The organism is Nocardia halotolerans (assembly GCF_042650145.1).
Classification (GTDB): Bacteria; Actinomycetota; Actinomycetes; order Mycobacteriales; family Mycobacteriaceae; genus Nocardia; species Nocardia halotolerans.
This window is the reverse complement of the sequence record NZ_JBHSDL010000007.1, coordinates 269,266-319,689: the sequence shown is the minus strand read 5'-3', so window position 1 is coordinate 319,689 and position 50,424 is coordinate 269,266. Positions and strand designations below refer to the sequence as shown.

Sequence of the window (50,424 nt, the reverse complement as noted above, 5' to 3'; positions counted from 1 at the left end):
CTGATGCCGATCACCGACAGTTGCCGCCACGGCGAACATGATGCCCGACCTGGCCATCTATCGGGCGAGAACCGAGAACTCGATTGGGAGACATGACCTAGTAGCAGGTGAGGGGCTGGAGCGGGTCGGCCGCGCGTGGGGTGAGGGCCGCATAGGCGGCGGCGATGGACTTCACCGCCAGGCGCAGGTCGGCCTCGGGGTGGGTGAACGGCAGGCGCAGGAACCGTTCGAAAGCGCCCTGCACGCCGAAACGCGGTCCCGCGGCCAGTAACACGCCGTGATTGGGTGCGGTGGCGGCCAGCGCGGTCGACACCGGGCTCGGCAGCTGCGCCCACACCGACATCCCGCCCGCGCCCGGAGTGATGTGCCAGCCGGGCAGATCCTCGGCGGCGGCGTCGAGCAGGGCGGCGCGCTGGGCGCGCAACTGCTCGCGGCGACGGTCGAGGATGGGTTCGGCGTGCTCGAGCAGGTGGACGGTGGCGAGCTGGTCCATCACGGGGGTGCCGAGGTCGACGGTGGCGCGGATGCCGAGCAGCTTGGTGATCAACGCCTGGTTGGTCCGAATCCAGCCCACCCGCAACCCACCCCAGAACGACTTCGACGCCGACCCGATGGTGATGATCTCCGCGCCCTTGGCGAACGCGGCGACCGGCGGGGGCATGGGCGCATCGGAGAGGTTGAGGTCGCCCATCGACTCGTCGACGACGATGGACATCCTGGTGTCACGGGCGATGGCGGCCAGTTCCGCCCTGCCCTCGGCGTCGAGCAGCAGCCCGGTGGGGTTGTTGAAGTCGGGGACCAGGTAGGCCAGCGAGGCGGCGGTCTGCCGGGCGGTGCTGCGCAGCCCTTCGAGATCCCAACCGGCGTCGGGGAATTCGGGCCGCAGCGGAATCGGGATGGGCCGGGCGCCGACATCGCGAATCGCCTCGATGGCATTCGGGTAGGTGGGGTGCTCGATCAGCACCCGGGCCGCGGGCGGGGTGAGCACGTTGAGCAGCAGCCGAAGTCCGTGTTGCGCACCGAGAGTCACCAGGATCTCGTCAGGTTCGGTGGGCAGGCCTCTGGCGGTGTAGCGGCGAGCCAGCGCCTCACGCAACGCGAGCACACCGACGGGGTCCATGCCGTGCGTGTTCAGGTAGGCCGGGAGCCCTTGCAGGGCAGTCGAATACGATTCGTGTAGTTCGGGCGGGGCGGACATCGCCGCGTAGGTCATGTCGATGGTCGGCAGCTCGGGCTGCGCCATCAGCGCCATGATGCCGCGCGAGGGTTTGGCACCGTCGTGCTGGATGGCCGGCGGCAGCGCCACGGTGCTACGCGAACCCTGCCGGCTGATCAAGTAGCCGTGCTCGCGCAGCAGCGAGTACGTGGAGGTGATGGTGGTGCGGCTGACGCCGAGCGTGGCGGCCAGATCGCGTTCGCTGGGGAGTGCGACGCCGAGCGGGGCGCGACCGTCGTGGATCAGCAACCGGATGGCCTCGGCCAGCGCCAAGTAGGCGGGCCGGTGCGGGCGGCGCTCGGCCTCGCCGCCGGCTTCGGGGTCGCGCCAACGACCCAGATCACGAGCCAGGCCCGCCGCGCCGATCACTCTTGTCGCCATAACGTCCAGTATTACCTGAGTGGATATTTATCTACAAGACCAGTCGAGAGACTCTGAGGACATGTCCACTCTCCTCACGCTCATCGCCGCCATCGCCGTCGCCGTCGGATTGTTGACGTACTACTTCCTGCCCAACCAGGGTGAGCTTCCGCTCGGACCATTCCGGAGCGCACCGCGCGACCGGACCGTGGGGGTCTACGACGAACAACGCCGCTGCCGGGATGTGGATGCGATACGAACACACCAGAGCGGAACCTCTTAGGTCCAGTTACCCGAACTGGCCCTTATCGACTGTCGAGTGACCCGACTCCGGAGCCGCTGGCCGTGCGCATTTGTGTCGGTCGGTCAGCGCACACTGTGATCATGAGCGACTCGACGCAGACCGAGACGGTGGTCTCGGCACTGTTCGATACCGCGATCGGACTGTGCGCGATCGCTTGGCACGGTGCTGTCGTGGTCCGGTTCCAGTTACCCGAGGCGAGCGAGGAACAGACACTCGCGCGGATCACCAGGCCGTTCGCGGGGACCGCGGTGCCGGAGGGCGAACCGGGGCCGGCGATCACCGCCGCCATCAGCGGCATCCGCGCCCATCTGGCCGGCGCCCTGGACCCGTTGCGCTGGATCGATCTGGACCTACACGGCGTACCCGAATTCCACCGCGCCGTCTACGCCGTGACGCGTGAGATCGATCCCGGCCGCACCCTCAGCTACGGCGATATCGCCGAACGCCTCGGCGCCCCCGGCTCCGCACAGGCGGTGGGACAAGCGCTGGGCCGCAACCCCATTCCGCTCATCGTTCCGTGCCACCGTGTCCTCGCCGCCGACCACGCACTGCACGGCTTCTCCGCGCCGGGCGGGATCGGCACCAAGGCGCGATTACTCGAGATCGAGCGCACCCCGGGCTTCGGCGAGCCGATGCTGTTCTGATCCGAAGTCATGGGCGGCTGCGCGCACCATGAGGACGTGCCGATGAATTTTTCCGGTGCGTGCCGTCTGAACGAGCAAGATCATCCGCCGGACCGGGCGCGGGCCGACCGCGCCCGTGCCTGACCGGCAAACCCGTGCCGACCTGCGATCTCCGGGTTCGCGTACCGTCGAACCCGCGGGTCAGCCGAATCGAGAGGAACCACCATGCAGACAGTGACGTCGGCCGACGGCACCACGATCGCTTACGACCAGGTCGGCGAGGGGACCGCGGGGACGGTCATCCTGATCGGCGGCGCGTTCAGCTTCCGCAAATTCAAGTCCATGGTCGAACTCGCACAGGCCCTGGCCGACGACTTCGACCTGACCGTGCTCAACTACGACCGGCGCGGACGCGGCGACAGCACCGACTCCCCCGGCGTGTACGACGCGGCCAACGAGATCGCCGACATCGCCGCGCTCGTCGAGGCGGCCGGTGGGAAAGCCGCACTGTTCGGTTGGTCCTCGGGTGCGGCGCTGGCCCTGCTCGCCGCGAAACAGGTGCCCGGTGTCACCGAGGTGGTCGCGTTCGAGCCGCCGTTCGTGGTGGACACCAAACACCATGTGCCGCCGAAGGATCTCGAGCGGAAGCTGCACCCGATGATCGCCGAAGGCAAGCGCAACAAGACGGTTCGCTACTACATGACCAAGGCGATGGGCATGCCCGCGCTGATGGTCGCGGTCATGCGGCTGACTCCCTTCTGGAAAGATCTCGCGGCCACCTCCAATTCGACCGCCCACGACTGGGCGGTGATGAAGCCGTACATGCGTGGACAGCAGCTCGTTCCCGCCGACTGGAACGACATCACGGTTCCGGTGCTGGTATTGGCGGGCGAACGCACCGCTCCCCTGCTCATCAAGGGCTCGAAAGCGGCAGCCGAAGTAGTGCCCGACGCCGAGTTCGCCGAACTGCCCGGAGTGAGCCACAACCCCAAGATCTCCCTGCTCGCCCCGGCGGTCGGCGAATTCCTCACTCGCGCACGGTGATCATTCCCGTCGCCGGGGGCTGGTGAGTAGGCGAACAGCACCCTGCGATCAGGGCGGCGGCGGGTTGTCGCGGTAGAACTGGCAGGGGTCGCCGGTGAGGTAGCCGTCCATGCAGGCGAAGTAGGTCTGCACGCAGGCGTTGCTGGTGCAGTCCGCGGTGTAGAGCATGCCGCGGATGCGCTCGTAGCGCTGCTGGGCGGGGGCCAGGGTTTCGGCGGGCGGGAGTACCGCGGACCGCACCGGAGAGGCGCTCGGGGTGGGGGCGGGTGCCTCGGTCGAGGTACAGCCGGTCAACACGACCAGCGCGAGCAATACCGACGCCGCGAACCCACGCACCGACACCACCTCCATCCGAAACCGGTTTCGACGCTACTCCAGCAGATTCGCCCGCCGCCTTCGGCCGTCTCGAGCACGGCGCCGCGACCTCGCGACCGCAGCTACAGGGTGGCACCCACGCCGCTGCCGACCACACCACCGGCAACGGCACCTGCCGCCGCGGCGGGGATACCGAGGACCGCGGCGCCCGCCGCCGCACCGGCCGCGGCGCCGATGGCGGCGCCCGCGCCCGTGGTGGCCGCGGCGATCGGCCAGGCCGCAGCGAAACCGGCGCCGATCACCGGAAGCGCGCCGACACCGGCAGTCGGGATGGCGGCCGCACCGGCCAGGATGGCGGTGGCCCCCGCCGTGCCCGCGGCGCCGACGGCGAAGCCGACACCGGCGCCGATACCCGCGCCGAGCAGGCCACCGCCGACCGCGCCGACGGTGGCCGCCGGGACACCGGCGAGCGCGGCACCTGCGAGCGCACCGCCGACGGTGGCCGCGGCGATCTTGTCCGAACGGCTCGGGTTGATGCCGACCGAACGGCCCTGGGTGGCGATGGCGGCTTCGACGTCGGCGGCGGCGGTGTTCACGCCTTCGAGGGCCGCGTCGGGGATCTCGTCCGGAACCGGGCTGGTGAAGTCACCGACGCGCAGGGTGCGCGGCGGCGGGGCGATCGGGACGACCGGCTCCACCGCTTCGGGCAGATGCAGTTCCTCGATGACGACCGGCGGGGCGGGCGCGGTGTATTCGGGCACCGGTCGCGAGGGCCGTTCGGGCATCAGATGGTGGAGGCTGTCCGAATCGTCGAAGTCACCCAGTTCGGCGGGCACGCCCTTCTCGCTCGGTGCGGGTGTGTTGATGCCCGGTTGCGCAGGCACATCGTGCAGGCCCGGCTGCGGCACCGCCACCGCGATACCGGCGCACGCCACGGCCAATGCCATCGGCAGCACGCCCACCAGCGGACGAGCGACCCACCGCACCGTCGAGTTGTTCACATCATCGGACCGACGGATCACGCCGCACACCCACTCACACGCTCAGAGAAAAGCGGCACGTCCCCGCGTACCGCGCAGCGACGATAGCGTTAGCCAGCTGGATGCTGTCAAATCGATAGCGAGTCCGCATGATCCGCGCGTGTCGCCCCCCACCTGCGTCGACCGCACACGCAGCGGGGCCCGGTGCCGACTAGCTGGCACCGGGCCCCGCTTGACCGTGTGGTCCTACTTCAGCACGTCGTGCCGGACGATCGTCTGATCGCGTCCCGGCCCCACGCCGATGCACGAGATCCGCGCACCCGAAAGCTCTTCGAGCCGAAGCACATACGCCTGCGCGTTGGCCGGCAGCTCCGCGAAGGTGCGGGCCCCGGAGATGTCCTCGGTCCAGCCGGGCATCTCTTCGTAGACCGGCTTGGCGTGATGGAACCCGGTCTGGGTGGTCGGCATCTGCTCGACCCGCTTGCCGTCGACCTCGTACGCCACACAGATCGGCACCGTGTCCAGCCCCGACAGCACGTCGAGCTTGGTGAGGAAGTAGTCGGTGACGCCGTTGACGCGGGTGGCGTACCGGCTGATCACCGCGTCGAACCAACCGCAGCGCCGACCGCGACCGGTGGTGACACCCACCTCGCCGCCCTTGTCGGCCAGGAACTCACCGAACTCGTCGAACAGCTCGGTCGGGAACGGGCCCGACCCCACGCGGGTGGTGTAGCACTTGAGGATGCCGAGCACCGTGTCGATCCGGTTCGGCCCGATGCCCGAACCCACCGCGGCACCACCGGCGGTCGGGTTCGACGAGGTGACGAACGGGTAGGTGCCGTGATCGACGTCGAGCAGGGTGCCCTGCGAGCCTTCCAGCAGCACCGTCTCGTCGCGCTCGAGCGCCAGGTTCAGTTCCAGGCGGGTATCGGCGATGCGGTGCTTGAACGACTCGGCCTGCTCGAGCACCTCGTCCACGACCTGCTGTGGGTCGAGCGCACGGCGGTTGTAGATCTTCACCAGCACCTGGTTCTTGAACTCCAGGGCGGCCTCGACCTTCTGGGTGAGGATCTTCTCGTCGAGCACGTCGGCCACCCGGACGCCGACGCGGGCGACCTTGTCCTGGTAGCAGGGGCCGATACCGCGACCGGTGGTGCCGATCTTGCGGTTGCCGAGGAAGCGTTCGGTGACCTTATCGATGGCCACGTGGTACGGCATGATCAGGTGGGCGTCGGCGGACAGCAGCAGACCGGAGGTGTCGACCCCGCGCGCCTCGAGTCCGGCGAGTTCGTCGAGCAGCACACCGGGGTCGACGACGACACCGTTACCGATGACGTTCTTGACGCCGGGCGTGAGGATGCCGGACGGAATCAGGTGCAGCGCGAACTTGTCGCCATTGGGCAGCACCACCGTGTGACCGGCGTTGTTGCCGCCCTGGTATCGGACCACCCACTGCAGCCGCTCACCGAGCAGGTCTGTAGCTTTGCCCTTACCCTCGTCGCCCCACTGGGCGCCGATGAGGACGATTGCCGGCATTTCGGAGTCTCCTACAGATCGACGTGCAGCGCATTCAGCACTGCAGCTACCTGCCGTAGACGCTGCGCGTCTAGCACTGAGGCGGTGGCCGGAGACACAGTCTAGCCGACGCCTGTTCAGCGCCGGTCGAGGCCACTCGAGGGCGCGGACCCCCGCCCGTCGCGAACGCCACGATCGGTTACCGTTACTTGCCGGCAGGTGCTCGTGGGCGACGCACCGTCGACCCGACCGAGGAGGGTGTACCGCAGTTTGAGTACCCACGTTCTTCGATGTGGTGACATGCCGGTCCCCATCGCACTGACCTCACTCCCGAACACGCAGACCGACGAGGTCCCCGACGTGACGGTGATCGATGAGCTACTACCCGTACTGGCCGCCGACAGCCTGCCGCGCCTGATCGTGCTCGGTTCCGACGCGAGCCTCGCCGCGGTGCTCACCCACCTGATGCGCACCGAACGCCTGCACGTGGAGGTCGGCTTCGTCCCGGTCGAGACCACCTATGCCTCGCGGGTGTATCAGACCGCCACCGGCAATGCCGCGGCCAAGATCGCGCTCGAGGGTCGCGCGGTCGAGACACCACTGATCCGCGACGACACCGGCACCGTGCTGGTCGGGCGCGCCGCCATCACCGGTGTGGACGAGGCCAAACTCGAGGGCGAAGCCTATGTCGACGACACCCTGCTGTTCACCGGCACCGTCACGACCATGCTGATCTCACCGACGATGACCCTGCCGGGCGTGCGCGCGCGGGTGCGCCGGGGGCTGCGCAAACGCGGCTGGGTGGCCGGCCGGGCCGCGCAACTGGGCACCCCGGGCGCGGTCGTGACCCGCGACGGGATCACCGCCGAACGCACCGTGCCCCGCTCCACCTTCTACCGCTACGAACACCCCTGGCTATTGGTGCGATGACCTACTCCTTCCCCGGCACCCGCAACGGCCACAACGCGGTGCGACCCAGTCCGGTCTTCCTGCTCATCGTGTTGGTCGCCGTGCTCGGTGGCGCGCTGGCCTGGGACGCCGACATCGATTCGGTGCGCGCCAAAGTGGGCGTGTTCATTCTGGTGGTGTTCGGCTGGATCGTCAGCCTGTGCCTGCACGAATTCGCGCACGCGTATGTGGCGTGGCGCGCCGGTGATCACGAAGTGGAGGTGCGTGGATATCTCACGCTCAATCCACTGAAATACAGCCATCCGGTGCTTTCCATCGGGTTGCCACTGGTGTTCATCGCCCTGGGCGGGATCGGTTTGCCCGGCGGGGCCGTATATGTCGACACCACCCGTTTCCGGGCGAGTGTGCAACGCCTGGTGAGCGCGGTCGGGCCGCTGACGAACGCATTGTGCGCGGTCGTGTTGCTGCTCGTGGTGCGTTCGGTGGGCACCGTCACCGAACACGCGGCGTTCTGGTGCGGTCTCAGCTTCCTCGCGTTCCTGCAGATCACCGCTTTCCTGCTGAACGCGCTGCCCATTCCGGGCCTCGACGGCTACGGGGCGCTCGAGCCCTCACTCAGTTATGAGACCCGGCGCGCACTGGATCAGATCAAGCCGTACGGGATGCTGATTCTTTTCGCCCTCATCTTCTTCACCCCATTGAGTCACGTGTTCTTCGACGGCGTCTACGCATTGTTCGAACTTTCCGGGGTACCGGAGGAGTGGGCCGGCTACGGAAGCCAGCTCACTCGCTTCTGGCGCTGATCAGCAGCTACCGCGCTGATTCCTCGGGCGTCACATAGGGGTTCGGCACGGTCGGCGGAAGCAGGGCGATCGCCGAGATGCGCTGCATCCCGCACACCACCATCAGATCCACCACGATCGAACGGATCTGCGCGAACACCACATGCGCCGACAGCCCCGCGCCGGCGACCAGTTCGGGGCGGGCGTTCTTGGCGACACTGCGTAGCGCGCGGGCGGCCTCGGCCTGATCCGGTTGTTCGTCCGGGTCGGCCAGCATCATCCTGCGCACCACGTCGACGGCATTACCCAGCTGGTCCATCAGGGCGATCAGGCGTGGGTCGAGCACCTCGTCGTCCTGGACCAGGGTGAGTGATCGGCGTTCCAGCACGCGGGTGTTGCGCACGGCGTTGTCGAGTGGGTCGGCCGTCGAACGAATGCGGGCCAACCGTTTTCGGGAGTTCCAGTACAGCGGTGAGATCCGGCTGACCTCGCGTCCGCCCTCGAGGGCGGAACGTAGCGCGTCGATCTGGTCCTGGGTGGCGCGCACCGCCGACAACGCGTTGTGCACCTTGTCCGCGTCCTGTTCGAGCAGTCCGTCGGCGCACAGGATCATCGACTTGCTCATCACCGACAGCACGTCGGCGGCGTGCTCACGGGCACGGCGCACCGGATGCAGTGGGATCGCCGCGACCATCAACACACCGACGAGCCCGCCGACCAGCGCGTCGATCATCCGGGACGGACCCGCACCCGGTGCCTGGTTCAACGTGGAGATCAGCACGGCCGAACTCGCCGCCTGAATCGTCATGAGCGCGCCGCTGTCGAGGAACACCGACACCGCCATCGCACCAGCGACCACCAGCGCCACCTGCCAGACCCCGGTCCCGACCTGGCCGATGAACAGGTCACCGATCCCGATGCCGACGGCGACACCCACCACCAGCTCCACCGAACGACGAATACGCGCACCGAACGAGATGCCGATGGAGACCACCGCGGCCGTCGGGGCGAAGAACGGTTCCGGGTGGCCGATGACCTCGTGGGCGAGGAACCAGGCCAGCGCCGCGCCCAGCGCGCACTGGACGATCGGGATCGCCGAGAGCCGCAACCGCTCGTTGGACGCCTTGAACCGGCCGACGGTACCCACCTTGGCAGCCGCGACCACCGGCGTCGCCGCGACGACGAAGGGCTTGCGCTCGCTCACCTACGACCCGGCCCCGGCCACCGGTTCAGTCCAGGCCGAGTTCGGACGCCGCCCTGGGGTCGCAGTCCTCGAGCAGATCGAGGCAGCGTGCGTACTCCTCGGTCTCGCCGATCGTCTTCGCGGCCCTGGCCAGCGCGCCGACACTGCGCAGGAAGCCCTGATTGGGTTCGTGGCTCCACGGGACCGGGCCGAAACCCTTCCAGCCGTTGCGGCGCAGCAGGTCGAGGCCACGGTGGTATCCGGTCCGGGCGAAGGCGTAGGCGGCGACCGTGTCGTGGTCGACGGCGCCGTCGGCCCGCTGCAAGGCGGCCTCGGCGAGCTGAGCCCACGCCACCGACGCGGCCGGATGATCGGCGGCGACCTTTACCGGGTCGGCACCGGCCGAAATGGCGTCTTCGGCGTCGATCAATTCAGGAAGGAGGACCGGCTGCGGTCCGAGCAGGTCACCGAAGGAGGTCATGGGTTCATTGTGCACCGAGCCGCCCCACGCCCGCGCCCGGCCCGCCGCGGGTGATCAGCGAACCCCCCGCAGCGCCGCGCATTAGGCTGAACAAGGAGTTCAACGTTCGAGCCTCAGCGAGGGGTACACAGGTGTCCGACCCGACCGACGAGAACAACCCGGCAGCCGAGGCCGCCGACCCCGCCACGCCCGGGCGGCAACCCGCTCCCGGCGCGGCCGATTCGTCGAGTACCGGCAATACAGCGGCCGATTCCGATACGCCCAGGTCGACCCCCGGCGCGGTCACCGAACCGGAACGGGCCACTGCCACACCCGGGACCGCGGAAACGGTGGTCATCCGGCGAGGTGGTTCGCCTGGACCCCAGGATGCGGGTGGACCCGGCGGTGGACGTGGTGATCGGCCCGGGGGCGCGTCGGAGGATGCACGTGGTGGTCAGCCGATTGGTGGGCCGGATGACGTACGGGGTGGACGCTCGGCCGGCGGACCAGACGACACGCGGGGCGGACGACCGGCCGGAGCACCAAACGACACGCAGGGCGGACGACCGGCCAGCGCACCAGGAAACGACGCAGGTGTGCCGGGTCGGGCGCCCGGGCAGCCAGGTGGACCCGGCCTTCCGATGGGCGGTCCTGCTGCGGGCGGTCAACGGCCATCCGGACCGGGTGGACCCGGCGGCGCGAGTGGACCCGGCGGCCCGAATGGGCCCAGCGGCCCGAATGGACCCGGCGGCGCAAGTGGACCCAGCGGCGCAAGTGGACCCGGCGGCTCGAATGGGCCCAGCGGCCCGAATGGGCCCAGCGGCCCGAATGGGCCCAGCGGCGCAAGTGGACCCGGCGGCCCGAATGGGCCCAGCGGCCCGAATGGGCCCAGCGGCCCGAATGGGCCCAGCGGCCCGAATGGGCCCAGCGGCCCGAATGGGCCCAGCGGCCCGAGCGGACCCAGCGGCCCGAGCGGACCCAGCGGCCCGAGCGGACCCAGCGGCCCGAGCGGACCCAGCGGCCCGAGCGGACCCAGCGGCCCGAGCGGACCCAGCGGCCAGAGTGGACCCGCACGTCCGATGAATGTGCCGCCCCGCGGGCCCGGCGGACAAGGACCTACGGGTTCCGGTGGGGCTCCGGCGAGGCAAGGCGGGCCCGGGCGCGCGCCTGGTGGGCCGCCGAACGTCCCCGGCGCGCAACCGCCCGTGGGCAGAGGCGGGGTGCCCGGACAGCAGGCACCCACGGGTCCTCCTGCGCAGACCGCCGGCGGACAGCGCAATACCCCCGCCGAGCAGCAGGGCACCAGACCTGCTGGGCCACCGCAGGGACGTGGCGGGGAAGGCCCGGGACCGGGTGCGGGGTCGCCGTTGGCCGGGTTGTCGCAGGGGCTGCCCGGGAGCGAGCGCGATGCGCGGGCCGAGGCGGACGGTCGCCGAGACGTCGAGGGGCGAGACGCCGGTGTGGCCGGTGCTGATGCCCCCACGACGGCGATGCGAATTCCGGGGCGCGAAGGTGCTTCGGGGCGTGCGGTTTCCGCGGACGATCAGACCGTGCGGACCTCCGGTGACGTACCCGGCAAGGCAGCTGAGAACGAACGCACAGGCGACGCCGAGCAGACCGGCGCGACTGACCGGGGCGAGAGTGCTTCACCGGAGAATGGTCCGGAACGCGTCGAGGGCAAGGGCGATTCACGCACTCGATCGGCAGACCCCGATGCGACCGAGCAGTTTCAGACCACTGACAGGAGTTCGACGCAGGGAGCCGACCGTGCGGAGGCGCAAACTCTGCCCGGCGGTAGTGGCGGGACCCCGTCAGCCGGAGCGTCCGCAAGTGAACCGCCGTTCACGGCTCGTGAAGGCGGCAACGGTACAGCGGGTCCGAGCAGCGCATCTGATTTAGACGCCACCGAGAAGTTCCAGACCACAGCAGCCGCAACGCAGCAGGCCGGCAAGGAGGCCGAGACAGAACGCGAGACGGGCCCGTCGAGGCCGGGCGAGGGACCGCACTCGGAAGCCGGATCGGTTTCGGAAGCCGCGTCGAGCCAGCACACCGAACCAAGGCAGGGCGCCCAGTTCGGCTCGACCACTGGGAACAGCCCGAACGCCGGACAAGGTCCGAACGCCGGACAGGGCCCGAACCCAGCGCACAGTGCGAACGCCGAGCCAGGTCCGAACGCGGGGCAGAGTCCGAACGCCGGGCCAGGTCCGAACGCCGGGCAGAGTCCGGTTTCGGGCGATGAACGGGCCGCAGCTCGCGGCGAGGGGCGCGCGGCGGGAGCTGCGGCGGCCGGGGCCGGCGCGGCGGAACTGATGAAGGGCGAGGGCCAGGCGGGCGGAACACCTACCGGTTCCGAGGATCAGACCGTCGCGATGCGGGTGGTGAACCCGGCTGATGCGCCGACCACCTCCATGCCGGTGCAGCGCGGGACGGACCGCGTGGTGGGTGGACGTCCGATGACGCCGCCGCCGAATACCCCGCGCGGCCCCGCCGGGCCACGGCAGGCGGGGCACCAGGGCCCCCACGGGCCAGGAGCAGACCCGGCGCATCCACCGCAAGCTCCTGCGGGCGGTCCGATGCAGCAGGGCCCAGGGGCCGGCGCAACACACCCGCCGCACAGACCCACGGGTGCACCAGCACAGCAAGGCCCAGGAGACCCGCAAGGACCCGCGGGGCAACCGCGCCGGCCAGGCCAGGGGCCCGAGGAAACACACCCCTCCCGGCGTGGACCAGGTGAGCAGCGAGCTTCGGCACCTTCACCCGCCGATATCCAGCCGACGCGCCCCGCGCACCAGCTGCCCGACGGCCCACGGCAGGTGGCCCCGCCGCAGCGCTTCGAGCCGCCCCAGCCCACGGGTGGGGAGGAGAAGGCCGGCAGGTCGAAGCGGTGGTTGTTGGTGGCCGGTGGGGCCGCGGTGGTGGTGGTCGCGTTGATCATCGGCGCGGTGGCGATGCTGACCGGTGCGGACAATTCGCCCGAGGGTCAGGTCAAGGCGGTGATCGGCGAGTACACCGAGGCGCTGCAGGCCGGTGACCTCGAGAATCTGCGCGCGAGCACCTGCGGGCCACTGCACGACTTCTATCAGGGCATCAGCGCTGAGCAGTTCAACGGTGTGCACCAGCTCTCGACCGAGCAGGGTTCGATTCCGGTGGTCGCGAGCGTGGACGCGGTGCGCATCACCGGCGAGACCGCGCTGGCCGAGGCGACGGTTTACACCACGGCCGAGCCCGGCGAGCGGACGGTGCGCACGTTCGACCTGCAGCGCACCGACGCGGGGTGGAAGGTGTGCGACCCCGCGGAAGCTCCGTAGTTCCCGGTCCGACCCGTCGTAGCGGCCGTCCTGTCCGCTATGACGGGTCACACATAACTGGTATCGACACCAAGTGAACCAGTATTGTTCTTCGGATCATGAGCAGGGAACAGACAACGTCGCAGCCGGACATCGAAGCTGTGGTCCCGGACGCGACGCTGGTGGGCCAGCGCTTCGGGTTCCGCGATCACTATGAAGTGGGCCGCGAGAAGATCCGCGAATTCGCCCGGGCGGTGCAGAACCTGCATCCCGCACACCAGCAGGAGGTCGACGCCCGCAAGCTCGGCTACGACGCGGTGATCGCTCCCCCGACCTTCGCCTCGGTGATCGGGATGAGCGCCACCAGGGCCCTGCTCGACACCGTGCTCACCGAGTACGACCTGTCCCAGGTGCTGCAGACCGACCAGGTGTTCGAGATCTTCCGCCCCATCCTGGCCGGCGACCGGATCAGCACCGAGATCGAGATCGAGTCGATCCGCCAGTTCGGTGGCAACGACTTCATCGCCGTCGGTTTCAAGCTGGTCAACCAGCACGACCAGGTGGCGGTGCAGGGCACCACCACGATCGTCGCCCGGCGCGGTGTCGAGGTGGATCCCGATATCGTCGAGGCCGTCGAGAACATCAGCATGCACGCGCGGCCGGCAACCGTGGCCGGCGTGGCGACCGACGACGTGCTGCTGCGCCGCACCGGCCCCGCGCCCACGACTCCCGGCCGCGAATTCGTCCCGGTCCACACCGTCCCCGAGTTCGACACCGTCACCAAGGGCACCGAACTCCCGGCCGGCTCGGCCCGGGTGACCCGCGGCGACCTCGCCAACTACGCGGGTGTGTCCGGCGACCCGAACCCGATTCACTTCAGCGACCGCGCGGCCGAACTCGCCGGCTTGCCGACCGTCGTCGCCCACGGGCTGCTCACCATGGGCCTGGCCGCGCAGTACCTCACCGACTGGCTCGGCGACCCGACCGCCGTCGAGAAGCTGAGCGTGCGCTTCTCCGGTTTCGTCCCGGTTCCCCCGACCGCGGCGGGTGAGATCCAGTTCTCCGCGAAGATCAAGTCGACCGACCCGGTGCGGCGCACGGCCACCGTCCTGTTGGGCGGGACGTCGGAGGGCCGCAAGCTGTTCGGCCGGGCGGTGGCCGAAGTTCGCCTGGGCTGATCGCCTAGGACACCGCGATGAAGGTGAGCACGGTGGCGCCCACCCGGATCACGTCACCGTCGGCCAGCAACGCCCCGCTGTCGATGGGCAATTCGTTGACGTAGACCCCGTTGGCCGAGTGCAGGTCCTTGATCAGCAGACCGGCGCGGCTGGGCATGATGTGGGCGTGGTAGCGGCTGGCCTTCGGGTCGTCGAGCACCAGTTCGTTGTCGGTCATCCGGCCGATCCTGATGCCGCCGTGCGGAATCGGGATGGTGTGGCCGTCGGCGAAGCGCAGGTTGCCGTTGCGGATCGAGCGCGGTACCTCGGTGACGGTTTCGGTCATTGCCGCGGCCACCTGCTCGGAACGCTTGGCCGCCAGCACATTCAGTGGTTGCTGGCGCAGCACCCGCTGTTCCAGTTCGATCAGGGAGGCACCGGGGTCGATGCCCAGTTCCTCGGCGAGCACCGTACGCACCCGGCGGCAGGCTTCCAGCGCGTCGGCCTGCCTGCCCGACAGATACAGCGCGGTGATCAGCTGACCCCACAGCGGCTCGCGCAGCGGGTGCTCATTGGTCATCGACACCAGTTCGCCGATCACTGAAGACGCCCGCCCGCAGGCGATTTCAGCGTCCACGCGCGCGGAGAAAGCGAGCAGGCGCTCTTCGTCCATGGCGGTGGCGAAACCGTCGGCGAACTGCAGTCCGGCCAGGTCCGCCAGTGCGCGACCGGTCCATTCGCGCAGCGCCGCGCCGAACAGGTTGGCCGCGCCGGGATGGTCACCGACTTCCAGGCAGCGCGAGCCCGCTTCACGCGCGTTCTCGAATCGACCGAGATCGCAAGCGGTATCGGGGATTTCGAGCCGGTACCCGGCGCCTTCGGTGCGCAGCACCTGAGCCGAATCGATCCCCGCGTTGCGCAGCGCCTTGCGGATATTGGAGACGAACACCTGCAGACTGGCCGCGTAGGAGTCCGGCGGGTCCTCGTTCCACACCATCTCGGCGAGAACGGAAGAGGAAACCGCCCGCCGCCGGTTGACGGTGAGCGCGGCAAGCAGTGCGCGCGGCTTGGGCCCGCCGACCGCCACCGGCTCACCACCGACGAGCAGCCGAACGGGCCCGAGCACACGGACATCAAGACTCATGAGCTCGGGCCCCGCTTGTTCGCTACGAAGATCAGGAACCGCTGACCGAGCGCCCGGCCGACTTCAGGTCGGCGCAGGCCTCGGCCACTCGCGCGGCCATCGAGGTCTCGGCCTTCTTCAGGTAGCTGCGCGGGTCGTAGACCTTCTTGTTGCCGACCTCGCCGTCGATCTTGAGCACACCGTCGTAGTTGGCGAACATGTGCCCGGCGACCGGGCGGGTGAAGGCGTACTGGGTGTCGGTGTCGACGTTCATCTTCACCACGCCGTAGCGCAGCGAGTCCTCGATCTCGGACTTCAGCGAGCCCGACCCACCGTGGAAGACGAAGTCGAACGGCTGCGCGTCGGCATCCAGGCCCAGCTGGGCGGCCGCGACACGCTGGCCCTCGGCCAGCACCTCGGGCTTGAGCACCACGTTGCCCGGCTTGTACACACCGTGCACGTTGCCGAAGGTGGCGGCCAGCAGGTACTTGCCGTTCTCGCCGGCGCCCAGGGCGGCGATGGTCTTCTCGAAGTCCTCGGGTGAGGTGTAGAGCTTGTCGTTGATCTCGGCCTCGACACCGTCTTCTTCACCGCCGACGACACCGATCTCGACCTCGAGGATGATGTTGGCCGACTTGCAGGCCTTCAGCAGCTCCTTGGCGAGCTCGAGGTTCTCGTCGATCGGGATGGCCGAACCGTCCCACATGTGCGACTGGAACAGCGGGTCGAGCCCGTTGTTCACGCGCTCCTGCGAGATCGCGATCAGCGGGCGCACGTAGGTGTCGAGCTTGTCCTTGGGGCAGTGATCGGTGTGCAGGGCGATCGTCACGTCGTACTTCGCGGCGACCACGTGCGCGAACTCGGCCAGCGCCACCGCGCCGGTGACCATGTCCTTCACGCCCAGGCCGGAGCCGAATTCGGCGCCACCGGTGGAGAACTGGATGATGCCGTCACTGCCCGCGTCCGCGAAGCCCTTGATGGCCGCGTTGATCGTCTCCGACGAGGTGCAGTTGATGGCCGGGAATGCGAACGAGTGCGCCTTGGCCCGGCCGAGCATCTCGGCGTAGACCTCCGGAGTCGCGATAGGCACTGGGTAGACCTCCGTAGAGTGCAGGGGCGCCGTCGTGTCGGGCACGCACCCGACTACAGCTGATTATGTCAGCGACAGCCTAGGTCAGGAGCGCGTTGAGTCAGTATTCGGCTGCTCGATCGGGGCGACGGTAGGGTTGTCGAGGTGAACAGCCCTCGTCTTTCGTTCGATCACGATTATCGCGACGACGATGAGCCAGCCACCCACGATCAGCGCCACGGTCATCGGCACGTCACCGCTGGGCGCTTGCAGCTCGCGGCTGTCGGATTCCCACGGCTGCCACGGCCACAGCGCCCGCAGCGAGCCGGCCAGCAGGCCGGTCATGATCACCATCATGAGCCGGTGATGGTGCTCGAGCACCCATTGCAGCAGCTTGACGAAGAATGCCAGGCCCAGGAACGCGCCGAGACCGAACAGCGCGATGTAGCCGAGATCGCGGTCGTTGAGCGCGTTGAAGGTGACGGTGTAGATGCCGGTGGCCAGCAGCACGAACGAACCGGAGACACCCGGCAGCACCAGCGCGCAGATCGCCACGGCGGCGACGCCGACGACGAGCAACGGGTTCGGGTCGGCGATCTCCGAGGGCGGCAGGCCGGTGAGCACGAAGGCCACGACCGCAACCACGCCGGCCAGCGCCCACTCACGCAATGTCCACCGTCTGCCGGACTCCGAATAAGGTACCCACAACGAAGCAAGCACCAATCCGAAGAAGAGCGCGAAAGTACGTTGCGGATGATCCTCCACCAGGGGCACGACCAGTTTCGCCGCAGTGAGCGCGGCGACCACCATGCCGGCCAGCACCGACAGCAGGAACGGCAGGTCGACCTGACGGAACTCCTGGGCGGCCCGTTCGGTGCCACGGCCCTTCGGCACATCGGTGGCCAGCAGTTTCATGCTGGTGACCGTGTGACCGGCCGAGAGGATCAGGCGGTCGTACATACCGGTGACCAGCGCGACGGTGCCGCCACTGACACCCGGCACCACTTCGGCTGTTCCCATGAGCCCGCCACGCAGGACATCGAGGAGATAGTTTCCCGTAGATCGCGACACAGGCACAGCGTAGCCGGACCCGCCGGAGGGCTCACATGACTACGTCGGACGTGCTGGCGTTCGCCCCGTTCGAGACCGCGGGCCCCATGCTGGTGTGGGGCATCGTGCTCACTTTCGTGTTCCTGGAATGCGCGGTGATCCTCGGCCTGTTCCTGCCGGGGGACTCGATGCTGATCACCGCCGGCATCGTGCTGGCCTCACATTCGAGCGGGGAAACCCACGTGTGGGCGTTGTCGATCGGGGCGATGGTCGCGGCCATCGCGGGCAACCAGGTGGGGTACGCGATCGGGCGGCGCACCGGTCATCACATGGTGGCCCGGCGCAACGGGCGCTATATCAACACCGAGAATCTGTCGAAGGTGGCGGATCTGCTGCAACGCCACGGGTTCCTCGCGGTGCTGGTGTCGCGGTGGATCCCCTGGGTGCGCACCCTGTGTCCGATGGTGTCGGGTGCGGCCGGAATGGATCACCGCAAGTTCACGATCGCCAGCACGATCGGCGCCATCGCGTGGGCCCCGGTGCTGCTGCTCATCGGTTTCTACGCGGGCACTTTCCTGGATCGGGTGCCGTGGCTGATGCCCCTGGTCGTCGGCACGTTGGTCGTCGCCCTGGTGTTCGCCACCATGATGGGGATCCGGCAGTACCGGCGCGAGATGGCCCAGCCGGTCGAAGAGTTCGACCTCGAGCACGAGGCGAACGCCACCGTCGATTCCGATCGCTGAGCCCTACAGCCCCGCCGCACTCACCCGGTAGGCCGCTTCCATCAGCATCCAGCCCGACAGCTGCACCGACAGGTCACGTTCGGGCACGGCCGAGGCGGTCACCGAGCCGCCCGCGGTGAACTTGCCCGCCCCCGCCGTACCGCCGGGCAACCTGGCCGGTTCGCGCCAGTCGTGGCCGAACAGCGGCTCGCCCTCCACCTCGAGCCGGTTGGCCCAGGCGGCGGTGGCCGAGGCCTTCACGATCGCGGCCGCGCACCGCCTGGCGCCCGCTTGCGCTTTGCCCTCGCCGGGCAGCGTCACGGCCAGCACCGCGAGGTAGCGGGCGAGGATGCCGTTGAACAGGCCGCCGTCGCCCCCGCCACCACCGGCGATCACCAGCCGGGTGGTCAGGTGTTCCTCGACCGCGTCCAGCAGTTTCGCGGCTCGCTCGGCGTGGCGGTGGTCGCCGGTACGCACGGCCAGTTCGGTCTCGAGCCCGAGCACCACGCCCTGGCAGTAGGTGAAGGTGGGGCGTTCGATCTCGCCGGCGGGCAGGTGGATGCCGTCGAGGATCAAGCCGGTCTCGGGGTCGCGCAGGGTGACGTCGATCCAGTCGGCCATCTCCTGCGCCCGCTCGACCCGGCCCAGGCGCAGCAGCGCGATGCCGGCGGGACCGTTGGCCGGGGCGTTGTAGAAGTCGGACCGGATCCGCCACGGGATACCCCCGCCGACGGCGGGGTCCCACGCACCGTAGAGCTGTTCCTCGAGCACGGGCAGCGCCGATCGGGCCGCGGTGAGATCCTGGGTGCGTTCGGCGCGTTCGAGCGCGATCGCCAGCCACGCCATGTCGTCGTAGTAGCGGTTGGTCCAGCCGGTGATGTTGCGCAGCCGGTGCGCGCGGGCGATGGCGGCGATCCGCCTGCGCCGCGCGGGGCCGGGCACCCGGTCGGCCGCGTCGACCGCGCAGTCCAGTAGGTGCGCCTGCCACCAGTAGTGCCAGCTGCAAAAGACCCGTTCGCGACGGGTGGCGGGCCAGCCGACGACGCCGAGTTCGGTGCCCGGCAAACCCCACAGCGTGCGCAGGTGCCGCGAGATGATCGCGGACTCGGCCATGTCGGCCCGCTCGGACCACAGCGCCGAATCCGGCCCGGATCCTGCGCGATCAGTGGACTGTGGACGCCGGCCGCTGCGCGAGGTCATGAGCCCATTATGTGACGCGCGCATCGATTGTGTGGGCTCAGGGCCCCGCTGTGGTACTCGGCCAGGCCAGCGCGAGGTCGGCGTGTTGGCGAACCCAGGTGTGCATCGCGATGCCCGCGGCGACACCGGCGTTGATGCTGCGAGTGGAACCGAATTGGGCGATCGACACGGTGAGGGCGGCAGCGTGCTTGGCGTCCTCGCTCACCCCGGGTCCTTCCTGCCCGAAAAGCAGCAGGCAGTCGCGCGGCAGCTGCACGGTTTCCAGGGGGACGGCGCCGGGGACATTGTCGACCGCCACCACGGTGAGCCCCTCGCGGGTGGCGAATTCCCGCAGTTCGGCCAGGTCACTGTGGTGCATCAGGTGCTGGTAGCGGTCGGTCACCATGGCGCCGCGCCGATTCCACCGCCGCCGCCCCACGATGTGCACCGCCGCGGCGGCGAAGGCGTTGGCGGTGCGCACGACCGTGCCGATATTGGCGTCATGGCCGAAGTTCTCGATGGCCACGTGGAAGGGGAAACGGCGCGCGTCGATGTCGGCGACGATCGCTTCCCTGGTCCAGTAGCGGTAAGCGTCGACCACATTGCGCCGATCACCCTCGGCCAGCAGCACCGGGTCGTAGCGCTCATCGGCCGGGGCGGGGGTGCCGTATTCCTGCTCCCACGGGCCGAGTCCGTGCGGATGCTCGCCCCACTCGGTCGGACCGGCGACCTCCACCTCTGACTCACTCACCCGGAGAATGCTAGGCGCACCGCGCGGCGTGCGAGCGCTCGACTATCCCGCCAGCGCCACCAGCACGCCGAAGAGCCCGAGCAGCACCATCATCCCCAGCACCGCCGAGCCGACGATGCCCATGATGTAACCGGCGTAGACCTGGGAGCGACCACCGATCGTGCCACCGGCGGCATCGATCTCGGTGAGCGCCTGACGACCCTTCACCCACGCGAACGGCGCGCACAAACCGCACAGCGCCAGGCCCAGCACGCCGAGCACCAGCACCAGGGTCGACTGCGGGTGATCCGGCGGACGGAAGTAACCGAGGTAGCCCTGCGGCGGTGGTGGCACGCTCATGCGCGCAAGCCTAACCGGGCGCGGACCACCCGGTCGACACTCGATCGACCCCGACGCGGTGCGGTGGCAGCGCCGGGATCGCTGATCACGATCGCGTCGGCGGCGCAGTGAGCAGGTACTGAGCCGCGGCGTAGGTGGCGAGGATGGCACCCTCGCTCAGACGACGGGTGCGATCGTCGCGGGCGAAGAGGCGGCGCAGCACGATCAGCCCGTCCGAAACGGTGAACAGCAGGGCGCCCAGGCCGTACCGGCTGCGCGGGTCACCGTTCGGAATGTTGAGCCCCGCGACGTTCTTCGCCTCGGGCGCGAGTCCGGGATCAGAGGCGAGGGCGGCGGCCGTGCCCAGGGTCGCGCCGTAGGCGGTCAGCGGGACCGCCAGCGCCGGGGCCTTGGCACGCAACAGTCCGGCCGCACCAGCCCAGGCGAACACGCGCGGTGCCACGATCTGGGCCCGCGGGCGGGCACCGCGACGCCACCACAGCAGCGAATACCCCGTCTGCATCACCGCGAACGACGACGCGCCCGCGACCAGGCGCCGGTCGTCATCGGGGTCGATCAGCAACACATCGCCCACCGTCGCCGCGGCCAGTGAACCGAGCAGCAGCCGGCGGTCGACCGGGTCGAGTTCGGCCCCGCCGGTCACGGTGTCGGCCGCCAGCAGCGGCATCAGCAGCGGCTTGGCCACCCACTGCAAACGTTCCCGACCGGTGACGGCACCGAAAATGGTGACCGCCGCCGCCACGAGATAACCCGCACGCAGCGCTCGCATGTCAGAAGCTCGGTTCCTTCGGCGCGGGCGGCAGGGTGACGACCTGCCCCGCGTAGCTCAGCCCGGCGCCGAAGCCGAGCAGCAGCGCGAGCTGACCGCCCTTGGCCTTACCGGTCACCAGCATCTCCTCCATCGCCAACGGGATCGACGCGGCCGAGGTGTTGCCGGTGTTCTCGATGTCGTTGGCCATCGGGATGCCCTCGGCCAGGCCGAGATTCTTCTTCATCAACTCGTTGATGCGGGCGTTGGCCTGGTGCGGGATGAACACCTCGATGTCCTCCTTGGCCACCCCGGAGGCGTCCAGCGCCGCCGACAGCGCGCGCGGCAGCGTGACCGCGGCCCACCGGAAGACCTTCGGGCCCTCCATGTGCAGCGACATCCGGCCGACGGGCTCCACCGCGGGGTCGGTGCCCTGCATGGCCTGCGCCTTGTTCATGTACTCGAGGAAGTCGACGTCCTGGGCGATGGCTTCGGCGTTCTCGCCGTCGCTGCCCCACACCGTCGGCGAGATGCCGTTCTCCTCGGTCGGGCCGACCACCACCGCGCCCGCACCGTCACCGAAGATCATCGCGGTGCCGCGGTCGGTGGGGTCCAGGCCCACGGTCATCGTCTCGGCGCCGATCACCAGCACGTACTCGGCCGAACCGGCGCGGATCAGGTCGGCGGCCACGCCCAGGCCGTATCCGAAACCACCGCACCCGGAGGTGAGGTCGAACGCGGCGACGCCGTTGAGGCCCAGGTCGAAGGCCACCGACGGCGCGCCGTGCGGGGTGAGCTTGAGCCAGCTCGAGGTGCACAGGAGCACCGCGCCGATCTTGGCGCGATCGACTGGGGTGTTGTTCAGCGCCCGCTCACCGGCGGCCGCGGCGATCGAACGGATGGTCTCCTCGCCACTGATCCAGCGCCGGTTGTGGATACCGGTGCGCTCGAAGATCCAGTCGGGAGTCGAGTCGAGTACCTCGCACACCTCGGCATTGCTGACGATGCGCTGCGGACGGTAGGCACCGATCCCGAGCATCGCAACGTTGTCGCGCCCCTTGTTAACTGCAATGCTCACCACTGGTGACTCACACGTCCTTCAAACTTACGGACGACCACGTCGTCATCCGAGCTATGTCGTTGATCAGGCTAACTCAGGGCAAGGTCGTCGAGTCCGAGGATGGATCGATATTCGAGCCCCTCGTCGGCGATCACCTGGTCAGCCCCGGTTTCGCGGTCGACAACGGTGGCCACGCCCACCACGATCGCCCCGGCGTCGCGCAGCGCGCGCACCGCGGTGAGCGGCGAGTTGCCGGTGGTGGTGGTGTCCTCGACGACCAGCACTCGTTTGCCGACCACGTTGGGTCCCTCGATCTGGCGCTGCATGCCGTGCGCCTTGGCCGCCTTACGGACGACGAAGGCGTCGATCGGGCGGCCCGGCGCGTGCATCACGGCCATCGCGACCGGATCCGCGCCCATGGTGAGTCCGCCGACGGCGGCGAAGTCCCAGTCGGCGACCAGTTCGCGCAGCAGCGAGCCGATCAGCGGGGCGGCCTGGTGGTGCAATGTCGCGCGGCGCAGGTCGACGTAGTAGTCGGCCTCCTTGCCCGAGGACAACGTCACCTTGCCGTGCACGACCGCGAGCTCGCGCACGAGCGCGGCCAGCCGGTCGCGATCGGCCTCGGTGAGCGCCTGACGTGCCTGGTCGATCATGCAGCTTTCCTTTCGGTCATGAGCGTGGACCCTGCGTGATTACGCTACGCTGTCGCGCCCGGGTCGCTCGCTCATGCCCTAGGTCCTGCCGCGTGCGTTGAACAGCCCGCGATTGAGGCGGGCCACCAGGGTGCGCGGGACGAAACCGGCCACCGCGGTGAGCACCTTGTACTGCACGCCGGGCACGCTGATCACCCGGCCCGCGTCCAGGTCCCGCAGGCTGCCGTCGACGACCTGGTCCACGTCGAGCCAGAGCTGTTTCGGCAGCGAACTCATCTCGATGCCCGCGCGCTCGTGGAACTCGGTGTGCACGAATCCGGGGCACAGCGCCTGGATCCGCACTCCGGTGCCGAGCAACCCACCGGCCAGCCCCTCGGTGAACGACACCACGTACGACTTGGACGCGGAGTAGGTGGAGCCGCGCCCGGGAATCAGCCCCGCCACACTGGCCACGTTCACGATCGACCCGGAGGCCGCGGCGATCATCGAGGGCAGCGCGGCCCTGGTGAGCTGTAGGACCGCGGTGACGTTCACGTCGAGCTGGGCTTGCAGTTCGGCGGGCGCCAGGGTCCAGAACTCGCCCGAATGCGCGAAACCGGCGTTGTTGACCAGGAATTCGAGACCACTGGCGGCGCGGTCCGCGACGCGGGCGCGGTCGTCGTCGACGGACAGATCAGCGACGAGCACCTCCGCGGATGTGGCGTAGCGGCGGGCCAGTTCGTCGGCGAGGGCACGCAGTCGCTGCTCGTCGCGGGCGACGAGCACCAGGTCGTAGCCCAGGGCGGCGAGGCGGTGGGCGAACCCGCGGCCGATGCCGGAGGTGGGTCCGGTGATCATGGCGACGGGGCGGTGCGCGCCGGGCAGGCGGGCGGGACTATCGGTCATGGCTGGTCGATTCCGGTCGACGGGGCGATGCCGCGACGAGCTGCGGCACCGGGATCACTTCGGTACGGGGCCCTGGTACGGGCGGAAGCCGGGGTGGAACGGTCCGCCGGGGCGGTTCGATTCGTCCTCGTCGTCCTCGGTGCGCGGGCGCGGCGGTTCCATGCGCGGGCGCGGCTCGGGGACCACGGCCAGCGAGGGGCGCTTCGGCGGGTCGCCGAGCGGGCGGCGGCCGGGTGCGGGCTGGTCCTCGAAATCGGGGTCGTCGAGGTCGGGGTCGAAATCGGGGTCGGCGGCGAGGCCGGGTTTGCGGCCGATCGGCGCGCGCTGCTCGCGGTCGTCGGACTCGCGGGGCACCGGGCGGGTGCCGAAGATCGGTTCGGCCGCGCGGCCGTAGTGGTCGTCGAGGTCGAGATCGTCGTCGGGGCCGGGGAAGCGGGCGCGGCCACGGTCCTCGACATCGGCGGCGGGCAGGCGGCCCGGCTCGGGACGCTCGTCCTCGTCGTACTCGTCGCGGAAGCCATCGGACTCCGACAACTCCGCATCAGCATTCGAACGGGGGCGGGAGTATTCGCTGGGCTCGGCCACCGGTGGCAGCACATGCAACAGGCCCGACAGGCGCAGTACCGCGTCGATCGCGGCCTCGCACTCCTTGGACCCACTGCCCACCGGCAGCATGCCCAGGGTCCAGTTGCCCTCACTCCACAGCATCTGCACGGTGTCGCTGAGCGATTCGATGAACCCGACCATCCGCTGATCGACCGCGTGGCGCGCGATCTCGGGGTCGGTGGCGAACACCACCCGGTCACCGATGGCGCCCAGCAGTTCCAGATCGTGGTCCTTGGGCGGCGCGGCGGTCTTGAGCCGCATGTCGACGTCGATCTCGGAACCGATCTGGCGGCGCACCGCCACCAGCGTCGCCGCGTCTTCCAGGTCGAAGAGCACGAACTTCTCGCCCTTGCGGATACCGGAGACCACGTCGACCGCCGAGAGGTAGCCGAGCTTGGCGAGCGCGCCACGGCGCCACGTCGAGGCGAGCGCGGGCTCCACCGAGACGTAGGTATAGCCCTGGGACTTCGCCCACACCTGGCGGGCGTGCCCGGTGCGCTGTCGCTGGACCCGATCGAAATACAGCAGTACGACCGCACCCACGAGTGCGATCGCCGCTAACCCGAACCACATAGCCGTCATCGTCGCCTAGCCTATCCAGCCGTCGTCGCGATTGCCCGGTAGCACCGGGGATTCGCCGCGCGGGTCGCTCATCGGGGGCCGCCCGGCAACGCCGTACTGATGATGATCTCGGCGTGGATCGACCCGTCTGGGTTCTTGTCGCCCTGCACCATAACCATGTCGCCCACCGGAAGTTCGCTCGCCTTCGTGCTGGTCAGCGAGATCACCTGGGTGGCATCGTCGATCAGCACCCGCACCGAGGACCCGCCGAGCGTGTTCAGGGTGATCTCGGTGCCGGTGTTGGCGGTGATGCTGCCCATCGTGGCGCCGAGATCCTCGCTGCCGCCCGGACCGGGCAGGCCGGGCAGGCCGCTCGCGCTCGGTGGCACCATCGGCACGGTCTGCTTGCTGCTGGTGGGCGGCAACAGCGAGCGGCTGGTCGTCGCCCCGGCCGCGGTGTCGGCGTCGCCGGAATCGCCGCCGCTCAACACGAGTCCCGCCAGTACGCCGCCGACCGCGATCAGCGCCAGCACACCGAGTCCGAGCGCGAGCCACAGCCCGGTGTGGCGCTGCGGTGGCTCCGGCTGCCCGCCGCCCGGTGGGCCCGGCGGCGGTGCTCCCGGATAGTTCGGTGGTGGTGGCTGATGGGCGGGCTGTGCTACGGGATAACCACTTTCGTAGGGACCCCATTGCGCGTCGTGCGGCGGCAACGCCCGGGTGGGATTCGACGGTTGCCCCCACTCGTCGAAACCACCACCGCCGTACGGCGTGGTCGATTCCGAGCCCGACGAACCGAGCCGTTCGGTCGGCGAATCCTCCGGGCGTTGCCCCCACGGATCGTTCGGGTTCGTCATGGCCTCCAGCGTAGGACAGCCCGGTGCATTGAGAGGTCCCTACGCACCGGGCTGTGGACAAATCATCAGCTGTGGACAACTTCGCGTCCGACCACCAACTTGTCGGCCGCGTCGTCGACGCTCACGTATACGGTGTCGCCGTCGACGATCTCGCCCGAGAGCAGTTCCTTGGCCAAGCTGTCGCCGATCGCCTGCTGAATCAGCCTGCGCAACGGTCGCGCGCCGTAGGCCGGGTCGTAGCCGCGCACGGCCAGCCACCGCTTGGCCTCGGTGGTGACGTCGAGGGTGAGCCTGCGCTGGGACAGCCGCTTCTGCAGCTGCCGCAGGTTGATGTCGACGATCGATTCCAGCTGCTCGGCGTCGAGCGCCTGGAACATCACCACGTCGTCGAGCCGGTTGAGGAACTCCGGCTTGAACGCCCGCCGCACCGCCTCCATCACCTGATCACGGTCGCCACCGGCCCCGAGATTGGAGGTGAGGATGAGGATGGTGTTGCGGAAGTCGACGGTGCGACCCTGACTGTCGGTCAGCCTGCCCTCGTCGAGCACCTGGAGCAGGATGTCGAACACATCCGGATGCGCCTTCTCGATCTCGTCGAACAGCACCACCGAATAGGGACGCCGGCGCACCGCCTCGGTGAGCTGACCACCCTGGTCGTAGCCCACGTAACCGGGGGGCGCACCGACCAGACGAGCCACCGAATGCTTCTCGCTGTACTCGCTCATGTCGATGCGCACCATGGCGCGTTCGTCGGCGAAGAGGAACTCCGCCAGCGACTTCGCGAGCTCGGTCTTACCGACACCGGTCGGCCCCACGAACATGAACGACCCCGTCGGACGATTCGGGTCGGCCACCCCGGCCCGGGCGCGGCGCACCGCGTCGGACACCGCCTGCACCGCCTGCTCCTGGCCGACGACCCGGCCGGCGACCTCGGTCTCCATCCGCAGCAGCTTCGCCGTCTCACCCTCGAGCATGCGACCGACCGGAACGCCGGTCCACGACGACACCACGTCGGCGATGTCGTCGGGGGTGACCTCTTCGTTCAGCATCACCTCGCCGCTGGCGGCCGCGCCACTGGCTTCCTCGGCCGCGGCCAGGTCCTTCTCCAGTGCCGGGATGCGCCCGTACCGCAGCTCGGCGGCCTTGCCCAGGTCACCGTCGCGTTCGGCGCGTTCGGATTCGCCGCGCAGCCGCTCGAGTTCCTCCTTGAGCCCGCGCACCGAATCGATCGCGTTCTTCTCGTTCTGCCAGCGCGTGGTGAGCTGGCCGAGCTTCTCGCGGTCGTCGGCCAGTTCCTGGCGCAGCTTCTCCAGCCGCTGCTTGGACCCGGCGTCGGTCTCCTTGGCCAGGGCCACCTCTTCGATCTCGAGGCGGCGCACCGCGCGTTCGACCTCGTCGATCTCCACGGGTCGTGAGTCGATCTCCATGCGCAGCCGCGATGCCGACTCGTCGATCAGGTCGATCGCCTTGTCGGGCAGGAAACGCGAGGTGATGTAGCGATCCGACAGCGTCGCCGCAGCCACCAGCGCCGAATCGGTGATCCGCACGCCGTGGTGCACCTCGTAGCGTTCCTTGATGCCACGCAGGATGCCGATGGTGTCGGGGACCGAGGGTTCCCCGACCAGCACCTGCTGGAAACGCCGCTCCAGCGCCGCGTCCTTCTCGATGTACTTGCGGTATTCGTCGAGGGTGGTGGCACCGACCAGGCGCAGCTCACCGCGCGCCAGCAGCGGCTTGATCATGTTGCCGGCGTCCATCGCCGAATCACCGGTGCCGCCGGCGCCGACGATGGTGTGCAACTCGTCGATGAAGGTGATGATCTCGCCTGCGCTGTTCTTGATGTCGTCGAGCACGGCCTTGAGCCGCTCCTCGAACTCACCGCGATACTTGGCGCCGGCCACCATCGCACCCAGGTCGAGCGCGATGACCTTCTTGTTGCGCAACGATTCCGGCACGTCGCCTTCGATGATGCGCCGCGCCAGACCTTCGACGATGGCGGTCTTGCCGACGCCGGGTTCACCGATGAGCACCGGGTTGTTCTTGGTGCGCCTGCTCAGCACCTGCACCACGCGGCGAATCTCGGTGTCGCGCCCGATCACCGGGTCGAGTTTGCCCGCGCGCGCGGCTTCGGTGAGGTCGGTGGAGTACTTCTCCAGCGCCTGGTAGCTGGCTTCGGGATCGGGGTTGGTGACGCGGGCGCTGCCACGCACCGTGGCGAACGCGTCGCGCAGTGCCTCCGGCGTGGCGCCGTGCTTGCGCAGCAGCACGGCCACCTCGGAATCTCCGTCGGCGAGCCCGACCAGCAGATTCTCGGTGGAGACGTACTCGTCGCCGAGTTCGGTGGCCAGTCGCTGCGCCGCGGTGATCGCGCCCAGGGCCTCACGGCCGAGCTGCGGTGTGGTGGTCGCGCCGGTCGCGCGCGGCAGCTTGTCGGCGATCTCGCCCGCTTCGCGTTCGACCGTCGCCGGATCGACGCCGATGGCTTTGAGCAGCGGTGCCGCGATGCCGTCGGTCTGATCCAGCAACGCCACCAGCAAGTGTGCCGGACGGATCTCCGGATTGCCTGCCGCCGAGGCGGCTTGAAGCGCGGCCGTCAGCGCCGCTTGGGTCTTGGTGGTGGGATTGAACGAGTCCACGAATCTCCTTGGGTGTGTCCGGTATCGACTAGTTCAACGCTGGCAAAGTTGAGTCTGTTCCGCTCAACTTGAAATTTTTTCGACCAGACTCCGAAGCCATGCTCACGCTACGCCGCGACACCACCGAAGACGACCAATCACCGCATGTCGGACGGCCATCCGCCTAGGATTGCGGTGCCCGGCTCACCCCCGATGCGAGGAGTTTCCGCCATGCGCGCGATCGTGGTTCAGAAGTTCGGCGCCACCCCAGAACTCGCCGATGTGCCGGTGCCCGCACCGGGCCCCGGCGAAGTCCAGGTAGCCCTGGAGGCGGCGGGCGTGAACCCGTTCGACTTGAAGATGGCCGACGGTCTACTGGAGGGCAAGATGCCCACCGACTTCCCGATGATCCTCGGGGTCGACGGCGCGGGCACGGTGTCGGCACTCGGGTCCGGCGTCACCCGCTTCGCCGTCGGCGACAAGGTGGTCGGCAAATTCCTCACCGCGCCCGCCGGCCACGGCAGCTGGGCCCAGTACGCCACCGTCCCCGAGGACGCGACGCTCGTACCCATCCCCGACGGCGTCACTTCCGTGGCCGCGGCGGCGCTGCCGATCGCCGGGGTCACCGCACAGGACCTCGTCGAAGCCGCGCACATCCAACCCGACCAGACCGTGCTGATCGTCGGCGCCACCGGCGGTGTCGGTTCCTTCCTCATCCAACTGGCCAACATGGCGGGCGGGCACGTGATCGCCACCGCCCGCGCCGATGCCACCGACCAGGTCGCCCGCCTGGGCGCCACCGAAACCGTCGACTACACCCAGGTCCGCCCCGCCGACCCCACCGACGCCTCCCACGACCCGGCCACCTACCGCGACTCCGGCATCGCCGACGCCGTCCGCTTCACGCACCCCGACGGCATCGACGTCCTGTTCGACTTGATCAGCAACCCCGCCGATTTCGCCGTCCACGCCACCCTGGTCCGCCGCGGCGGCCACGCCTACTCCACCACCTGGGCCGCCGACGAACGCGCCCTCCAGGAGCACGACATCACCGGCGGCAACTTCGAATCCAAGGGTCGCGGCCCGGAATTGAGCCGGCTGCTGGCCCGGGTCGCCTCGGGAGACGTGGTGGTTCCGGTGCAGATGACAGTGCCACTGGAAGCGGCTCCCGCAGTGCTCGGGGCGGGGAGCGCCCGGGGGAAAACGGTACTGGCCATCTGATCCACGCCACAGCGACCGATCTCGCAGCTCCCACGTCTCGGTGGCTGCCACGGCCTACTCGACGCGGCCGACCCGCGGTCACCGGTCATGCCCACCGTCGACCGGTTCGCAACGCCGACACGGATGCGACCAAGCCTGCGTTCTCCAGCGCGTCGAGGACATCCTCGACGGACTCCGGTGGATTACGCCGCGAATCTGCGATCTGCTGAACACAGGCCCACACGATCCGGTCATCGAGGGCGATTTGGTCCAGCAGAATTCATCGGGGCTTTTCGCCTCCATGTTCCAGTCGGCCAACGTGTCGGCGGGAAAGTCGCGAAGGTTCGCCGTGACGATCACCTGTGCACCGACCTTCACGGCGGCCGCGAGGACGTGACGATCATCGAGATCCGGCAACTTCAAACCCTCGATCAAGGGCTCGAAACCGGACACCAGGCAGTCGGGGACGGCGACAATCATCAACTCACGTAGCCGGTACAACTTCGCGGGGCCGATGTCCGGACGCTTCGCAGCCAGATTGGACGTCATTTCGTCGAGGATGACGTCGGTCCACTTGGCCTGCACCAGTCCAGTCCGCGCTAGGCGAATCATCATGTCGCGCAGTGTGTTCCCGTAAAGCACGTTCGCGTCGTACAGCACGGTGAAGGCCATGGTCAGATGCCGAGTTCCTGCCCGAGGTCGGAGAGTTCGTCTGCCGCGGCGCGACTCAGGGAAGCGCTGCGGCGCTGATATTCCTTGAGGTCGTCATAGCGAATGCGGCGGTGAGTCCCCACCAGACGGAAGGGGATCTCGCCAGATTCCAACAGTCCTACGACGAACGGTCGCGAGACATTGAGCAGATCTGCTACCTGTTGAGTTGTCAACTCGGCATGTGAGGGCACGATCGAGACCCCCTGGCCCTCCGCTGCCTGAGCAAGGACGAACGCGACCATGTTCACGACCGAGCGGGGCAGGATCAGCGCATTCTCCGCGCCGGTCTCGCCGGCGACACGAATGATCTGATCAGTGGGATGACTCGTCAGATAGTCACGGACGCGGCGCAACGCCCGATCCGCGACCTCGGTATCGATTTCTCCGGGTTCAATCCGCTTCGCCTGGCTTCCAGTCATGACTACCCACCTCCTACCAAACGAATTATACGCAACATTCGAAGTAAACGAAACGCTTGGGCTTGTGTCGACGTCTGAAGCTTCAGACGCCGGTGCGGGCCTTGGCTGCTGTGGTGGCGAGCATGGTGGCCAGGGTGGTCCGGACCCGGGCGGCGGTGGTGGGTTTGGCGGTGAAGGTGGTTTCGCCGTAGAAGACGTAGCGGCCGTCGCCGGGGATGTCGTGGAGCTGGAAGTCGTCGCGTGCCTCGGTGTGGCGGTTGTCGGCGCTGAAATGGGCGTAGACACCGATGTGGGTGAGGGTGTCGGTGGGTTCGGCCAGGAAGGCTTCGAGCTGTTCCCTGGGGGTGGGTTTCCAGGGGTCACGAACGTGGGGCCGGGGCGCGGCGAGTTCGGCTGCGGTGACCCGGATTTCCCGGCCCTTACCCGGCGGGACCCGCGGCAGGGTGGACAGGACGGCGGCGGCGAGGGATTCCGGGCGCAGCAGGTGGATGGTGATGTCGCCGGCGTTGCGCGCCGCGCCGTCACCCTGGATCGCCAGCGCGGCGTAGCGGTTTCGGACGCCGCCGTACGCACGGATCGTGCGCGCGCCACCGGAGGTGCCCGCGACCTCCACGCGGGCGTGCGGGGCCAGCAGGGCGGCCACGGCGTGGTCGAGGTTGCTGTCGAACTGGGCTTGCAGTGATTCGGCGGCTTTGCGTCTCATCCGCAGGGTTTCCGAACGCAGGTCGGTGGTGTGGCGGTGGTGCAGCGGATACGGGAGCACATCACGCCCGGTCGCCTCCCACAGTGTGCGGAACTCGAGCGCGGTCAGACACCAGCTGTGCACGGGATTACGGTTGTCCTGCATAACGATTCGTTCCTAGACCCCACCGATGGCGGGTGGCGCAGTTCCCTGGTCGGCGGCCAACGGGATCACGGGAACGTTCACATCGGAGTCGTGCACGACCCGGGCGTAGACGTTGTGGAGCACCCGCACGGCTTCGGTTTTCGCATCGGCCGCGGTGACCTCGTCGTCGCGCCAGTCACGACCGGCGAGCAGAGCGTCACCGCCGCGATGCTCGGGTGGGTGCGGCACCAGATTCTTCGTCGACTCGAGGCCGGTACGCAGTTCGGCCAGCTTGTGCGCGGTGAGAGCCGTTGCCGCGGTGACCTTCGCGCCGGTGGCGAGGTAGCCCGCGACGGTCCGGCCGGCTGCGGTCGCCGCGGCGCCGGACCAGACATCGGCGGCGGTGCCCTTCGCGATCTGCTTGCTGAATTCGTCGAGCGAAGTGGCGTTGCGGTCGGCGATCTCCTGCCAGGCGTCGACGAGCCCGCGCACCGTGTCCAGGTTGATCCGGTCCACCTTCTGGCGCAGCGTGGCGAGGCTGTGCACATCGAATTCGTCGGTGTCCAGGACAGCTTTCGGGTGGTGGTCGCCGTCGAAGCCCGGGCTCGCGGCGGTGGCTCCGGGATCGTCGGTCATGTCCTTGCCCGCGACCAGATCGCTGATGGTGCGCTTCCATGTGGTGAACTCGATGCCGATTGAATTCATCCCGCCCTTCCCCACGGACACCGCTGTGACCTGGGACGCTAGCACGGCAAACGGCGTCTGGGCCTGGCCGCGTAAATTGGGCCACTATGAGCGATGTTCGACTTTCGGCACCTTTCGACGGGCGTGACTCCGAGGGCAAACCCGTGGTGAACCGCCCACCGATGGACCCGCACATCATGGACCGGGTACTGGCCTACCTCGAGCACGCACCGGTGATTCTGAGCGTCCGCAGCTACGACGCCGACGACTTCAACCCGTCCGATCGGGATGTGCCGTTGAACTTCCACACCGACGGGGTCTTCGTCTGGCCGGGCGCGGTGGGGCACTACCTGCGCAAGTACGGGTTGCCGCCGGAGGCCGCGCTGGTGCAGCACATCGTGAGCAAGGGATTCGAAGTCGGGGAGGTCGACGAAGAAGTTCAGCAGCTGGCCGTGCACAAGGTCATCGGCTGAACGAACTCCCGCGACGCGACGTCAGCTCGGGTGCTAGCGGTAACCGGTGGGGCTCCCCGTCTCCGGGAGACCGTCGAGACGACGCAGCCGCAGGAGCACCACCCCCGCGGGGAAGGCCTTCGGGGGTTCGGCCCGCGCGAAACGGGTCGGTGCCGCGCCATCGGGGAAGAGCTTTTTGCCCTGGCCGAGCACGACCGGGTAGACCCACAGATTCAGCTGGTCGACCAGGCCCGCACCGAACAGGGTCTGGAGCAGGTTCGCACTGCCCCAGGTGTGGATCTGCTCGTGCCGCTCGCGCAGTTCACGTACCTGCGCGGCGGCGTCGGTGAGCTGAGTGCTGGTCTCCCAGGACAATTCGGGATTACCGCGCGAGGCCACGTATTTGGGAACCCGGTTGAAAGCCCGGCCGACCGGGTCGGTCTGGGCCGGCCAGAAACCGCGGAAGATGTCGTAGGTGGTGTGGCCGAGCAGGAGCGCGTCGGAGGACTCGATGTCGGCGACGACCTGTTCGTCGGATTCCGGGTCGGCGAACGGCCATTCCCATCCGGGGAATTCGAATCCCCGGTCCTGCTCGGTCGGGCCGCCGTTGGCTTGGATCACGCCGTCGAGCGTGGCGTGCATGTTGGCGTGCAATTCACCCATCTTCTCGCCCCATTTCGTTGTGACCAGCAGTTCCCGTAGAGAACCAGCCTAATATCGCCGGGGCGGTCCCGGGTCGATCTCGACCGGCACCCGGTAACCGGAGATCACCGATGCGTATCGATGACGGTGACCGCTCGCCGACGGACGCCGCAGGTCATACGATCCGTCCGGCGAACGCGACCGTGATGAGCATCCCTGCACCGAGCCGGTGATTTCGGGGGATACTGATGGTGGCCTCGTCACAGGGCGGGCCACATTGCGGCAATTCGAGGAAAGGGAGCTTGACGACGTGGATGCGCGATCGCTTGCGCTGGTCCGCGCCGATTTCCGGGGGGTGTCGGAGGCACCGGGCGGCCCCGAGCGGCTGGTCAGCGCTTTCTACGGTCATCTGTTCGCCCAGAACCCCCGGCTGCGGGAGTTGTTCCCGCCCGCCATGGACATGATGCCCAAACGGATCGTGACCGCGGTGCAGTTCGTGCTGGAGAACATGGAGGACTTCGAGCGCGCGCAACGGTTCCTCGAGCAACTGGCCCGCGACCACCGCAAGTACGGGGTCGAAGCCGATCATTACGACATGGCCGGACGCGCGCTGCTGGCCGCGCTGCGCACCTATCACGGCAACCGCTGGACCAGGGAACTCGACGAGGGCTGGCGCGACATCACCCTGCTGATCTCGGCGTCGATGGCGATCGGCGCGAACGAGGACAAGTCGCAGCCGTACTGGGACGCGACCGTGGTGGGTCACCGCCGGGTGCTCGACGACCTGGCGATCGTGCGGTTGCAGGCCGACGGGCCGATCCCGTTCAAAGCGGGTCAGTACGTGCCGGTGGCGGTGCCGCAACGGCCCAATATGTGGCGCTATTTCTCGCCCGCCATTCCCGCCAACCCCTATGGCGAGATCGAATTCCATGTGCGGCGGGTCAGTGGCGGCTGGGTGAGCCCGGCGATCGTCAACGACACCGAAGTGGGTGACCGGTGGAAGATCGCCGGTCCGCTCGGCGGCTTGCAGGTGGACCGGGAATCCGGTCGCGATGTGCTGATGATCGGCTCGGGCACCGGGATCGCGCCGTTGCGCGCGCAACTGATCGAAATGAGTCAGCGCGGGATCAATCCGCGGGTGCACTTCTTCATCGGCGGCCACTATCCCGGCGACCTCTACGACGTGAACAACATGTGGCAGCTCTCGCAGTCCAATCCGTGGCTGACCGTGGTCCCGGTCTGTCAGGAACGCGACAATCCCTGGTGGTATTCGGAGACCCCCGCCGATCCGCCACACGGGATGCACCGTCGCCTCGTCGGTAATCTGGGCGCGGTGGTGACCAGCTTCGGTTCGTGGGCCGACTATCAGATCCAGATCGCCGGCTCCGCCAAAATGATCGACGACACCCGCCGCGCCCTGGTCCGGGCCGGCACCCCCAGCGACATCATCGCCGCCGACCCCGTCGGCTGACGACCCGACCCGTTCGCGAAAGAGAGCGATGAGCAACGACTTTCCTGCGCCCGCGTGGACAGCGACCGTTGTCGGCCACCACCGCCTGCGCAACGACCTGGCCGTGATCCGGTTGATCGGTGACTTCGTGCCGTTCGCCGCGGGTGGGTCGGTGGAAGTGGAAGTGCCCCAGCATCCCGGCGTGTGTCGCCGCCTGTCTCCCGCGCTGCCGCCTTCGCTCGACGGCAAACTCGAATTCCATGTGCGCACCGTGCCCGGCGGGTGGTGCTCGAGTTCGATCGTCGGCGACACCAGAGCCGGTGATCAGTGGCGCATCAACGCGCCGCACACGGTTTTCGCCGTCGACCCGGACGCGACCGAGGTGGTGATGATCGCGGGTGGCACCGGTCTCGCGCCGATGCGTGCCCAGATCCTGGATCTGGCCCGCCGGGAAACCCCGCCGCGCACGTATCTGTTCTACGGCGGCCGCAATCCCCGCGACCTCTACGCCTCCGACATGCTGTTCCTGCTCGCGGGTGAATTGCCCTGGCTCACCGTGATCCCCGTGGTCGAGAACCCCGACGATCCCGCGGTCCGCGACGAATGGCACGAACACTCGCGCGTCGACATCGGCTTCCCCGCCGAGGAACTACTGCACGGCACCCTCGCCGAGGTAGCCGCGGCGCACGGCCCGTTCAACCGGCACCAGGTCCTGGTCTGCGGTTCGCCCGCCATGGTCGACACCACAGTCGACCGTCTGATCGAGGGCGGCACTCCCCCATCGAACATCGTCTCCGAAGGGGCCTGACACCCTCAGGATGATCTCGACGCGGCAGTCCGCCGGGCCGGTCGGGCTGGACGAGGTGGCACTGCCGCGACCCGGCCTCGCACGCTCAGAACAGGGGGTCGTGGCGAATGGATTTGGCTTGGGTGCCTGCGGCCATCAAGCGGAACTTGGTGGTTTGGACCATCGAGGGGGAACCGACTATCTGGACGTCCCGGTCGGACCAGGGGCCGTAGCTGGCCACCACTTTGCCGATCTGACCGGTCATCCGGGGTTCGAGGCCGGGCAATTCGGGACGGGGTTCGCCGGAGTCGGCGTACCACCAGGGGTTTTCGTCGCTTTCGGTGACGGGGGTGACGGTGAGCCACTTGTTGACGACGGCGAGCTGGCTCAGGACTTGCAGGTCGTAGAGGTCGCAGGGGTGGTGGCCGCCGACGAACAGGTGGACGTTCGGATTGACGCGGCGCTGGGCCATCGCCATGATCTGAGCACGTAGCGGGGCGACGCCGGTGCCGCAGCCGATCATCAGCATCTTGCGTTTGGTGTTGCGTGGCACGCCGAGCCCACCCAGCGGGGAGCCGAGCATCCACTGGTCGCCGACGGCGGTGTGGGAGACCATGGCCGGGCTCACCCAGCCGCCGAGCACGCTGCGGACGTGGAATTCGATCTCACCGTTGGTGTTGGCCGGGTTGGCCGGGGACAGGTAGCGCCACATCCGGGGCCGGGCGGGTACCTGGACACTGATGTACTGCCCGGCCGCGTACTCCATCGGCTGTTCCAGTTGCACCCGGATGACGGCCAGATTGCGCAGCACTTCACGGCGTTCCACGACGGTGGCCGCCCAGGCCGCGGGCGTGGTTTCCTTGTCGGCGGCGCTGATCATCGCGTTGCTGATGAGCTCGAGTGCCTCGTCCCAGGCGCTGTCGACCTCGTCGGTCCACATCTCGGTGCCCGAGAACTGGCGCATGGCCGACTTCAGTGAGTTGGCGACCGCGACGTAGTGGGCGGGTTGCACACCGTACTTGCGGTGGTCGCGCCCGAGCTGGGCCAGGAAGGGCAGCAGCTGGTCGGGTTCCTCGAGCCGTTCCAGGGCGTAGGAGATGGCGTGGACGAGCCGGTCGCGCTGGGCGTCCATGGCCGCCGGGAAGAAGTCACGAATAGCCGGGTAGTCGGTGAACAGGATCGAGTAGAACGAACTCGACAGCCGTTCGGACCCACCGTCTTCCGCAGCAACCGCCTTGAACGTAGTACGGATCAAAGCGACAGTCCGCGAATCCATATGTGTCACAACCTCGTTTCGCCATCGAACGCTAGCCGCGCCGGCGAGTGACGGGCTGGGAGGACACTCGTCAGCAGCCGATGCGAGAAGTGTAGGCGAGGTTTGCCAGCTTTGGAATCGTACTCTTAAACATCATGCATGTAATTCTTAACAAACCAGGGGGTCCGCTGTAGGACCCGTATGAAACATACCCGCAGACGGCCGATCTAGAGCGAAAATGGCCACACCACTGGCCAATCTTCCTGGCAATTCCGTCATTTGGGCAGGAACGCACCTGGTAGAGCGAACTTTCCGAGACACCGGCAAGATCACGAATAAGTGAGTTGCTGAATAGTCACCAGCTGGTCGCCGGGGGTTGACCGGCACACGAACGGGCCCCCGGTTCGCACCCGCCACAGGCGGATATCGAATCGGGGGCCCGTCGAATCGAGAGCCTCAGCGGCGGTGACGTGGTTGCCACACCACGAGCGCGGTACTGCGCTGGGGCGGTGTCAGGTCGGGCCGGTAGCCCGCCCGCAACCGCTCCAGTTCCGCACTCATCTCCTCCACCCGCTGCTGCAGCGCCTCCACCTGGTTGGTGAGCTCGATGATGCGCTTGATGCCCGCGAGGTTCACGCCCTCGTCCTGCGAGAGCCGCTGCACCTCGCGCAGCAGCTCCACGTCGCGGGCCGAATAGCGGCGCCCGCCACCGGAAGTGCGTTGCGGGGTGACCAAACCCAGCCGGTCGTAGGTACGCAAGGTCTGCGCGTGCATCCCCGCCAGCTGAGCCGCCACCGAGATCATGAAGAACTCGGCACGCGAGGTGGGACCCGAAGCAGAGTTCGGAGTTCGGTTCCGATCCGCGCCGCTTCCGGCGCCCTCAGTGGTCACGCTGCGCTACCTCCTCCGGGCACTGAGCTCGATGCGCGAGGACATCAAGCACCCGCCCATCCTGCCCGCGGTTCGAAACCGCCGGCCTTCTCCGCCTCCTGGTAGCGCTTGAGCGCATCGGTGGCGTCGGAATCCAGCGATTGCGGAACCGCGACCTTCACCGTGACAAGCAGATCACCGGCGCCGCCTGCCGCGCCACGCTTGGGCACACCGCGACCGCGTACCCGCAGGATACGCCCGTCGGCGGTGCCCGGCGGCACCTTCACCCCGACCCGGCCTTCCAGTGTGGGCACCGAAACCGTTGTGCCCAGCACCAATTCGGCGTAGCTCACCGGCAGCACCAGGGTGAGGTCGTCGCCTTGACGGCCGAAGACCTTGTCCTGGCTCACGTGCACGGTGACGAACAGGTCGCCCGATGGCGCACCGCGCAACCCCGCTTCACCCTGACCGGCCAACCGGATCTTCTGCCCATCGCTCACACCCGGCGGGATCCGGACGGTGATCGTGCGCGTGCGGTTCTGGATACCGGTACCCGAGCAGTCGGTGCACGGGTCGTCGATGATCGAACCGGTGCCGCGGCAGTCGTCGCACGGTTCGCTGAACCCGAACGCGCCCTGATTACGGCTCACCACGCCCGCACCGTTGCAGTACGGGCACACCCGCGGGCTGGTACCCGGCTTGGCGCCACTGCCGTGGCAGGTGGTGCACGGCGAAGGGCTGGTCATCCGCAGCGGCACGGTGACGCCCTGGGCGGCCTCACGGAAACCCAGAGTCGTCTCGGTTTCCACATCGGCGCCGCGGCGTGGACGCGTCGTCGCGCGCCCGCCGCCACGGTTGAACAACCCACCGAACAGGTCGCCCAGGCCGCCGTCACCGGCACCGGGACCACCGGCCTGGCCGAAGATGTCACCGATGTTGAAGTCCTGCGAGAACCCGCCACCGGCGCCGGGCTGGAACCCGCCGCCGCCGTAGCCGCCGCGCCCGCCGCCACCGGCGAACAGACGGCGCGTCTCGTCGTACTCCTTGCGCTTGGCCGGATCCGACAGCACCGCGTTGGCTTCGCTGACCGCCTTGAACCGCTCCTCGGCCTTGGTGTCACCCGGATTGGAATCCGGGTGCAGATCGCGGGCGAGCTTGCGATAGGCCTTCTTGATCTCGTCCTGCGAGGCGCCGGAGGAGATACCCAGCTCCTTGTAGAAGTCCTTTTCGATCCACTCCCGTTGGCTCACCGGGCATCTCCTCCTTTCCGTGTAGATTTGCGCCGCTCTCGGGGCCCTGCGTGGTTACGCTCCGCTTGCGTGTCCCAGCCCGTCGTTCGCGGCGCGGACCTACTTCTCGCCGGCGTCGGCATCCGCATCCGATGCCCCGACGGACTCCGCATCGGCCACTCCGACCATCGCGTGCCGAAGCACCCGGTCGCCGAACCGATACCCCTTGCGCATGACCGTGCCGATCACCGGCTCGGAACCGGAACCCTCGTGCTGCACCGCTTCGTGCAGCTGCGGGTCGAACGGGTCACCGATGGCGCCGAATTCGACCAGACCCTGCTTGGTGAGCACGGTCTCGAGCTTGTCGGCCACCGCCCTGAGCGGGCCGTTGTCCAGGTCGCCGTGCGCCCTGGCCCGGTCCAGATCGTCGAGCACCGCGAGCAGTTCGGAGACCACACCGGCCTTGGCGGCGTCGATGTTGGCCTGCCGGTCCCGCTCGACCCGGCGACGGTAGTTCGCGTACTCCGCGGTCAACCGCTGCAGATCGGCGGTGCGCTCGGCCAGCTCGTCGCTCTCCGGTGCTTGCGCTTCGCCTTCGGGAGCCGATTCCGCCGTGGCGGTCTCGGGCTTGTCCGCTTCGGTTTCCGCCACGATGTCGTCGATAAACTCCTGCTCGGAGGAGTTCGGCTCGGTCACTTCTTGTCCGTGTCGACCGGCTCGTCCACGACCTCGGCGTCGACGACCTGGTCGTCATCGGCCTGGTTCGGGCCCGCGCCGTTACCGGACTGGGCATCAGCGGCCGAAGTGGCCTCGTAGATCGCCTGGCCCAGAGCCTGCGACTCGGTGGCCAGCTTCTCCACGGCCGACTTCACCGCGGCGATGTCGGTGCCGTCGAGGGCGGACTTCGCCTCGGCGACCGCGCTCTCCACCTTCGCCAGCTGCTCAGCCGAAACCTGTGCCGGTCCCTCGCTGGCCTTCTGCTCGGAGATGAACTTCTCGGTCTGGTGCACCAGCGACTCGGCCTGGTTGCGGGTCTCGGCCTCCTCGCGGCGGGCCTTGTCCTCCGAGGCGTGCGCCTCGGCGTCCTTGACCATCCGGTCGATCTCCTCCTTGGACAGGCCGGAGCCGTCCTGGATCTTGATCTTGTTCTCCTTGCCGGTGCCCTTGTCCTTCGCGGTGACGTGCACGATGCCGTTGGCATCGATGTCGAAGGTCACCTCGATCTGCGGCACGCCGCGCGGGGCCGGGGGCAGACCGGTCAGCTCGAAGGAGCCGAGCAGCTTGTTGTGCGAGGCGATCTCGCGCTCACCCTGGAACACCTGGATCTGCACCGACGGCTGGTTGTCATCGGCCGTGGTGAAGGTTTCCGAACGCTTGGTCGGAATGGTGGTGTTGCGCTCGATGAGCTTGGTCATCACGCCACCCTTGGTCTCGATACCCAGCGACAGCGGGGTCACATCGAGCAGCAGGACATCCTTGACCTCACCCTTGAGCACACCGGCCTGCAGGGCGGCGCCGACGGCGACGACCTCGTCCGGGTTCACGCCCTTGTTCGGCTCACGACCACCGGTCAGTTCCTTGACCAGGTCGGAGACGGCGGGCATACGGGTGGAGCCACCGACGAGCACGACGTGGTCGATGTCGGCCACGTTGATGCCGGCGTCCTTGATCACGGACTGGAACGGCGCACGGGTGCGGTCGAGCAGGTCCGAGGTGATCTTCTGGAACTCCGAGCGGGTGAGCTGCTCGTCGAGGAACAGCGGGTTCTTGTCCGCGTCGACGGTGATGTAGGGCAGGTTGATCGAGGTGGACTGACCCGAGGACAGTTCGATCTTGGCCTTCTCGGCAGCCTCACGCAGACGCTGCATGGCCATCTTGTCCTTGGTCAGGTCGATGCCCGAGGACGCCTTGAACTTGTCGACCAGCCAGGACACGACGCGCTCGTCCCAGTCGTCGCCACCGAGGTGGTTGTCACCGGAGGTCGCGCGGACCTCGACAACGCCCTCACCGATTTCGAGCAGCGAGACGTCGAAGGTGCCGCCACCGAGGTCGAAGACCAGGATGGTCTGCTCTTTGTCGCCCTTGTCCAGGCCGTACGCCAGCGCGGCCGCGGTGGGCTCGTTGACGATGCGCAGCACGTTCAGACCGGCGATCTGGCCGGCTTCCTTGGTGGCCTGACGCTGGGCGTCTTCGAAGTAGGCCGGCACGGTGATGACCGCGTCGGTGATCTCTTCGCCCAGGTAGGACTCGGCGTCACGCTTGAGCTTCATCAGCGTGCGCGCGGAGATTTCCTGCGGCGTGTACTTCTTGTCATCGATCTCGACGTTCCAGTCGGTGCCGATGTGGCGCTTGACCGAGCGGATGGTGCGGTCGACGTTGGTGACTGCCTGGTTCTTGGCAGGCTGACCGACGAGGACCTCACCGTTCTTCGCGAACGCGACGATCGAGGGAGTGGTGCGCGAGCCTTCCGAGTTCGCGACGACGACCGGCTCACCGCCTTCGAGTACGGCGACGACAGAGTTCGTGGTCCCGAGGTCGATTCCGACCGCACGAGCCATAGTGGGTTCCTCCTGTTTGTTGACGTGAGCCTGCTGCGCTCAATCCTGCCCCCGCGATCCGCGGTGAGTCAACTCGAACTTGAGTCCAGCACGCTCAATGTAGTTGATCAGCACAACCAGCAACTGCGACGATTCATTCCCGCCGCCCGAAAAATTCCCGACCCCGGTCATTCTTGCTACGCCCACGCTCGAGTGCATCCGGCGATGCGACATCGTGATCGTCTGACACGTCACAGTCGCCGCTGGTCAACGGGGTGGACGCCGGTCCGCTCAGCCCGGCAGCCGGTCGAGCACGCCCTCGGCGCTGCGCACCCCGACCAGACAGGCCTCGACGGTCGCCTTGTCGATCAGCGGATGCCTCGACCTGGTGCGCCACTTGCGTACCGCCGCTTCCGCGTGCGCGCGCACAGTGGCCGGATCGTCGTCCACGGCCAGACCCAGCCGCACGTGTGGCGCGACCCCCGAGCCACCGATCAGCCGGAACAGTTCGGTGCGGTCACCGGGCGGCAAGGGCAGGTCGTCGGCGCGCAACCGGCCCAGCAGGCGCAGCTCGGCGAATCCGTGCACGTCGGCGAGCAGGGTGCGCACACGCGGGAGGAGTTCATCGGCGGCGGTACCGGGATTGGCGGTGATCACCCGGTCGAGCGTCGTGAGTGCGGAGTGGGCTTTGAGTTGTTCGGCGCGCTGACCGAACTGCACATCGAGCACCTGGCGGAGTTCTTCGATGCCGCTGCGGGCCGACAGCGCCTCGGCCAGCGCCGCCGCATCACGCACACCGGTGCGGACGAGCTCGGTGGCCATCCGCACCCCGAACATGCCGAAACGGTCAACGAGCTGCGCACGCAGTGACGGCGCCACCGGCAGATCGGTGTCGGGGCGGGCGAAACGGTCGGCCGACAGCAGCGCCAGCTCGAGGGTGTCGGCGGGTAGGGCGGCCAGTGCCGCGAAGGCCGCGAATTCCGGTTGGGTGAGGGTGGCGGCGGCGAACGCGAGCAGGCCCGCCACCGGAATCACGGCCTGGCACAGTCCGGTTCGTTCCAGCTCGGTCGCGAATCTGGCCGCCACCTGGCGCGCCGAATGCAGCGCGTCGATACGGCCGGCGCTGATCTCGTCGGCCCGCGAGACCACCCCCACCACCCCGAGCGGACCTGCCGGACCACCGGCTCCTATCTGTTCGAGAAAATGGACGTCGGTGGCATCGAGGCGGCGCAGCAGGTAGACGACGGCGTCGGCACCGGGAACAGTCAACGCGTCGGCTTCGACCTCGGCCGGAATCAGCAGGCGCATCGTGCGCTCGGAAACCGCACGTGACAACGAGGAGGTACCCGGGGTATCGATGATCGTCGTCTTCGCCAATTCCGCTGTCGGCCAACGGACTTCGAGATGATCGACAGCTCGTTCGCCCGGCGGCTCCCAGCGCAGACCCGACATCTCGAAGCTCAGACCGTGCGCACCCGCCCCGCGCCGCACCGGCACATTCGCCCGGGCGCCGTCGGCGGCGAACGCGGTGACCGCGGGAGTGGCGCCGGTGCGGTACCAGGTGACCACCCGGGTGCATTCGGTCGCGTCGGTCGGCGCGATACTCTGCCCGGCCAGGGCATTGAGCAGCGTCGACTTGCCCGCTTTGATCGAACCGGCCAGCGCCACCCGCAACGGCTGGGCCAGCCGGGCGGCGCAGTCGGCCAGCAACTCGGCCGCCTCCGGGCGCTGCGCCAGTTCCCGTGCGGCACCGGCCACCAACCGCTGCGCCTCGGCCAGGCTGCCTGCCTGATTCACGCGCGCGGATCCGAGCCGGTGTTCACACGGCCACACTACCGGCGGACCCCCGGTTCATCGCGTGTCACGGCACCGGCCGAACCCCCGCCGGCGGCGCCGCATACGAACGCGGCTTACCCGTCGACGCGGTGAGCTCGAGCATCCCGTCGGCATATCGGCGCAACTGCGCCACCCGCACCAACTGGTGTTCGAGTGCGGCGCGCCGGCCGGAACGGTCGGCATCGGCGGAGTTCGCCACCTCCTGCGCGGCACGCAACGACGCATCGATCGAGCGCAGACTGCGTTCGGCCACACCGGTGTAGTGATCGCGCAGGGCGCGATGGATGCGGTGCAGGCGGTCCTTGGTCTCCTTGCCCGCGTGGAAGGCCACATCGTCGACGAAACGACGCACCGCGGTCTTGGCCTCCGCGCGTTTGCGGGCCAGCCGCTGCTGCTTGTCGTCCTTGTAAGCCTTGCCGCCGACCAGCACACCCGCGCCGATCGACAGCGGATTCAGCAACGCCAGACCGGCCAGCGTCGAAGCCAGACCGACCATCAGGACACCACCGTAGGAACCGCGCAAACCGACCAGCACCTTGCTGGTCACACTGAGATCGGGTTCGAGACCGGCCAGAGTGCCCGCGGCCGCGCCCTTGCCTTCGGAATCCATCGCGCGGTCGACATCGGGCAGATCGATGGCGCCGGCCTTACCGAAATGCTCGGCCACCCGTTCGGCCAAGGTCTCGGTGCGGGTGTGCGTCCAGAGCAGGTTGTCGCCCAGGGCGGTATCGACAGTGCCGGTGAGCCATTCGGTGATGGCCTCCCAGTGGCGGCTCGGATCGTGATCATCGATCCAATCCTCGGCGGCGTGAGCCACCGCACGCAGGCGTTCACGCAGGTCGTGGTCGATATCGCTCATCAGGTCGGTGATGCCGTCGGACAAGGTCTGCTGCCAGAAACCGGAGCTGCGGCGCAAATCCTCGGCCGCGGTGCGGGCGGCCTGCAACTCCCTGATCGCGACATCGGACCGGCCCGGATCACGCAACGCCACCAGTTCGCTGCCGAGCACCAACGCCAGATGTTCGGCCGCCGAATGCAGTTCCCGCGCCACCGCGTCACGCGCGGACACCTGGTCGCGGGCCACCACGTGCTCCTTCAGGAACGTGAACAGCGCGCCGAAGCCCGACTCGCGGCCCAGCTCGGCATTGTTGGCGCGCAACGCGTGCGCGCGCAACAGCGACGACACCGGCAGCACCGGCATCCGCAGCTCCGACCCGGCGATATGGGCGCGATCGGCCTCGGCGACCTGACGCCAATGGGGATACATGTCGACCTTGGTGAGCAGCACCGCCACCGTCGGGCACAGTTCACGCACCTGCCGCAAAAACGACAGCTCGGGTGCGGTGAGTTCGGTCGAGGCGTCGGTGAGCAGCAGCACCGCGTCCGCACCGGGCACCATGCCCAGCACGGCCGCCGAATACGCGCTGCTGTGACCGCCCACGCCCGGAGTGTCGACCAGGACGATGCCCTCACCGAGCAGCTGGTTCGGCACCGCCGCCTCGATCCGCGCGATCTGCCTGCCCTGCGCGTACGGGCTGCGGGCATCGATGCCGCCGATCTCGTCGAAGGGCACCTCCACCCGCATCTCGCTCGCACCGGGCGCGGTCAGCACCAGTTCGGCCCGCGGGGTCGCGCCGTACTCGAGCTGCAACGGAACGGTCGTGGTCTGGTCGTCACCGACCCGGCACACGTCCAGGCCCAGCAGCGCGTTGACGAAACGGCTCTTGCCCTGCTCCAACTGACCCGTCACCACGATCCGCCTGCGCGGATCCCGCACCCGTTGCGCGACCGCCTCCAACCGGACGACCAGGTCGTCGCGGTCGGCGGCGCGCGCCGCCTCGATCGTGTCGCCGAGCACCGTCAACAGCGGAGTCGCTGCTGACGGTGCCGTCTTCGCCGGAGATGTCATGGCCGGGCTCAGAGGAGACCGCCGCCGAGGAGACCGCCGTCGTCGGCCTCCGGGGTGGTGGTGCTCGAGGAGTCACCGAGCACGCCGGTGTCGGTGGCGCCGAGGCCCGGGCCGAAGGCGCCGCCCACATCCACGCTGTCCAGCGTTTCGGTCGCGGCACCGGTGGTGTCGTACGCCCCGCCGGTCGCCGACTCGGTGGTGTCGTAGACCCCGCCCGTCGCTGTGTCGGTGGTGTTGTAGACGCCGCCCGTCGCCGGCGCGGTCGTGTCGTACACCCCGCCCGTCGCCGACTCGGTGGTGTCGTACACCCCTGCGGTGCTGTCGTACACCGGAGCCTCGGGGGCGGGAGCCGGCATCGGGGTGTAGTCGTAGACCGGGAGCGGGCCGCCGACCGCGTCGCCGACCGCAGAGCCGGCGCCTGTCACGGTGTCGAACGGTTCGCCCGTGCCGACCACCTCGGTCGGCACTCCGCCGAGCAGGCCGTCGGTCACACCGTCGACCGTGCCGAAGCCGGTTTCCAAGCCCGAGCCGACTGCCTCGCCGACCACCTCGCCGGGCGAGTAGTAAGGCATGGTGTGCATGGTGTCGGGCACCAGTTCCACACCATCGGTGGGCCCGCTGGGCAGGCCGCCACCGGTCGGGAGGGCGCCGTCGAGCAGGCCGGCACCGGTCGAGTCACCGGTCACCGCACCTGTCACGGCGTCGACCGGGCCGAAACCGGTTTCCAAGCCGGTGCCCGCCGGGTTCGGTTCACCGGGTGCGATACCGGAAAGTCCGTTGTTGCCGAACGTGTTGCCCACATCGAAGCCCAGATCGTCGTCACTGAGACCGGCCAGCCCCGCGGTGGAAGCCGCCGCACCGGTGAACGCGCTCGCCGCGTTCGCCGCCGACGCCGCACCGTCGTTGGCGGCCGACTGGGCCGAACTGTACGGCGACGAATTCGTCGCCCCGGTGTTCTCCGAAACCCGGCCGACGAGCCCGTTACTGAACAAACCGGCCACCGCGGTCGGGTTCAGCACATCGGTCATGCCGTTCATGACGCCACCGACACTGTCGACATTGCCACCGACCCCGGTGATGTCGTCGAAGTTGGAGCCGTTGATCAGGCCGTCGATCAGGTCGTTGCCGATCGGGGACTGATCGATCGCGGCACCGACGCCGTTGGCGGTGATGTCCTGGAACACCGCGCCGTCGAGCACATCGACCACACCGTCATCGACCACGTCGTTGAGGACGCTCGACTCGTCGATCGCCGCGCCGACGCCATTGGTAGTGATGTCCTCGAAGTTGGCCGCACCGAGCAGGCCACCCTCGCCACCGAGCAGGCCGCTCGCCACGCCGCCGTCGACGGCATCGTTGAGGATCGGCACATAAGACTCGTCGATTGCGGCACCGATGCCGTTGGCGGTGATGTCGTTGAACACCGCGTTGCCGAGCACGCCGCCCTCACCACCGAGCAGCCCACTGGCGACACCGCCGTCGACCACGTCGTTGAGGACATTCGACTCGTCGATCGCCGCGCCGACGCCATTGGTGGTGATGTCCTCGAAATCGCCGCTGACGATGCCGCCCGCGACACCCGTCACGCCGCCGTCGACCAGGTCACCAACACCGGTGACGTCGCCGGTGTTGGTGACACCGCCGAGCAGGCCGCCGTCGCCGTCACCGAGCAGCCCGCCGTTGAGGACGCCGCCCGCGCCCGCCAGGCCGCCGTCGCCGTTGAGGATCCCGCCCATGTCGTCGACGTTGCCGCCGATGCCGGTGATGTCCTCCACGTTGACGTTGTTGAGGATCGCGCTCTCATCGATCGCCGCGCCGACGCCGTTGATGGTGGTGTCCTCGGCGCCGACGAACAGACCGCCGTCACCACCCGCGCCGAGCAGACCGTTGCCGGCGCCGGCCGCACCGAGCAGGCCGCCGTCACCGTTGAGCACGCCACCCGCACCGGCCAGCCCGCCGTCACCGGCGAGACCACCGACGATGCCGCCGACCACGTTGCCGTTGCCGATGCCGTCGCCCGCCGCGAGATCGTTGAGCACCGAGCTCTCGTCGATCGCGGCACCGATGCCGTTCGCGGTCACATCGTTGACGTCGACCAGGTCGGTCGGATCGGTGAGGTTGCCGCTGAGGATGCCGCCCGCGCCGCCGCCGAGACCGTTGAGCACCGAGCTCTCATCGATCGCGGCACCGATGCCATTGGTTGTCACGTCGTTCAGGTCGACCACGTCGGAGACGTTGTCGGCGCCGATGCCGGTGATGTCGTTGAGGGTGTTGCCGCTGCCGACGCCGCCCGCGCCGGCGAGGCCGCCGACGATGTTGCCGACGTCGCCGGTGTTGGTGACATCGCCGCCGATCAGGCCGCCCGCCACCCCGGTGATCGTGCTGTCGTCGATCGCCGCGCCGACGCCGTTCGCGGTGACGTCGTCGATATTGCTCGCGACATCGCCGACGTCGACCACATCGGTCACATCATGGGCGCCGATGCCGGTCAGGTCGCCACCGACCAGACCACCGTCGAGGGCGCCGGCCAGTACGCCGTTGCCGAGCCCACCGAAGTTGTTCAGCGATTCGTCCACCTGGCCACCGACGCCCTGGACCTGCACGTCCTCCCAGTTGTCCGCGATGCCGCCGAAGTTGTCGCCGACACCGTTCACGTCGTTGAGTCCCGCGCCGAAGATGTTGTTGCCGCCGAAGTTGATGTCGCCCATGTCGATCACGTCTCCCATGCCAGAAAGGTCAATGTCACTTGCCACCCCGGTCACGTCCGAGACGCTGCCGGTCACACCTGCCGCGATGTCACCAGCCACACCGGTCACATCACCTCCGATCCCGCTGACGTCGACCGAGCCGGTCACGTCGCCGATCGTGTTCGCCAGATCCAGATCGCCGATCAGTCCGGTCGCGCCGGTGATGTCACCGACCGAGCCGGTCACATCGCCGACCGCATCGCTCACACCGACACCGGTGAGGTCGCCGACCGAACCGATCAGGTCACCGCCGACGCCGGTCACGTCGGCCACGCCGGTGACGATGCCGGTCAGGTCGCCCGTGAAGGCGGCCACGTCACCGGCGATACCGGTGAAGTCTCCGAAGAAGGCGGTGAGGTCGCCGACCGAGCCGACGAAGTCACCACCGATACCGGTGAGGTCCGCGACGAAACCGGTGACGTCGCCACCGAAGCCGGTGAGGTCGCCGAAGGAGCCGGTCACATCGCCGAACACATCGGACACGTCGCCACCGATGCCGGTGAGTGAACCGGTGATGTCACCTACCGAGCCACCGATGCCGGTCAACGAACCCGTGATGTCACCCACGGAGCCACCGAAACCGGTCAGGGAACCCGTGATGTCACCGACCGAGCCACCGATACCGGTCAGGGAACCGGTCACGTCACCGACCGAGCCGGTCAGGTTCCCGCCGATGCCGACCACGTCACCGCCGAGGTCCACCACGTTGCCGCCGAGCCCGACCACGTCACCGCCGAGATTCACCACGTTGCCGCCGAGCCCGACCACGTCACCACCGAGATTCACCACGTTGCCGCCGAGGTCGACCAGGTCGCCTCCGACGCTCACGAGGTCGCCGAAGCTGCCGGTGATTCCTTGGACTGTGTTGTTCCAGTCACCGGAAACGTCAACCAGCTCGCTCACCAGGCCGCTGCCGAAACCGGTCACCGCGAGCGTGTTGTCACTGATGCCGCCGATCATCGCCGACCAGTCGCCGGAGATACCGGACACCTCCCCCACCAGGTCGCCGAAGCCGGCGGTCACGTCGCCGAAGGTGGCGCCGACGTTGCCGACCATGTTCGACCAGTCACCGAAGACGTTCGTCACGTCGCTGAACGAGTCGGATACACCGGAGAAGGTGTTGGTCAGATCGCCTGCCACGCCGGTCACGTCACCGGCCCAGGTGACGTCGCCGAGGAGGCCGCCAACATTGACGCCACCGCCGTCTCCGCCTCCGTCTCCTCCGTTGCCGCTGAAGATGTCGCCGATCGTGCTGGTGAAGTCGTTGTCGCTCAGAGGTCCTGTCATGTCGCCCACCGTGTTGGTCAGGTCACCGGCGATGCCGGTCACGTCGTTGATTCCGGTCAGGTCGCCGCCCACACCGGTCAGATCGCCGACGAGGTCACCGGTGTTGGTGATGTCGCCGATGGTGTTGGAGAAGTCGCCGGCCAGGACATCGCCCACAGTGCCGACATCGGTGAGGTCGCCGACGACGTCACCGTTGACGAGCCCGCCGGTCACGTCGCCGTCGATGAGGTCGCCGGTGATGTTGCCGACGTTCGTGAGGTCGCCGTCGATGAGGTCGCCGGTCACATCTCCGTTGACCAGGCCACCGGTCACGTCACCGACCGAACCGTCGACCAGATCACCGGTCACACCGCCGTCCACCAGGTCACCCGTGACGTCGCCGACCGAACCGTCGACCAGATCACCGGTCACACCGCCGTCGATCAGGCCGCCGTTGATCAACCCGCCGGTCACGTCACCGACCGAATTGTCGATCAGATCGCCGGTCACATCACCGTTGATTAGGCCACCGGTCACGTCACCGATGGTGCCTACGTCGGTCAGGTCAGCGACGATGCCCGTGACGTTGCCGACGTCGGTGAAGTCGCCGTCGATCAGGTCGCCCGTCACATCCCCATTGATCAACCCGCCGGTGACGTCGCCCACCGAATTGTCGATCAGATCGCCGGTCACATCACCGTTGACCAGGCCACCGGTCACGTCACCGACATTCCCGACGTCGGTCAGCTCGCCATCGACCAGATCACCCGTGATGTCACCGACCGAACCGTCGACCAGATCACCGGTCACACCGCCGTCCACCAGGTCACCCGTGACGTCGCCGACCGAACCGTCGACCAGATCACCGGTCACATCACCATCAACCAGGTCACCGGTGATATCGCCGATCCCGTTCAGATCACCCGCCACCCCGGTCAGATCCCCGACGAGCCCGCCGTCCACCAGATCACCGGTGATATCGCCGACCACGCCACCGTCGATCAAATCACCGGTCACATCGCCGTTGACCAGGCCACCTGTGATGTCGCCGACGCCGTTCAAGTCACCCGCGATACCCGTGAGGTCGCCGACGAGCCCGCCGTCCACCAGATCACCGGTGATGTCACCGATCACGCCACCATCGACCAAGTCGCCGGTGATATCGCCGATGGCGTTCAGGTCGCCAGCGATACCCGTTACGTCACCCGCGACTCCGGTCAGGTTTCCGATGAGGCCGCCGTCGACCAGGTCGCC

At 68.3% G+C, this 50,424-nt stretch carries 44 protein-coding genes (1 of these 44 only partly in view); 12 read left to right on the top strand and 32 right to left on the bottom strand.

From position 1 onward, the window contains the following. Nucleotides 1–97: 97 nt before the first annotated feature. Entirely contained in the window at nt 98–1,597 is a 1,500-nt protein-coding gene (gene yczR / locus ACFO5K_RS08610; RefSeq protein ID WP_378558527.1) for a MocR-like transcription factor YczR, read from the bottom strand. A 61-nt stretch (nt 1,598–1,658) separates the two neighbouring features. Between yczR and ACFO5K_RS08605 the strand changes: the two genes are divergently transcribed. The 3 genes from ACFO5K_RS08605 (at nt 1,659) to ACFO5K_RS08595 (ending at nt 3,547) form a co-directional block, all read left to right on the top strand. Then, complete coding sequence (locus ACFO5K_RS08605; RefSeq protein ID WP_378558524.1) at nt 1,659–1,859, top strand: hypothetical protein; 201 nt, start codon at nt 1,659–1,661, stop codon at nt 1,857–1,859. 101 nt (nt 1,860–1,960) lie between these two features. Continuing rightward, nucleotides 1,961–2,524: a methylated-DNA--[protein]-cysteine S-methyltransferase gene (locus ACFO5K_RS08600; protein ID WP_378558521.1), complete on the top strand. Its 564-nt coding sequence runs from the start codon at nt 1,961–1,963 to the stop codon at nt 2,522–2,524. Between the two features lie 204 nt (nt 2,525–2,728). Next, nucleotides 2,729–3,547: an alpha/beta fold hydrolase gene (locus tag ACFO5K_RS08595; RefSeq protein WP_378558518.1), complete on the top strand. Its 819-nt coding sequence runs from the start codon at nt 2,729–2,731 to the stop codon at nt 3,545–3,547. A 48-nt stretch (nt 3,548–3,595) separates the two neighbouring features. Here the strand turns inward: ACFO5K_RS08595 and ACFO5K_RS08590 are convergent, their stop codons facing one another. The 3 genes from ACFO5K_RS08590 to ACFO5K_RS08580 form a co-directional block, all read right to left on the bottom strand. After that, nucleotides 3,596–3,883: a hypothetical protein gene (locus ACFO5K_RS08590; RefSeq protein WP_378558514.1), complete on the bottom strand. Its 288-nt coding sequence runs from the start codon at nt 3,881–3,883 to the stop codon at nt 3,596–3,598. 101 nt (nt 3,884–3,984) lie between these two features. Further along, nucleotides 3,985–4,884, bottom strand: a complete 900-nt coding sequence (locus ACFO5K_RS08585) for a hypothetical protein (protein WP_378558510.1) — start codon at nt 4,882–4,884, stop codon at nt 3,985–3,987. A gap of 204 nt (nt 4,885–5,088) precedes the next feature. Further along, entirely contained in the window at nt 5,089–6,378 is a 1,290-nt protein-coding gene (locus tag ACFO5K_RS08580; protein WP_378558507.1) for an adenylosuccinate synthase, read from the bottom strand. A gap of 279 nt (nt 6,379–6,657) precedes the next feature. On the opposite strand from ACFO5K_RS08580, the gene ACFO5K_RS08575 reads away from it, so the two are divergent. Both ACFO5K_RS08575 and ACFO5K_RS08570 read left to right on the top strand, forming a co-directional pair. Continuing rightward, a complete protein-coding gene (locus ACFO5K_RS08575) occupies nt 6,658–7,287 on the top strand; it encodes a hypothetical protein (RefSeq protein WP_378558503.1) in 630 nt (209 codons plus the stop codon). Next, nucleotides 7,284–8,069: a site-2 protease family protein gene (locus tag ACFO5K_RS08570; protein WP_378558499.1), complete on the top strand. Its 786-nt coding sequence runs from the start codon at nt 7,284–7,286 to the stop codon at nt 8,067–8,069. The genes ACFO5K_RS08575 and ACFO5K_RS08570 overlap by 4 nt, the downstream gene beginning before the upstream one ends. A gap of 7 nt (nt 8,070–8,076) precedes the next feature. Here the strand turns inward: ACFO5K_RS08570 and ACFO5K_RS08565 are convergent, their stop codons facing one another. Both ACFO5K_RS08565 and ACFO5K_RS08560 read right to left on the bottom strand, forming a co-directional pair. Then, nucleotides 8,077–9,213: an FUSC family protein gene (locus ACFO5K_RS08565; protein WP_378558596.1), complete on the bottom strand. Its 1,137-nt coding sequence runs from the start codon at nt 9,211–9,213 to the stop codon at nt 8,077–8,079. 64 nt (nt 9,214–9,277) lie between these two features. Continuing rightward, nucleotides 9,278–9,712 carry a DUF3151 domain-containing protein gene (locus ACFO5K_RS08560; protein WP_378558496.1) on the bottom strand — a complete coding sequence of 145 codons (435 nt, stop codon included), beginning with the start codon at nt 9,710–9,712 and terminating at the stop codon, nt 9,278–9,280. A 2,792-nt stretch (nt 9,713–12,504) separates the two neighbouring features. On the opposite strand from ACFO5K_RS08560, the gene ACFO5K_RS08555 reads away from it, so the two are divergent. Together ACFO5K_RS08555 and ACFO5K_RS08550 are read left to right on the top strand one after the other, a co-directional pair. After that, nucleotides 12,505–12,999, top strand: coding sequence for an Rv0361 family membrane protein (locus tag ACFO5K_RS08555; protein ID WP_378558493.1), 495 nt, complete (start codon nt 12,505–12,507; stop codon nt 12,997–12,999). A 98-nt stretch (nt 13,000–13,097) separates the two neighbouring features. Continuing rightward, a complete protein-coding gene (locus ACFO5K_RS08550) occupies nt 13,098–14,156 on the top strand; it encodes a fused (3R)-hydroxyacyl-ACP dehydratase subunits HadA/HadB (RefSeq protein ID WP_378558489.1) in 1,059 nt (352 codons plus the stop codon). A 4-nt stretch (nt 14,157–14,160) separates the two neighbouring features. Here the strand turns inward: ACFO5K_RS08550 and ACFO5K_RS08545 are convergent, their stop codons facing one another. The 3 genes from ACFO5K_RS08545 to ACFO5K_RS08535 all read right to left on the bottom strand — a co-directional run bounded on the left by ACFO5K_RS08545 (nt 14,161) and on the right by ACFO5K_RS08535 (nt 17,398). Beyond that, nucleotides 14,161–15,279 carry a BTAD domain-containing putative transcriptional regulator gene (locus ACFO5K_RS08545; RefSeq protein WP_378558486.1) on the bottom strand — a complete coding sequence of 373 codons (1,119 nt, stop codon included), beginning with the start codon at nt 15,277–15,279 and terminating at the stop codon, nt 14,161–14,163. Between the two features lie 31 nt (nt 15,280–15,310). Beyond that, entirely contained in the window at nt 15,311–16,348 is a 1,038-nt protein-coding gene (gene fbaA, locus ACFO5K_RS08540) for a class II fructose-bisphosphate aldolase (protein ID WP_378558483.1), read from the bottom strand. An 84-nt stretch (nt 16,349–16,432) separates the two neighbouring features. Then, complete coding sequence (locus ACFO5K_RS08535) at nt 16,433–17,398, bottom strand: DUF368 domain-containing protein (RefSeq protein ID WP_378558480.1); 966 nt, start codon at nt 17,396–17,398, stop codon at nt 16,433–16,435. Between the two features lie 35 nt (nt 17,399–17,433). Here ACFO5K_RS08535 and ACFO5K_RS08530 point away from each other — a divergent pair, with 35 nt between their 5' ends. After that, on the top strand, nt 17,434–18,120 hold the full coding sequence (locus ACFO5K_RS08530) for a DedA family protein (RefSeq protein WP_378558477.1): 687 nt from the start codon (nt 17,434–17,436) through the stop codon (nt 18,118–18,120). 3 nt (nt 18,121–18,123) lie between these two features. Here ACFO5K_RS08530 and ACFO5K_RS08525 read toward each other — a convergent pair whose 3' ends face one another. From ACFO5K_RS08525 to clpB, 10 genes are all read right to left on the bottom strand, one after another. Beyond that, nucleotides 18,124–19,212 carry a glycoside hydrolase family 76 protein gene (locus ACFO5K_RS08525; protein ID WP_378558592.1) on the bottom strand — a complete coding sequence of 363 codons (1,089 nt, stop codon included), beginning with the start codon at nt 19,210–19,212 and terminating at the stop codon, nt 18,124–18,126. Nucleotides 19,213–19,336: 124 nt separating this feature from the next. Beyond that, the gene (locus ACFO5K_RS08520) at nt 19,337–20,029 is read right to left on the bottom strand and encodes a TrmH family RNA methyltransferase (protein WP_378558474.1); all 693 of its coding nucleotides are present in this window, start codon (nt 20,027–20,029) and stop codon (nt 19,337–19,339) included. Between the two features lie 42 nt (nt 20,030–20,071). Continuing rightward, nucleotides 20,072–20,368, bottom strand: a complete 297-nt coding sequence (locus ACFO5K_RS08515; RefSeq protein ID WP_378558471.1) for a DUF4190 domain-containing protein — start codon at nt 20,366–20,368, stop codon at nt 20,072–20,074. An 85-nt stretch (nt 20,369–20,453) separates the two neighbouring features. Next, the gene (locus tag ACFO5K_RS08510) at nt 20,454–21,137 is read right to left on the bottom strand and encodes a lysoplasmalogenase family protein (protein WP_378558468.1); all 684 of its coding nucleotides are present in this window, start codon (nt 21,135–21,137) and stop codon (nt 20,454–20,456) included. 1 nt (nt 21,138) lies between these two features. Then, nucleotides 21,139–22,197, bottom strand: coding sequence for a beta-ketoacyl-ACP synthase 3 (locus ACFO5K_RS08505; RefSeq protein ID WP_378558465.1), 1,059 nt, complete (start codon nt 22,195–22,197; stop codon nt 21,139–21,141). Between the two features lie 68 nt (nt 22,198–22,265). Beyond that, entirely contained in the window at nt 22,266–22,829 is a 564-nt protein-coding gene (pyrE, locus tag ACFO5K_RS08500) for an orotate phosphoribosyltransferase (protein WP_378558462.1), read from the bottom strand. A gap of 78 nt (nt 22,830–22,907) precedes the next feature. Next, nucleotides 22,908–23,714: an SDR family NAD(P)-dependent oxidoreductase gene (locus tag ACFO5K_RS08495; protein ID WP_378558459.1), complete on the bottom strand. Its 807-nt coding sequence runs from the start codon at nt 23,712–23,714 to the stop codon at nt 22,908–22,910. A 54-nt stretch (nt 23,715–23,768) separates the two neighbouring features. After that, entirely contained in the window at nt 23,769–24,893 is a 1,125-nt protein-coding gene (locus ACFO5K_RS08490) for a hypothetical protein (protein WP_378558456.1), read from the bottom strand. A 77-nt stretch (nt 24,894–24,970) separates the two neighbouring features. Beyond that, nucleotides 24,971–25,735 carry a DUF5666 domain-containing protein gene (locus ACFO5K_RS08485; RefSeq protein WP_378558453.1) on the bottom strand — a complete coding sequence of 255 codons (765 nt, stop codon included), beginning with the start codon at nt 25,733–25,735 and terminating at the stop codon, nt 24,971–24,973. Nucleotides 25,736–25,800: 65 nt separating this feature from the next. Then, nucleotides 25,801–28,371: an ATP-dependent chaperone ClpB gene (gene clpB, locus ACFO5K_RS08480; protein WP_378558450.1), complete on the bottom strand. Its 2,571-nt coding sequence runs from the start codon at nt 28,369–28,371 to the stop codon at nt 25,801–25,803. 210 nt (nt 28,372–28,581) lie between these two features. On the opposite strand from clpB, the gene ACFO5K_RS08475 reads away from it, so the two are divergent. Then, entirely contained in the window at nt 28,582–29,571 is a 990-nt protein-coding gene (locus ACFO5K_RS08475; RefSeq protein ID WP_378558447.1) for an NADP-dependent oxidoreductase, read from the top strand. Between the two features lie 78 nt (nt 29,572–29,649). On the opposite strand, the gene ACFO5K_RS08470 is transcribed toward ACFO5K_RS08475, so the two are convergent. From ACFO5K_RS08470 to ACFO5K_RS08455, 4 genes are all read right to left on the bottom strand, one after another. Further along, nucleotides 29,650–30,222, bottom strand: a complete 573-nt coding sequence (locus ACFO5K_RS08470; protein WP_378558444.1) for a PIN domain-containing protein — start codon at nt 30,220–30,222, stop codon at nt 29,650–29,652. A gap of 2 nt (nt 30,223–30,224) precedes the next feature. Next, nucleotides 30,225–30,680 (bottom strand): helix-turn-helix domain-containing protein, encoded by a 456-nt coding sequence (locus ACFO5K_RS08465; protein WP_378558440.1) that lies wholly within the window; start codon nt 30,678–30,680, stop codon nt 30,225–30,227. An 82-nt stretch (nt 30,681–30,762) separates the two neighbouring features. Next, the gene (locus ACFO5K_RS08460) at nt 30,763–31,527 is read right to left on the bottom strand and encodes an ESX secretion-associated protein EspG (protein WP_378558437.1); all 765 of its coding nucleotides are present in this window, start codon (nt 31,525–31,527) and stop codon (nt 30,763–30,765) included. A 12-nt stretch (nt 31,528–31,539) separates the two neighbouring features. Continuing rightward, complete coding sequence (locus tag ACFO5K_RS08455) at nt 31,540–32,211, bottom strand: hypothetical protein (RefSeq protein ID WP_378558434.1); 672 nt, start codon at nt 32,209–32,211, stop codon at nt 31,540–31,542. Between the two features lie 86 nt (nt 32,212–32,297). Here ACFO5K_RS08455 and ACFO5K_RS08450 point away from each other — a divergent pair, with 86 nt between their 5' ends. After that, nucleotides 32,298–32,663 (top strand): hypothetical protein, encoded by a 366-nt coding sequence (locus ACFO5K_RS08450; RefSeq protein ID WP_378558427.1) that lies wholly within the window; start codon nt 32,298–32,300, stop codon nt 32,661–32,663. A 33-nt stretch (nt 32,664–32,696) separates the two neighbouring features. On the opposite strand, the gene ACFO5K_RS08445 is transcribed toward ACFO5K_RS08450, so the two are convergent. Beyond that, nucleotides 32,697–33,305: a dihydrofolate reductase family protein gene (locus ACFO5K_RS08445; RefSeq protein ID WP_378558424.1), complete on the bottom strand. Its 609-nt coding sequence runs from the start codon at nt 33,303–33,305 to the stop codon at nt 32,697–32,699. Nucleotides 33,306–33,594: 289 nt separating this feature from the next. On the opposite strand from ACFO5K_RS08445, the gene ACFO5K_RS08440 reads away from it, so the two are divergent. Continuing rightward, entirely contained in the window at nt 33,595–34,755 is a 1,161-nt protein-coding gene (locus ACFO5K_RS08440) for an FAD-binding oxidoreductase (protein WP_378558421.1), read from the top strand. A gap of 28 nt (nt 34,756–34,783) precedes the next feature. After that, nucleotides 34,784–35,542 (top strand): FAD-binding oxidoreductase, encoded by a 759-nt coding sequence (locus ACFO5K_RS08435; protein WP_378558418.1) that lies wholly within the window; start codon nt 34,784–34,786, stop codon nt 35,540–35,542. 85 nt (nt 35,543–35,627) lie between these two features. Here ACFO5K_RS08435 and ACFO5K_RS08430 read toward each other — a convergent pair whose 3' ends face one another. From ACFO5K_RS08430 to ACFO5K_RS08395, 8 genes are all read right to left on the bottom strand, one after another. Then, nucleotides 35,628–36,797 carry a globin domain-containing protein gene (locus ACFO5K_RS08430; RefSeq protein WP_378558415.1) on the bottom strand — a complete coding sequence of 390 codons (1,170 nt, stop codon included), beginning with the start codon at nt 36,795–36,797 and terminating at the stop codon, nt 35,628–35,630. Between the two features lie 435 nt (nt 36,798–37,232). Continuing rightward, the gene (locus ACFO5K_RS08425; RefSeq protein WP_378558412.1) at nt 37,233–37,667 is read right to left on the bottom strand and encodes a heat shock protein transcriptional repressor HspR; all 435 of its coding nucleotides are present in this window, start codon (nt 37,665–37,667) and stop codon (nt 37,233–37,235) included. Between the two features lie 44 nt (nt 37,668–37,711). Next, complete coding sequence (dnaJ, locus tag ACFO5K_RS08420) at nt 37,712–38,896, bottom strand: molecular chaperone DnaJ (protein WP_378558409.1); 1,185 nt, start codon at nt 38,894–38,896, stop codon at nt 37,712–37,714. Nucleotides 38,897–38,995: 99 nt separating this feature from the next. Continuing rightward, the gene (gene grpE, locus ACFO5K_RS08415) at nt 38,996–39,571 is read right to left on the bottom strand and encodes a nucleotide exchange factor GrpE (protein WP_378558406.1); all 576 of its coding nucleotides are present in this window, start codon (nt 39,569–39,571) and stop codon (nt 38,996–38,998) included. Beyond that, nucleotides 39,568–41,433, bottom strand: a complete 1,866-nt coding sequence (dnaK, locus tag ACFO5K_RS08410; protein ID WP_378558403.1) for a molecular chaperone DnaK — start codon at nt 41,431–41,433, stop codon at nt 39,568–39,570. The genes grpE and dnaK overlap by 4 nt, the downstream gene beginning before the upstream one ends. 270 nt (nt 41,434–41,703) lie before the next feature. Then, entirely contained in the window at nt 41,704–43,209 is a 1,506-nt protein-coding gene (locus ACFO5K_RS08405) for a dynamin family protein (RefSeq protein WP_378558400.1), read from the bottom strand. A 64-nt stretch (nt 43,210–43,273) separates the two neighbouring features. Next, entirely contained in the window at nt 43,274–45,157 is a 1,884-nt protein-coding gene (locus tag ACFO5K_RS08400) for a dynamin family protein (RefSeq protein WP_378558396.1), read from the bottom strand. Nucleotides 45,158–45,165: 8 nt separating this feature from the next. Further along, nucleotides 45,166–50,424: the final stretch of a hypothetical protein gene (locus tag ACFO5K_RS08395; protein WP_378558393.1), read on the bottom strand. The gene runs 8,634 nt beyond the window's last position; the window shows 5,259 of its 13,893 coding nt (coding positions 8,635–13,893); its start codon lies beyond the right edge, outside the window — the gene reads right to left on this strand; the stop codon is at nt 45,166–45,168.

What these genes read in the sequence shown, in the direction of transcription:
- yczR (WP_378558527.1), bottom strand. Translation starts at nt 1,597, where the DNA reads ATGGCGACAAGAGTGATCGGCGCGGCGGGCCTGGCTCGTGATCTGGGT.
- ACFO5K_RS08605 (WP_378558524.1), top strand. Translation starts at nt 1,659, where the DNA reads ATGTCCACTCTCCTCACGCTCATCGCCGCCATCGCCGTCGCCGTCGGA.
- ACFO5K_RS08600 (WP_378558521.1), top strand. Translation starts at nt 1,961, where the DNA reads ATGAGCGACTCGACGCAGACCGAGACGGTGGTCTCGGCACTGTTCGAT.
- ACFO5K_RS08595 (WP_378558518.1), top strand. Translation starts at nt 2,729, where the DNA reads ATGCAGACAGTGACGTCGGCCGACGGCACCACGATCGCTTACGACCAG.
- ACFO5K_RS08580 (WP_378558507.1), bottom strand. Translation starts at nt 6,378, where the DNA reads ATGCCGGCAATCGTCCTCATCGGCGCCCAGTGGGGCGACGAGGGTAAG.
- ACFO5K_RS08575 (WP_378558503.1), top strand. Translation starts at nt 6,658, where the DNA reads ATGCCGGTCCCCATCGCACTGACCTCACTCCCGAACACGCAGACCGAC.
- ACFO5K_RS08570 (WP_378558499.1), top strand. Translation starts at nt 7,284, where the DNA reads ATGACCTACTCCTTCCCCGGCACCCGCAACGGCCACAACGCGGTGCGA.
- ACFO5K_RS08560 (WP_378558496.1), bottom strand. Translation starts at nt 9,712, where the DNA reads ATGACCTCCTTCGGTGACCTGCTCGGACCGCAGCCGGTCCTCCTTCCT.
- ACFO5K_RS08550 (WP_378558489.1), top strand. Translation starts at nt 13,098, where the DNA reads ATGAGCAGGGAACAGACAACGTCGCAGCCGGACATCGAAGCTGTGGTC.
- ACFO5K_RS08545 (WP_378558486.1), bottom strand. Translation starts at nt 15,279, where the DNA reads ATGAGTCTTGATGTCCGTGTGCTCGGGCCCGTTCGGCTGCTCGTCGGT.
- ACFO5K_RS08530 (WP_378558477.1), top strand. Translation starts at nt 17,434, where the DNA reads ATGACTACGTCGGACGTGCTGGCGTTCGCCCCGTTCGAGACCGCGGGC.
- ACFO5K_RS08525 (WP_378558592.1), bottom strand. Translation starts at nt 19,212, where the DNA reads ATGGCCGAGTCCGCGATCATCTCGCGGCACCTGCGCACGCTGTGGGGT.
- ACFO5K_RS08515 (WP_378558471.1), bottom strand. Translation starts at nt 20,368, where the DNA reads ATGAGCGTGCCACCACCGCCGCAGGGCTACCTCGGTTACTTCCGTCCG.
- ACFO5K_RS08510 (WP_378558468.1), bottom strand. Translation starts at nt 21,137, where the DNA reads ATGCGAGCGCTGCGTGCGGGTTATCTCGTGGCGGCGGCGGTCACCATT.
- pyrE (WP_378558462.1), bottom strand. Translation starts at nt 22,829, where the DNA reads ATGATCGACCAGGCACGTCAGGCGCTCACCGAGGCCGATCGCGACCGG.
- ACFO5K_RS08495 (WP_378558459.1), bottom strand. Translation starts at nt 23,714, where the DNA reads ATGACCGATAGTCCCGCCCGCCTGCCCGGCGCGCACCGCCCCGTCGCC.
- ACFO5K_RS08490 (WP_378558456.1), bottom strand. Translation starts at nt 24,893, where the DNA reads ATGTGGTTCGGGTTAGCGGCGATCGCACTCGTGGGTGCGGTCGTACTG.
- ACFO5K_RS08485 (WP_378558453.1), bottom strand. Translation starts at nt 25,735, where the DNA reads ATGACGAACCCGAACGATCCGTGGGGGCAACGCCCGGAGGATTCGCCG.
- ACFO5K_RS08475 (WP_378558447.1), top strand. Translation starts at nt 28,582, where the DNA reads ATGCGCGCGATCGTGGTTCAGAAGTTCGGCGCCACCCCAGAACTCGCC.
- ACFO5K_RS08470 (WP_378558444.1), bottom strand. Translation starts at nt 30,222, where the DNA reads ATGGCCTTCACCGTGCTGTACGACGCGAACGTGCTTTACGGGAACACA.
- ACFO5K_RS08465 (WP_378558440.1), bottom strand. Translation starts at nt 30,680, where the DNA reads ATGACTGGAAGCCAGGCGAAGCGGATTGAACCCGGAGAAATCGATACC.
- ACFO5K_RS08460 (WP_378558437.1), bottom strand. Translation starts at nt 31,527, where the DNA reads ATGCAGGACAACCGTAATCCCGTGCACAGCTGGTGTCTGACCGCGCTC.
- ACFO5K_RS08455 (WP_378558434.1), bottom strand. Translation starts at nt 32,211, where the DNA reads ATGAATTCAATCGGCATCGAGTTCACCACATGGAAGCGCACCATCAGC.
- ACFO5K_RS08450 (WP_378558427.1), top strand. Translation starts at nt 32,298, where the DNA reads ATGAGCGATGTTCGACTTTCGGCACCTTTCGACGGGCGTGACTCCGAG.
- ACFO5K_RS08445 (WP_378558424.1), bottom strand. Translation starts at nt 33,305, where the DNA reads ATGGGTGAATTGCACGCCAACATGCACGCCACGCTCGACGGCGTGATC.
- ACFO5K_RS08435 (WP_378558418.1), top strand. Translation starts at nt 34,784, where the DNA reads ATGAGCAACGACTTTCCTGCGCCCGCGTGGACAGCGACCGTTGTCGGC.
- ACFO5K_RS08430 (WP_378558415.1), bottom strand. Translation starts at nt 36,797, where the DNA reads ATGGATTCGCGGACTGTCGCTTTGATCCGTACTACGTTCAAGGCGGTT.
- dnaK (WP_378558403.1), bottom strand. Translation starts at nt 41,433, where the DNA reads ATGGCTCGTGCGGTCGGAATCGACCTCGGGACCACGAACTCTGTCGTC.
- ACFO5K_RS08400 (WP_378558396.1), bottom strand. Translation starts at nt 45,157, where the DNA reads ATGACATCTCCGGCGAAGACGGCACCGTCAGCAGCGACTCCGCTGTTG.